General features: G+C 60.3%; 55 protein-coding genes and 1 tRNA gene (1 of these 56 running past the window's edge). 22 read left to right on the top strand and 34 right to left on the bottom strand.

Translation table 11 applies throughout. The features are described 5' to 3' along the window. Positions 1-539: the 5' portion of a carbohydrate ABC transporter permease gene (locus IEX57_RS20815; RefSeq protein WP_188707194.1), read on the bottom strand. 358 nt of this gene lie to the left of the window's left edge; 539 of the gene's 897 nt are visible here — the first part of the coding sequence; it begins with the start codon at positions 537-539; its stop codon lies off the left edge, out of view. A 368-nt stretch (positions 540-907) separates the two neighbouring features. Between IEX57_RS20815 and IEX57_RS20810 the strand changes: the two genes are divergently transcribed. Beyond that, positions 908-1759: a polysaccharide deacetylase family protein gene (locus IEX57_RS20810; RefSeq protein ID WP_188707192.1), complete on the top strand. Its 852-nt coding sequence runs from the start codon at positions 908-910 to the stop codon at positions 1757-1759. A gap of 33 nt (positions 1760-1792) precedes the next feature. Next, the gene (locus IEX57_RS20805) at positions 1793-2134 is read left to right on the top strand and encodes an antibiotic biosynthesis monooxygenase family protein (RefSeq protein WP_229709169.1); all 342 of its coding nucleotides are present in this window, start codon (positions 1793-1795) and stop codon (positions 2132-2134) included. Positions 2135-2137: 3 nt separating this feature from the next. Here the strand turns inward: IEX57_RS20805 and IEX57_RS20800 are convergent, their stop codons facing one another. Then, positions 2138-2782: a TetR family transcriptional regulator gene (locus IEX57_RS20800; RefSeq protein WP_188707190.1), complete on the bottom strand. Its 645-nt coding sequence runs from the start codon at positions 2780-2782 to the stop codon at positions 2138-2140. A 451-nt stretch (positions 2783-3233) separates the two neighbouring features. Between IEX57_RS20800 and IEX57_RS20795 the strand changes: the two genes are divergently transcribed. The 3 genes from IEX57_RS20795 to IEX57_RS20785 are packed head-to-tail and all read left to right on the top strand — an operon-like array spanning position 3234 to position 9075. Then, on the top strand, positions 3234-4409 hold the full coding sequence (locus tag IEX57_RS20795) for an efflux RND transporter periplasmic adaptor subunit (protein ID WP_188707187.1): 1176 nt from the start codon (positions 3234-3236) through the stop codon (positions 4407-4409). 15 nt (positions 4410-4424) lie between these two features. Then, on the top strand, positions 4425-7601 hold the full coding sequence (locus IEX57_RS20790; protein ID WP_188707185.1) for an efflux RND transporter permease subunit: 3177 nt from the start codon (positions 4425-4427) through the stop codon (positions 7599-7601). Continuing rightward, positions 7594-9075: an efflux transporter outer membrane subunit gene (locus IEX57_RS20785; protein WP_229709167.1), complete on the top strand. Its 1482-nt coding sequence runs from the start codon at positions 7594-7596 to the stop codon at positions 9073-9075. The genes IEX57_RS20790 and IEX57_RS20785 overlap by 8 nt, the downstream gene beginning before the upstream one ends. Before the next feature lie 75 nt (positions 9076-9150). Here IEX57_RS20785 and IEX57_RS20780 read toward each other — a convergent pair whose 3' ends face one another. Then, entirely contained in the window at positions 9151-9711 is a 561-nt protein-coding gene (locus IEX57_RS20780; RefSeq protein WP_188707183.1) for a peroxiredoxin, read from the bottom strand. Between the two features lie 149 nt (positions 9712-9860). On the opposite strand from IEX57_RS20780, the gene IEX57_RS20775 reads away from it, so the two are divergent. After that, on the top strand, positions 9861-10880 hold the full coding sequence (locus IEX57_RS20775; RefSeq protein WP_188707181.1) for an AI-2E family transporter: 1020 nt from the start codon (positions 9861-9863) through the stop codon (positions 10878-10880). A gap of 47 nt (positions 10881-10927) precedes the next feature. Here IEX57_RS20775 and IEX57_RS20770 read toward each other — a convergent pair whose 3' ends face one another. The 3 genes from IEX57_RS20770 to IEX57_RS20760 form a co-directional block, all read right to left on the bottom strand. Then, the gene (locus IEX57_RS20770) at positions 10928-12130 is read right to left on the bottom strand and encodes an acetylornithine transaminase (RefSeq protein WP_188707179.1); all 1203 of its coding nucleotides are present in this window, start codon (positions 12128-12130) and stop codon (positions 10928-10930) included. Between the two features lie 329 nt (positions 12131-12459). Then, a complete protein-coding gene (locus IEX57_RS20765; protein WP_188707177.1) occupies positions 12460-13161 on the bottom strand; it encodes a glutathione S-transferase in 702 nt (233 codons plus the stop codon). A 21-nt stretch (positions 13162-13182) separates the two neighbouring features. Continuing rightward, positions 13183-13506, bottom strand: a complete 324-nt coding sequence (locus IEX57_RS20760) for a DUF2917 domain-containing protein (RefSeq protein WP_188707175.1) — start codon at positions 13504-13506, stop codon at positions 13183-13185. A gap of 118 nt (positions 13507-13624) precedes the next feature. Between IEX57_RS20760 and IEX57_RS20755 the strand changes: the two genes are divergently transcribed. Together IEX57_RS20755 and IEX57_RS20750 are read left to right on the top strand one after the other, a co-directional pair. Further along, positions 13625-14581, top strand: coding sequence for a LysR substrate-binding domain-containing protein (locus IEX57_RS20755; protein WP_188707173.1), 957 nt, complete (start codon positions 13625-13627; stop codon positions 14579-14581). A gap of 380 nt (positions 14582-14961) precedes the next feature. Then, positions 14962-15906 (top strand): LysR family transcriptional regulator, encoded by a 945-nt coding sequence (locus IEX57_RS20750; RefSeq protein WP_188707171.1) that lies wholly within the window; start codon positions 14962-14964, stop codon positions 15904-15906. Here the strand turns inward: IEX57_RS20750 and IEX57_RS20745 are convergent. Then, positions 15887-16810 (bottom strand): LysR substrate-binding domain-containing protein, encoded by a 924-nt coding sequence (locus tag IEX57_RS20745; RefSeq protein WP_188707169.1) that lies wholly within the window; start codon positions 16808-16810, stop codon positions 15887-15889. The genes IEX57_RS20750 and IEX57_RS20745 overlap by 20 nt on opposite strands. A 105-nt stretch (positions 16811-16915) precedes the next feature. On the opposite strand from IEX57_RS20745, the gene IEX57_RS20740 reads away from it, so the two are divergent. Then, positions 16916-18139, top strand: coding sequence for an MFS transporter (locus tag IEX57_RS20740; RefSeq protein WP_188707167.1), 1224 nt, complete (start codon positions 16916-16918; stop codon positions 18137-18139). A 45-nt stretch (positions 18140-18184) separates the two neighbouring features. Here IEX57_RS20740 and IEX57_RS20735 read toward each other — a convergent pair whose 3' ends face one another. Both IEX57_RS20735 and IEX57_RS20730 read right to left on the bottom strand, forming a co-directional pair. After that, positions 18185-18634 (bottom strand): MarR family winged helix-turn-helix transcriptional regulator, encoded by a 450-nt coding sequence (locus IEX57_RS20735; protein ID WP_188707165.1) that lies wholly within the window; start codon positions 18632-18634, stop codon positions 18185-18187. A 77-nt stretch (positions 18635-18711) separates the two neighbouring features. Further along, the gene (locus tag IEX57_RS20730; protein WP_188707164.1) at positions 18712-19134 is read right to left on the bottom strand and encodes an organic hydroperoxide resistance protein; all 423 of its coding nucleotides are present in this window, start codon (positions 19132-19134) and stop codon (positions 18712-18714) included. A 286-nt stretch (positions 19135-19420) separates the two neighbouring features. Here IEX57_RS20730 and IEX57_RS20725 point away from each other — a divergent pair, with 286 nt between their 5' ends. The 4 genes from IEX57_RS20725 to IEX57_RS20710 all read left to right on the top strand — a co-directional run bounded on the left by IEX57_RS20725 (position 19421) and on the right by IEX57_RS20710 (position 22815). Next, entirely contained in the window at positions 19421-20728 is a 1308-nt protein-coding gene (locus IEX57_RS20725) for an MFS transporter (RefSeq protein ID WP_188707162.1), read from the top strand. Between the two features lie 339 nt (positions 20729-21067). Then, positions 21068-21739 (top strand): CsgG/HfaB family protein, encoded by a 672-nt coding sequence (locus IEX57_RS20720; protein WP_188707160.1) that lies wholly within the window; start codon positions 21068-21070, stop codon positions 21737-21739. 21 nt (positions 21740-21760) lie between these two features. Next, a complete protein-coding gene (locus tag IEX57_RS20715; RefSeq protein WP_188707158.1) occupies positions 21761-22144 on the top strand; it encodes a DUF4810 domain-containing protein in 384 nt (127 codons plus the stop codon). Continuing rightward, positions 22144-22815, top strand: a complete 672-nt coding sequence (locus IEX57_RS20710; protein ID WP_188707248.1) for a DUF799 domain-containing protein — start codon at positions 22144-22146, stop codon at positions 22813-22815. Before IEX57_RS20715 ends, IEX57_RS20710 begins: the two co-directional genes overlap by 1 nt. 96 nt (positions 22816-22911) lie before the next feature. Here the strand turns inward: IEX57_RS20710 and IEX57_RS20705 are convergent, their stop codons facing one another. The 5 genes from IEX57_RS20705 to IEX57_RS20685 form a co-directional block, all read right to left on the bottom strand. Continuing rightward, positions 22912-23595: a polysaccharide deacetylase family protein gene (locus IEX57_RS20705; RefSeq protein WP_188707156.1), complete on the bottom strand. Its 684-nt coding sequence runs from the start codon at positions 23593-23595 to the stop codon at positions 22912-22914. Positions 23596-23728: 133 nt separating this feature from the next. Further along, positions 23729-25156, bottom strand: coding sequence for a sensor histidine kinase (locus IEX57_RS20700; protein ID WP_188707154.1), 1428 nt, complete (start codon positions 25154-25156; stop codon positions 23729-23731). A gap of 5 nt (positions 25157-25161) precedes the next feature. Beyond that, positions 25162-25890: a response regulator gene (locus IEX57_RS20695; RefSeq protein WP_188707152.1), complete on the bottom strand. Its 729-nt coding sequence runs from the start codon at positions 25888-25890 to the stop codon at positions 25162-25164. Between the two features lie 133 nt (positions 25891-26023). Beyond that, on the bottom strand, positions 26024-27103 hold the full coding sequence (locus IEX57_RS20690) for an MBL fold metallo-hydrolase (protein ID WP_188707150.1): 1080 nt from the start codon (positions 27101-27103) through the stop codon (positions 26024-26026). A gap of 139 nt (positions 27104-27242) precedes the next feature. Further along, a complete protein-coding gene (locus tag IEX57_RS20685; protein ID WP_188707148.1) occupies positions 27243-27980 on the bottom strand; it encodes a TIGR02117 family protein in 738 nt (245 codons plus the stop codon). 107 nt (positions 27981-28087) lie between these two features. On the opposite strand from IEX57_RS20685, the gene IEX57_RS20680 reads away from it, so the two are divergent. Beyond that, positions 28088-28699, top strand: coding sequence for an acyl carrier protein phosphodiesterase (locus tag IEX57_RS20680; protein ID WP_188707146.1), 612 nt, complete (start codon positions 28088-28090; stop codon positions 28697-28699). A 30-nt stretch (positions 28700-28729) separates the two neighbouring features. Here the strand turns inward: IEX57_RS20680 and IEX57_RS20675 are convergent, their stop codons facing one another. From IEX57_RS20675 to cysG, 7 genes are all read right to left on the bottom strand, one after another. Continuing rightward, on the bottom strand, positions 28730-29644 hold the full coding sequence (locus IEX57_RS20675; RefSeq protein ID WP_188707144.1) for a uracil-DNA glycosylase: 915 nt from the start codon (positions 29642-29644) through the stop codon (positions 28730-28732). Continuing rightward, positions 29644-30093 (bottom strand): ribosomal protein S18-alanine N-acetyltransferase, encoded by a 450-nt coding sequence (gene rimI, locus IEX57_RS20670; protein WP_188707142.1) that lies wholly within the window; start codon positions 30091-30093, stop codon positions 29644-29646. Before rimI ends, IEX57_RS20675 begins: the two co-directional genes overlap by 1 nt. Beyond that, the gene (gene tsaB, locus IEX57_RS20665; protein ID WP_188707140.1) at positions 30090-30782 is read right to left on the bottom strand and encodes a tRNA (adenosine(37)-N6)-threonylcarbamoyltransferase complex dimerization subunit type 1 TsaB; all 693 of its coding nucleotides are present in this window, start codon (positions 30780-30782) and stop codon (positions 30090-30092) included. Before tsaB ends, rimI begins: the two co-directional genes overlap by 4 nt. An 80-nt stretch (positions 30783-30862) precedes the next feature. Next, positions 30863-31267 (bottom strand): GFA family protein, encoded by a 405-nt coding sequence (locus IEX57_RS20660; RefSeq protein WP_188707138.1) that lies wholly within the window; start codon positions 31265-31267, stop codon positions 30863-30865. Between the two features lie 13 nt (positions 31268-31280). Further along, positions 31281-31724 (bottom strand): GNAT family N-acetyltransferase, encoded by a 444-nt coding sequence (locus IEX57_RS20655; RefSeq protein ID WP_188707136.1) that lies wholly within the window; start codon positions 31722-31724, stop codon positions 31281-31283. Positions 31725-31841: 117 nt separating this feature from the next. Next, entirely contained in the window at positions 31842-34421 is a 2580-nt protein-coding gene (gene clpB, locus IEX57_RS20650; protein ID WP_188707134.1) for an ATP-dependent chaperone ClpB, read from the bottom strand. 569 nt (positions 34422-34990) lie between these two features. Further along, on the bottom strand, positions 34991-36379 hold the full coding sequence (cysG, locus tag IEX57_RS20645; protein WP_188707132.1) for a siroheme synthase CysG: 1389 nt from the start codon (positions 36377-36379) through the stop codon (positions 34991-34993). A gap of 157 nt (positions 36380-36536) precedes the next feature. Here cysG and IEX57_RS20640 point away from each other — a divergent pair, with 157 nt between their 5' ends. Beyond that, positions 36537-36842 carry a c-type cytochrome gene (locus IEX57_RS20640; RefSeq protein ID WP_188707129.1) on the top strand — a complete coding sequence of 102 codons (306 nt, stop codon included), beginning with the start codon at positions 36537-36539 and terminating at the stop codon, positions 36840-36842. A gap of 63 nt (positions 36843-36905) precedes the next feature. Here IEX57_RS20640 and IEX57_RS20635 read toward each other — a convergent pair whose 3' ends face one another. After that, on the bottom strand, positions 36906-37586 hold the full coding sequence (locus IEX57_RS20635) for an SDR family oxidoreductase (RefSeq protein WP_188707127.1): 681 nt from the start codon (positions 37584-37586) through the stop codon (positions 36906-36908). A 92-nt stretch (positions 37587-37678) separates the two neighbouring features. Between IEX57_RS20635 and IEX57_RS20630 the strand changes: the two genes are divergently transcribed. From IEX57_RS20630 to IEX57_RS20620, 3 genes are all read left to right on the top strand, one after another. Further along, complete coding sequence (locus IEX57_RS20630; protein ID WP_188707125.1) at positions 37679-38116, top strand: DUF4124 domain-containing protein; 438 nt, start codon at positions 37679-37681, stop codon at positions 38114-38116. A 106-nt stretch (positions 38117-38222) separates the two neighbouring features. Next, positions 38223-39674: an aminoacyl-histidine dipeptidase gene (locus tag IEX57_RS20625; RefSeq protein WP_229709163.1), complete on the top strand. Its 1452-nt coding sequence runs from the start codon at positions 38223-38225 to the stop codon at positions 39672-39674. 72 nt (positions 39675-39746) lie between these two features. Continuing rightward, positions 39747-40610 carry a dienelactone hydrolase family protein gene (locus tag IEX57_RS20620; RefSeq protein ID WP_188707123.1) on the top strand — a complete coding sequence of 288 codons (864 nt, stop codon included), beginning with the start codon at positions 39747-39749 and terminating at the stop codon, positions 40608-40610. A 76-nt stretch (positions 40611-40686) separates the two neighbouring features. On the opposite strand, the gene IEX57_RS20615 is transcribed toward IEX57_RS20620, so the two are convergent. Both IEX57_RS20615 and IEX57_RS20610 read right to left on the bottom strand, forming a co-directional pair. Next, complete coding sequence (locus tag IEX57_RS20615) at positions 40687-41178, bottom strand: GNAT family N-acetyltransferase (protein ID WP_188707121.1); 492 nt, start codon at positions 41176-41178, stop codon at positions 40687-40689. A gap of 134 nt (positions 41179-41312) precedes the next feature. Further along, complete coding sequence (locus tag IEX57_RS20610) at positions 41313-41990, bottom strand: c-type cytochrome (RefSeq protein WP_229709162.1); 678 nt, start codon at positions 41988-41990, stop codon at positions 41313-41315. 224 nt (positions 41991-42214) lie between these two features. Here IEX57_RS20610 and IEX57_RS20605 point away from each other — a divergent pair. Beyond that, positions 42215-42291, top strand: a tRNA-Arg gene (locus tag IEX57_RS20605). Positions 42292-42547: 256 nt separating this feature from the next. On the opposite strand, the gene IEX57_RS20600 is transcribed toward IEX57_RS20605, so the two are convergent. The 10 genes from IEX57_RS20600 to IEX57_RS20555 all read right to left on the bottom strand — a co-directional run bounded on the left by IEX57_RS20600 (position 42548) and on the right by IEX57_RS20555 (position 51129). Next, positions 42548-43996: an efflux transporter outer membrane subunit gene (locus tag IEX57_RS20600; protein WP_188707118.1), complete on the bottom strand. Its 1449-nt coding sequence runs from the start codon at positions 43994-43996 to the stop codon at positions 42548-42550. Beyond that, a complete protein-coding gene (locus tag IEX57_RS20595) occupies positions 43993-44895 on the bottom strand; it encodes an efflux RND transporter periplasmic adaptor subunit (protein ID WP_188707115.1) in 903 nt (300 codons plus the stop codon). Before IEX57_RS20595 ends, IEX57_RS20600 begins: the two co-directional genes overlap by 4 nt. Beyond that, on the bottom strand, positions 44892-45101 hold the full coding sequence (locus tag IEX57_RS20590; protein ID WP_188707113.1) for a DUF1656 domain-containing protein: 210 nt from the start codon (positions 45099-45101) through the stop codon (positions 44892-44894). Before IEX57_RS20590 ends, IEX57_RS20595 begins: the two co-directional genes overlap by 4 nt. Before the next feature lie 50 nt (positions 45102-45151). After that, positions 45152-47176, bottom strand: a complete 2025-nt coding sequence (locus IEX57_RS20585) for an FUSC family protein (protein WP_268238367.1) — start codon at positions 47174-47176, stop codon at positions 45152-45154. Positions 47177-47186: 10 nt separating this feature from the next. Beyond that, a complete protein-coding gene (locus IEX57_RS20580; RefSeq protein ID WP_229709159.1) occupies positions 47187-47681 on the bottom strand; it encodes a MarR family winged helix-turn-helix transcriptional regulator in 495 nt (164 codons plus the stop codon). Between the two features lie 65 nt (positions 47682-47746). Then, complete coding sequence (locus IEX57_RS20575) at positions 47747-48340, bottom strand: gamma carbonic anhydrase family protein (RefSeq protein WP_188707109.1); 594 nt, start codon at positions 48338-48340, stop codon at positions 47747-47749. 139 nt (positions 48341-48479) lie between these two features. After that, positions 48480-48683, bottom strand: coding sequence for a cold-shock protein (locus IEX57_RS20570; protein ID WP_188707107.1), 204 nt, complete (start codon positions 48681-48683; stop codon positions 48480-48482). 240 nt (positions 48684-48923) lie between these two features. Continuing rightward, positions 48924-49346, bottom strand: coding sequence for a ProQ/FINO family protein (locus tag IEX57_RS20565; RefSeq protein ID WP_188707105.1), 423 nt, complete (start codon positions 49344-49346; stop codon positions 48924-48926). A gap of 168 nt (positions 49347-49514) precedes the next feature. After that, positions 49515-50087 (bottom strand): biliverdin-producing heme oxygenase, encoded by a 573-nt coding sequence (locus IEX57_RS20560; RefSeq protein WP_188707103.1) that lies wholly within the window; start codon positions 50085-50087, stop codon positions 49515-49517. A gap of 148 nt (positions 50088-50235) precedes the next feature. Next, on the bottom strand, positions 50236-51129 hold the full coding sequence (locus tag IEX57_RS20555; RefSeq protein WP_188707100.1) for a DMT family transporter: 894 nt from the start codon (positions 51127-51129) through the stop codon (positions 50236-50238). A 133-nt stretch (positions 51130-51262) separates the two neighbouring features. On the opposite strand from IEX57_RS20555, the gene IEX57_RS20550 reads away from it, so the two are divergent. From IEX57_RS20550 to IEX57_RS20540, 3 genes are all read left to right on the top strand, one after another. Continuing rightward, positions 51263-52135 carry an AraC family transcriptional regulator gene (locus IEX57_RS20550; RefSeq protein WP_229709157.1) on the top strand — a complete coding sequence of 291 codons (873 nt, stop codon included), beginning with the start codon at positions 51263-51265 and terminating at the stop codon, positions 52133-52135. Positions 52136-52428: 293 nt separating this feature from the next. Next, a complete protein-coding gene (locus IEX57_RS20545; RefSeq protein ID WP_188707096.1) occupies positions 52429-53448 on the top strand; it encodes a DUF1700 domain-containing protein in 1020 nt (339 codons plus the stop codon). Positions 53449-53879: 431 nt separating this feature from the next. Next, entirely contained in the window at positions 53880-55178 is a 1299-nt protein-coding gene (locus IEX57_RS20540; RefSeq protein WP_188707094.1) for a sugar MFS transporter, read from the top strand. Positions 55179-55511: the final 333 nt, after the last annotated feature.

Below are 55511 nucleotides of genomic sequence, written 5' to 3'. Positions count from 1 at the left end.
GCCAGATACAGCACCATGTAAAACCCCAGATTTTTCCAGAAGGCAAACAGGATCACCGGGTACAGCGCCAGGTTCTCCCGGCTGAACCACAGCGGCGGGTCCTGCGGCGAAACAAGGCCAAGGGTGGCCAGGAAACTGTTGACAAGGCCATCTGCTGCAAACGCCTGCCGCCACACCACGGCGGCAATCGACATGGCAATGATCACCGGCACATAGCACAACGCCCGGATCAGCCCCACCGCCGGAAACGGCCGATGCAGCAACAAGGCCAGTCCCAGCCCGGCGATCTGCAGCATGGGCACCAGCACCAGGAAGATCAGCGAGTTTTTCAGCGCCGGGCCGAACTCACGCTCCGGCCAGGTCAGCATGACGAAATTGGCAAAGCCGTTCCACTGGGTGTGGCCGGTCTGCAGAAAATAATCGTGCAAGGCCAGCCAGGCGTTGTAGCCCAGTGGCCAGAGCGTGAACACCGCAAACACCGCGCAGAACGGTGCGACAAACAGCCAGCCCGTTGCGGGCCGAACGCCGGGTAGTGCCATACCGCCATCCTCAGTGTGCTGCGGCCAGTCTGATGCTGGCGCGTCGATGAGGCATCTTATGTGATTTGGCGTGCGGGGCTGTTTGCCGGGCTTGCCGTGTTGCCAGGAGCGTGGAGGCAGGGGTGGGGGTGTTGGGGCATGCTGTACAGATGGTGTGGTGGCCTGACCCGCACTTTTGGCATTGCCGTGATGGCGGCAATGCGGCGGGCAGGGCGGCCGGAACGTGCCGACTTCAACCCGCAAATGCCCGTGAAATGGTGGGACACCCACCACAGCAACAGCTTCAACCACAGTGTAAAAGGCGCCACAGACGCCATTCACAAACAAAATGAGACCCCGCCACGGGTCCTGGTATCCGGAAACGAAACATGCGCCCCAAGGCCAGATCGATCGCCGTTTTTGCTGTCTGCTTGTGCTTGCTGGGCGTTGTGGCCTGGCAGGTATGGGACTGGCTGCCGCCCCCGCTACCGGCGGCAAGTACCGTCGCGGCCAGTACGCCCAAGGCCCACCAGTACGTCCGCACGCCGTTTATTGACGATTGGGATCAAGCCCCGCTGACCGACATGAACGCGCATGCCGCGTTGAACCCCGGCGTGGCGTTTCTGGAAGGGCCGACGCACCGGCGCCTGGTGGCGCTGACGTTTGACGATGGCCCCAGCCCGTATACCCCGGCCTTGCTGGATGTCCTCAAGAAGTATCACGTTCATGCGACGTTTTTCTGGATTGGCAAACACGTGCAGGAATACGACACGGTTGCCCGCCGGGCGTTGGCTGAAGGGCATACGCTGGGCAATCACACCTTTACTCATCCGGATATGTCCGGCACCTCAAGTGATTTCTGGTGGGATGAGCAGATTGGCCTGACCCAGGATATTTTCCAGCGGGTGATCGGCAAGCGCCCCGTGCTGTTCCGTCCGCCCTACGGCAAGATTGATGATGCCCAGATCAAGGAGCTGAACCAGCATGGCCTCAAGACCATTCTGTGGTCGATTGACACCCAGGACTGGAACAAGAACCGCTGGTTGTTTGGCAGCCACCACATCGAACGGTGGATTCAGCAATATATTCATGAGGAAGCCATCATATTGATGCATGATGGCGGTGGTCACCGTGATCAGACGGTGGCTGCAGTGGATGCCGTGATTCCCTGGTTGCAAAAGGCGGGTTATCAGTTTGTGACGGTGGATCAGTTGCTGGGCATCAAAGAGGTGTATCAGTAAGCGCTCTTTTACAAAACAGGGTTGGAGAACACTGTGTCTGAATCAGGTTTTGCCCGTACGCCATTGCCACCGTATTACGCGGTGATGTTTACCTCGCAGCGTAACGACCAGGACCCGCAAGGGTATGCCGCCACCGCCGATCGCATGCTGGAACTGGCGCAGCAACAACCCGGCTATCTGGGGGTGGAAAGCGTGCGTGATGCCAGCGGGTTCGGGATCACCATCTCTTACTGGGAAAGCCAGGAAGCCATTGCCCGCTGGCGCGCGCATGGTGAGCACCGCGTGGCGCAAGAACACGGCAAGCGTGACTGGTACGAGCACTTTGAGGCGCGCGTTGCGGTGGTAGAGCGCGCCTGGGGCAAACGCCAGGGCTAACCCTCAGGCGGCGGGGTGTTGCCGCAGGGCGCGGCCCAGTTGCAGGGTTTCCAGAAGCGCGTCGATCAGCGGGGCGGCTTCGTCTTTCAGGCTGAAGCTGTCCGGCATGAACAGCCAGTTGTTCAAAAGGCCGCACAATGCCCCGATCAGCAAGCGGTCGGCGCGGCCGACATCCAGATCCGGCGGCAACTGACCGCGCTCGATGGCCTGGCGCAGCAGCGTACAGCGACGTTGCGTGCCGTTAAGCATGGCTTCGCGCCGGCGTTCCAGCACGGCTTGCAGGTCTTCGGTGTACTCGCACTTGTTCATGAGTACATCAAGGCCGCGCCGCTGGCGCTCGTCCGTGTCGGTATCGGCCAGGGTTTTGATCAATGCCTCGCGCAACTGGGCCAGCGGCTCGCTGAAATGACCGGTTTCGTCCGGTTCCAGCGCTTGTTCCAGCGGCAGGCAGATGCGGTCTGCCATGGCATTGAACAGATCGGCCTTGTTCTCGAAATGCCAGTAAATGGCACCACGGGTCAAGCCGGCAGCGTCCGCGATATCCGCCAGCGAGGTGCGCGAGACCCCCTTGGCGCTGAATACGCGTTCGGCGGTATCGAGTAAATGTTCGCGGGTTTCTGCCGCTTCTTCTTTGGTTTTGCGCGCCATGCTGAACCTTGTGCAAAAGTGGTGGTCAGTGGTCTTTTTCGGGATCGGATGCGAATGAAATGATTCGCATTGAAATTATCAAGTGTTGTACACTTTACCGGACAATTAATTTGCGCTTTATACATACATTCGCGAATGTATGTATGTTACGATTTACTCAAGATTTCAGCAAACCGTCCTGCCTGGGCGGTTTCAGGACCCCCTGAGAATGTCTTGCCGGGGTCGGGCATATTGTATTCAGGATGAGCTGCAAGGACTGAACCGCAGCCGTAGCAAAGACTACGACGCGGATTGACCACGCTGCAGAGCACCTCTGAATCAGTTTTGCCCGGGCCGGTAAAGCCGTGCTCAGGGGGACAAGTGCATGGCAGCTTGATTGTTACTGACTGCCGGCGCCTGGTCCGTCTTCTGTCTTTTCTTCAAAACACTATTCCATGTTGCGGGGGCACTCATGCGTGCAAACACGAACCGGTTTCCTTTACGTCTAACGACTCTGGCCGCGCTGGCGGCCATGTCGGTCCTTACTGCATGCGGCGACAAGCCCGCAGCCGGCGCCGGTGGCGCAGGTCAAGCGCCAGAAGTCGGCGTGGTGACCATCGCCGCCCAGAACCTGCCGCTGTCGGTTGAGCTGCCGGGCCGCGTCAATCCGGTCCGCGTGGCCGAAGTGCGCGCCCGTGCCGCCGGCATCGTACTCAAGCAAACCTTTGTTGAAGGCAGCGATGTCAAGGCCGGCCAGGTGCTGTTCCGCATTGATCCGGCCCCGCTGCAAGCCACCTACGACAGCGCCACTGCTGCCGTGGCCAAGGCCGATGCCACGCTGGCACAAAACAAGCTGCAAGAGTCGCGCTACCGTGAACTGGCGCCGGTTCAGGCCGTCAGCAAGCAAGATTACGACAACGCCCAGATCGCCGTGAAACAGGCCGAAGCCGATCTGGCTTCTGCCAAGGCCGCGCAGCAAACTGCCCGCCTGAATCTGGGTTACACCACTGTCACCTCCCCGATCTCCGGCCGCGTGGGCAAGGCGCAAGTGACTGAAGGCGCGCTGGTGGGGCAGGGTGATGCCACCTTGATGGCCACCGTGACGCAGACTGATCCGATCTACGTCGACGTGACGCAGTCCAGCACTGAAGTCTTGCGCCTGCGCCGTTCGCTGCAAGCAGGCAAGGTCAAGGGCGTCGATGGCGCCGTGCCGGTCAAGCTGACGCTGGAAGATGGTTCTTCGTATCCGCAAACCGGCAAGCTGCTGTTCTCTGATATCACCGTTGACCAGACCACCGGCATGGTGACGCTGCGCGCCGAGTTCCCCAACCCGAACCACGATCTGCTGCCCGGCATGTATGTGCGTGCGCATCTGTCGCAAGCCGTGCAGGACAACGCGCTGACCGTGCCGCAAATGGGCGTGCAGCGTACTTCCAGTGGTGATGCAACCGTCATGGTTGTGAACCAGGAAGGCAAGGTCGAAGTACGTCCGGTGGTGGCAGATACCGCCATTGGCAATGTCTGGGTGGTGACCAAGGGTCTGGCCGCCGGCGACAAGGTGATCGTCTCCGGCCTGCAAAAGATCAAGCCCGGTGTGGCAGTCAAGACCGTCGACGCGAACGCTTCTGCGCCCGCTGCTGCCAAGTAACGGGGGAGATACCTCATGGCTCGTTTTTTTATTGATCGCCCGATTTTTGCCTGGGTGATTGCCATTGTCATCATGCTGGCCGGCTTGTTGTCGATCCGCACGCTGGCCGTGTCGCAATATCCGCCGATTGCCCCGCCTTCGGTGGCCATTACCGCAACCTACCCGGGTGCGTCGGCCAAGACCGTGGAAGACACGGTAACCCAGGTCATCGAACAACAGATGAACGGGATCGACAACCTGGAATACATGGCGTCCACCAGTGATTCCTCGGGTGCGGTATCCATCACGCTGACCTTCAAGAACGGTACCAACCCGGACATCGCCCAGGTGCAGGTACAGAACAAGCTGCAACTGGCCACCCCGCTGTTGCCGCAAGAAGTGCAGCAGCAGGGTATTCGCGTTGCCAAGGCCACCAAGAACTTCATGATGGTGCTGGGCTTTGTGTCTACCGACGGTAGCATGACGCGTAATGACCTTGGCGATTACCTCAACGCCAACGTCAAAGACCCGATCAGCCGTGTGGAAGGTGTGGGTGATGTGACCGTGTTCGGTTCGCAATACGCCATGCGCATTTGGCTGAATCCGGACAAGCTCGCCAGCTTCCAGCTGACGGTGCTGGATGTCTCCAACGCCATCTCTGCCCAGAACGTGCAGGTGTCGGCTGGTCAATTGGGCGGCGCTCCGTCCGTGCCGGGGCAGCAGCTGAACGCCACCATCACTGCGCAGACCCGTCTGCAGACCGCAGATGAGTTCGGCAACATTTTGCTGAAGGTAAACACCGATGGTTCGCAAGTGCGCCTGCGTGACGTGGCCCGCATGGAACTGGGTGGTGAAGACTATTCCATCCTGACCCGTTACAACGGCAAGCCGGCTTCTGGCCTGGCGATCAAGCTGGCGACCGGTGCCAACGCGCTGCAAACCGCCGATGCCGTGCGCGCCAAAGTGGATGACCTGCAAAAGTATTTCCCGCAGTCGCTCAAGGTGGTTTACCCGTACGACACCACACCGTTCGTGAAGATCTCGATCGAAGAAGTGGTGAAGACGCTGGTTGAAGCCATCGTGCTGGTGTTCCTGGTGATGTACCTGTTCCTGCAGAACTTCCGCGCCACGCTGATCCCGACGATCGCCGTGCCGGTGGTGCTGCTGGGTACGTTTGGGGTGCTGGCTGCCGCCGGGTTCTCTATCAACACGCTGACCATGTTCGGTATGGTGCTGGCCATCGGCTTGCTGGTGGACGATGCGATCGTGGTGGTGGAAAACGTTGAGCGGGTGATGAGCGAGGAAGGTCTCTCGCCCAAGGAAGCCACGCGTAAATCCATGGGCCAGATCACCGGCGCGCTGGTGGGTATTGCCCTGGTGCTGTCCGCGGTGTTCGTGCCGATGGCGTTCTTTGGTGGTTCTACCGGTGCGATTTATCGCCAGTTCTCCATCACCATTGTGTCGTCCATGGTGTTGTCGGTACTGGTGGCGTTGATTCTGACGCCGGCGCTGTGCGCGACCATTCTCAAGCCCATCGAAAAAGGCCATCACGCGGTCGATACCGGTTTCTTTGGCTGGTTCAACCGCAAGTTTGACGCGGGCAACCTCAAGTACCAGTCTACCGTGCGCCGCATTCTGGGCCGCTCGGGCCGCTTCCTGGCGATCTATCTCGTCATCATCGGCGTGATGGTGTTCCTGATGATGCGTCTGCCGACCTCGTTCTTGCCGGATGAAGACCAGGGCATTCTGTTCACGCAAGTGCAGTTGCCGGTGGGCGCCACGCAAGAACAAGCGCTCAAGACGATCGAGAAAATGGAGCACCATTTCCTCGTCGACGAAAAAGACAATGTCGAGTCGGTGTTCTCGGTGGCGGGCTTCAGTTTTGCCGGGCGCGGTCAGAACATGGGTCTTGCCTTTGTCCGCCTGAAAGACTGGAAAGAACGCACTACGGCGCAGCAAAAAGTCGGGGCCATTGCTGGTCGGGCCATGGGTGCATTTGCGCAGTTCAAGGAAGCCGTGGCGTTTGCTTTTGCGCCGCCGGCGGTGCTGGAACTGGGTAACGCCACCGGTTTTGACTTGCAATTGCAAGATCGCGGCAACGTGGGCCACGCCAAGCTGATGGAAGCGCGCAACATGCTGTTGGGCATGGCGGCCAAGAGCACGGATGTGGTGGCAGTCCGCCCGAACGGTATGGATGACACGCCGCAGTACAAGGTGGAAGTGGACAAGGAAAAAGCGTCCGCGCTGGGCTTGTCGCTGTCGGACATCAACAAGACGCTGTCGACCGCTTGGGGTTCGAGCTATGTGAACGACTTTATCGACAAGGGCCGGGTGAAGAAGGTGTACGTGCAGGCTGACGCACCGTATCGCATGCTGCCGTCCGATATCGATAACTGGTACGTCCGCAACGCCAAGGGTCAGATGGTGCCGTTCTCTGCCTTTGCCTCTGCGCACTGGGAATACGGTTCGCCCAAGCTGGAACGCTACAACGGTGTGTCGTCTGTAGAACTGCTGGGTTCGCCGGCACCGGGCAAGTCGACGGGTCAGGCCATGAAGGCCATGGAAGACATGATCGCCAAGCTGCCTCCGGGCATTGGTTACGAGTGGACTGGTTTGTCGTACGAAGAAAAACGTTCCGGTTCGCAAGCGCCGGCGCTGTACGCGATCTCTATCCTGGTGGTGTTCCTGTGTCTGGCCGCGCTGTATGAAAGCTGGTCGATCCCGTTCTCGGTCATGCTGGTGGTGCCGCTGGGTGTGGTGGGTGCGCTGCTGGCTGCAACCGGGCGTGGTCTCTCCAACGACGTGTATTTCCAGGTGGGCCTGTTGACTACCATCGGTCTGTCGGCCAAGAACGCGATTCTGATCGTGGAATTTGCCAAGGAACTGCATGAGAACGGCATGAGCCTCGTGGATGCCACGCTGGAAGCCATCCGCATGCGCTTGCGCCCGATCCTGATGACGTCGATTGCGTTCATTCTGGGCGTGCTGCCGCTGGTGATCGCCAACGGTGCGGGTTCCGGCAGCCAGAACGCCATCGGTACCGGCGTGGCTGGCGGTATGGTTACCGCGACCGTCCTGGCCATCTTCTTCGTGCCGATCTTCTTTGTGGTGGTGCACAAGGTGTTCAAGGTCAAGGACCGCGCACCGTTGCACCCCAACAGCAGCCTGCATGGCCCGAGCCACGCGCCTGCCGAGGAAAACAACAATGGTTAAGCAATCCAAGAACCTGATGCTGGCAACGGCGGTGGCCGTTGCCCTCTCGGCGTGCTCTCTGGCGCCGACTTATCAGCGCCCGGCCGCGCCGGTTGGCGGCGCGTTCCCCAGCGGTGGCGACTACGGCACCGCCAGTGCCCCGGCCGCCGCCGGCGACAAGCAAACCCTGGCGGCCGACATTGGCTGGCGCAATTTCTTTGCCGATGCCCGCCTGCAAAAGCTGATTGAACTGGCGCTGAAGAACAACCGCGATTACCGCGTGGCCGCGCTGCAGGTAGAAAAAGCCCGCGCCCAGTACCAGATCGCCCGTGCTGATCTGTTCCCGAGCGTCAACGCCGCAGCCAGCGGCAACCGTGCGCACACGCCGGCTGATCTTTCCAGCACCGGCACGCAAGTGACCGGTGGCTCGTACTCGGCCAATCTGGGCTTCACGTCTTATGAGCTTGATCTGTTTGGTCGCGTGCAAAGCCTGAAGAACGAAGCGCTGGAAACCTACTTTGCGACGGCAGAAGCGCAACGGGCATCGCAGATCTCGCTGGTCGCGGAAGTGGCCAGCCAGTATCTGACGTTCCAGGCCGCTGACGAGCAGTTCAAGCTCTCGCAAGACACGCTGTCGTCTTACCAGCACACGCTGGACCTGACGCAAAAGCGCTTTGATGTCGGCGCATCGTCGGCCATTGAACTGGCTGCTGCACGCACCCAGGTGAACACCGCGCAGGCCTCGGCCGCCGCCGCAGCCCTGCAACGGGCGCAGGCAGAAAACGCGCTGGTGTTGCTGGTAGGCGAGCCGCTGCCGGCTGATCTGCCTGCCGCGCAGGAACTGGGCGCTGCAAACCTGCTGACCGATATGCCGGCCGGCGTGCCCAGCGACTTGCTGGAACGTCGCCCGGATATCTTGCAGGCCGAGCACACGCTCAAGGCAGCCAACGCTGATATCGGCGCGGCCCGCGCGAACTTCTTCCCGCGGATCACGCTGACCGGCAGCTATGGCACCTCCAGCGCGGAATTGTCCAACCTGTTCAAGTCAGGCCAGACCGCATGGAGCTTTGCGCCGTCGATCACGCTGCCGATCTTTGATGCCGGCCGCAATATCGCCAATCTGGATGTCAGCAAGACCAGCGAGAAAATCGCCGTCGCGCAGTATGAGAAATCCATCCAGTCCGCCTTCCGCGAAGTCTCGGACGCGCTGGCCGCACGTAACTTGCTGGATCAGCAGATCACCGCCCAGCAAGCCCTGGTGCAATCGGAAAGCGACCGGTACGAACTCTCGCGCCTGCGCTTTTTGAAAGGCGTGGATAGCTACCTGGCTGCCCTGGACGCCCAGCGTTCGCTGTTCACCGCTGAGCAAAACCTGATCACGCTGCGCCTGTCGCGCCTCAATAACCTCGTGACCCTGTACAAGGTACTGGGTGGCGGCTGGGTTGAGTCGACCGGCACGGCCCCGGCACAACCGGGCGAGAGTGCAAAGGGTTAAGTGCCCACGGTATCAAGTCAGTAAAAAAGCCCCGCCAGAATCTGGCGGGGCTTTTGTTTTGGCGGGCGTTCCGGCTCAGTTTGTTACGCTGACGGGCTTGCCGGCCTTCCAGTCCTGCAGTGCCTTGATGGTGTTGGCAACGTGCTTGTCCGGGTTCATGGCCTGGTAGGAGTAAATGATCTTGCCATCCGGAGTGATCACGTAAGAGATCCGGTCGGCGTAGCTGGTTTTGAAGGCCAGCACGGCGTCGTAGGACTTCATGATTTTCTGGTCAGCGTCGCTGGCCACCGGAAACTTGCTGCGGCATTCAGAGACAGAGAACTTGTTCAGCGTGTCGATCTTGTCTGCCGATACGCCAATCACCGTGGCGCCCAGCGATTTGTACTGGTCGACCGCGTCGGCAAAGTCGTGCGCTTCGATCGTGCAACCTGTGGTGAAGGCGGCAGGGTAGAAGTACAGCACCACGGGGCCTTTCTTGAGGGCGTCCGCCAGGCTGTAGCTGTAAACCTTGCCGCCCAGCGAGGCCTGCGTGGTAAAGTCCGGCGCGTTGGCGCCATTGGGCAGGGCGGCAAACGCCGCTGCGGGCAGTAGTGCGGTTGCACAAAGAAGGGCCAGGCGTTGTTCAAGTTGTTTCATGCATGCTCCTGTGTTGCACAATGCGGTGTTGAGGGCTATTGATCCGGGCACCGTTTGCTCCATATTAAAGCTACATCAGGTTACAGTGATGAACCCGCGGCACGCCGCGTATTTTGCTGCTTCGACCACAGAACAGAGTCAACGCACCCATGTCCGAGATCGCCAAGCCGCTGTATGGCAGCAAGATTGATATTGCTTCCTTGCTGATCACCGCCGCGTTCATTTTCGCCTCACTGGCGCTCAATCTCATTCCGGCCCTGTTTGCCGGCATGATCACGTTCATCCTGATCCACGCCTTTGCGCCCGTGGTCTCGCGCCTTGCCAAGGGATCACGCGGGCGTTTGCTGGCGGCCCTGTTGCTGGCGGCCATCATTGTCGCGGCCATGGTGGGCTTGTCGCTGGCGGCTTCGGCTTTTGTGCGCAGCGAAACCGGGTTGTCGGCGCTGTTCCAGAAAATGGCACAGATTCTGGATGATGCCTCGGACACCTTGCCCGACAGTCTGGCCTCTTACTTACCCAATAACGCGGAAGAAGCGCGGCAGATGACAGTGGAATGGCTGCGTACCCATTCGACCGAAATGCGGTTGTTTGGTGCGCAGGCCGGCAAGGTTTTTGTCCACGCACTGATTGGCCTGGTGATTGGCGCGCTGGTGGCCATTCACGACATCATGCCGGAAGAAAACAGCAAACCGCTGGCGGCCGCGCTGCGCTGCCGTACCCGCATGTTCACGCGCTCGTTCCGGCAGGTGGTGGTGGCGCAAATCCGCATTTCCGCGCTTAACACGTTTTTTACCGCGCTGTATCTGATGGTGGTGTTACCGCTGTGCGGCGTGCATTTGCCGCTGACCAAGACCATGGTCCTGGTGGCGTTTATTGTCGGGCTGTTGCCGGTGATTGGTAATCTCATCTCCAACACAGTGATCTTTGTGGTCAGCCTTTCGCACTCGCTGCCCATTGCCGTGGGCTCGCTGGTGTTCCTGATCGTCATCCACAAACTGGAATACTTCCTGAATGCCCGCATCGTCGGCAGCCGCATTCACGCCAGCGCGTGGGAGCTGCTGCTGGCCATGCTGCTGCTGGAAACCATGTTCGGTATTGCCGGGCTGGCGGCAGCGCCAGTGTTCTACGCTTACCTGAAAAGTGAACTGGCGCTGCGCAACCTGGTGTGAATGGGTAGACGGGGCATGCATCGCCCCGTCGGTCGTGGTCGTGTCGCTCAGACCTGTGCGGTTTGCTGACCGCACAGCACATGTTCCAGCGTCTGCCGCAGCAAGCGCAGACCGTCACGGATTTCCCGTTCCGTGCTGTTGAGCGCCGGCATGAAGCGCAGGCTGAGCGGGCGCGGCGAGTTCAGCAACAAGCCGTTGCGGCGGGCGGCATCCACCACCTGCGGCCCGATCGACGCCCCCAGTTCCAGTGCCAGCAGCAAGCCGGCCCCGCGTACTTCGCCCAGTGACAGATCGTGGCTGATCTGGCTCAGGCCATCATGCAATTGCTGGCCGCGCAGTTCAACGTTTTCCAGGAAGCCTGGCGCCAGCAGCGCGTTCAGCACGGCGGTGCCGACTGCGGCGGTCAGCGGGTTGCCGGCAAACGTGCCGCCCTGATCGCCCGGCTGGAACACACTGCAATGCTGTTTTGCCAGCAAGGCCGCGATCGGCACGCCGCCGCCCAGACCCTTGCCCAGCGTCATGACGTCGGGTTCGATGCCGTATTGTTCGTAGGCAAACAGCGTGCCGGTGCGGCCGCAGCCAGTCTGGATTTCATCCAGGATCAGCAACAGTTTGTGTTCGTCGCACAGCGCACGCAGGCCGCGCATGAACGCCAGGGATGCCGGATTGACGCCGCCTTCGCCCTGGATGGGTTCGAGCATGATGGCGACAGTCTGCGGGCCGATCAGCGCCTTGACGCTGTCCAGATCATTGAGCACGGCTTTGGGGAAGCCTGGCACCTGCGGCGGAAAATACGTATCCCAGCCCGGTTTGCCAGAGGCCGACATCATGGCGATGGTGCGGCCATGGAATGCCTTGTCAAAACTGATGACCTCGAACGCGCCGTTTTTGTGTAGTTGGCCCCATTTGCGCGCCAGCTTGATCGCGCCTTCGTTGGCTTCGGCCCCGGTGTTGCACAGAAAAACCTGGTCGAGCACGCTGTGGCGGGTCAGCAATGTGGCCAGTTCAATGGCCGGCAGGTTGTGAAAAGCCGGGCTGGCGGTGATCAGCGTGCTGGCTTGCCGGGCCAGCGCCGCGACGACAATGTCCGGCGCGTGCCCCAGACAATTGACCGCCCAGCCTTGCATCCAGTCCAGATAGGCCAGACCCGCTTCGTCGTACAGGTATGCGCCGGCGCCGCGCACAAACATGACGGGCGGGCGTTCGGTAATCGACATCAGGTGCGACGTGTTGCGGTACAGGCTGGTCATTGTCTTCTCCGGGGGCAAAGTGCAAAAAAAAACGGGCCGCGAGTTGTTTGCTCGCGGCCCGTTGATCTGGTCTTGTCGGTGATGGCGCTGGCGGTGCTAACCCGCTCTGGCTATCCGACTCGCCCATGGCAACGCGCCACGGCCGGCCGAGGAGGCTCGGGCGGCCGCGTTGTTGCGTCGATTCAGGGCGATGAATGTAGTCATGTTTTTTATCGTGCCGGGCAACGGCGGTACATGTCAACGGGGTAACTTAAAAAAATGCTGCAATCCTTTTGCACGGGTCAATGTGCTGTGGTTGCCGGCAGTTGGCCGTGGTTCGCAGAGGATGCCTACAGCGCATCCACCGCCAGATAATTGCCCTCACGCGGGCCACCCCATTGGGCAAGGCTGGCATCGCTGGACGCCACATGGATGGTTTCTGCCAGCGCAGCGCGCTCCCATGCCTGCATGCCAGGGTGATCGAGCATCAGATCGCGGTAGGCCGCCGCCGCTTCCGGCAGGGCCACGTTGTAGCAAAAGAAGCGCCAGACCACCGGGGCGAACATGGCATCCGCGATACTGAAGTCGCCAAACAGGTATGGGCCTTTGTTGCCAGAAAAATGCGCCTGACAGTCTTGCCAGAGCTGGCAGATGCGCTCTACATCTGCGGCGACCGCAGCCGGCAGCGGGCCACCTTTGGCGCGGGCTTTGACGTTCATGGGCATGGCATTGCGCAGTGCGCCAAAGCCGGCGTGCATTTCGCTGGCGACACTGCGCGCCACCGCCCGTGCGTGTCTGTCGGCGGGCCAGGCTTGCGGATAAAGCTCGGCTACGTATTCGCAGATGGCCAGGCTTTCGCAGATATGAATGGCGTCATCGTGCAGCGCGGGAACCAGGCCGTTGTCGGCATAGGGCCGATGCGTGTCGTTGGGGCCCAGGCCGCGTACCTGCACCGGGACCTCCAGAAAGTCGGCCCCCAGATGGGTCAGCAAAAGCCAGGGGCGTAGCGACCACGACGAATAGTTTTTGTTGCCGATGTAAAGCGTGAGCATCCGGTAAGCGTCCTTGACGGGTTAATGCAGGGTAGCAGGGGCAGCCACATTCACCGCGCGGCGCCGCAAGTGCCGGGCCAGGCGTGACAGCTGCATGATGCCCCACAGCGTCATTTGCAGCGGCAGGGCCCGGGTGCGGATGACCCGCAGCGTGCCATGACCTTCAATCAGCGCGCGGCCCGGCGGCAGTTCCAGCGTTTCGTGGCCGGCCAGCACAAAATCGCGCGAGATACCGGTCACGGTAATCCAGGCTTCACCCTCATCACAGGTAATGCGGTAGCCCTTGCGCAGGGTGAGTTGCATCAAGGCGCCGTTTTGCAGGATCAGTCTGGTATCGCTGTACATGGTCGTCTGGCCTTCGGGGTGGCAGTGGTTTGCGTGGTTTCACTATATCTGCAGCACGTCGGCATAAAAATCGATATATTTTCGATGTTTATGTGAACAAAACTAACATAGAAAAACCATGCCCCAATTGCCGCCATTGCCCGCCCTGCGGGCGTTTGAAGCCGTATCCCGCCTGGGTTCTGTCGTGCAGGCGGCCGGAGAATTGTGTGTAACGCACGGCGCGGTCAGCCATCAGTTGCGCGCGCTGGAAGAATTCCTGGGCGTGCCCTTGTTTCAGCGCCAGGGCAAGCGGCTGATCCTGAGTGATGAAGGCCGCGTTTATGCCATGCAGATCAGAACCTCACTGGCAGAAATCGAGGAAGCGACCCAATGGGTACTGGCCGGGCCCCGGCCCAATGAACTGGTGATTGCGGTCATCCCGTCATTTGCATCGCACTGGTTGTTGCCCCGCCTTGCCCGTTTTCAGGCGCAGTTTCCGGAATACCGCATTCGCTTGCGCGCCAGCCTGGCGTTTGATGACCTGCGCGGCGGGGTGGTCGATATGGCCATCCGCATGGGCAACGGGCAGTGGCCTGACGTCAAGCAGAGCTTTTTGTTTGAGGACCATCTGGTGGCGGTTGCCGCACCGCACTTCAACGGCGGTGATCTGCCGCAAACGCCGCGCGCCATGCTCAAGAGCACCATTTTGCGCTCAGTCGAAAACTGGCGGCCGTGGTTTCAGGCTGCCGGCATCAGCGCGGCCGAGCCCGATGGCCTGCATTGCAATGACTCCAACTTGCTGATCGAAGCGCTCAAGCTGGGGCTGGGGATCGCACTGACGCGTTTTTCGCTGGTGGCCGGTTTGCTGGCGCGCGGTGAACTGGTGCAACTGGGCCCGATCAGCGTGCCGTACCCCAACCGCGGTTACTGGCTGGTCTGGCCGGGGCGGACCGACGGCACGCGCAAACTCAAGGATTTTTCGGCCTGGTTGATTGATGAGGTCAAACAGTTTGAGGACGCGCGTCCGCAGGTGCTGCGCAGCGTGCAGGCAGGCAAAAAAAGTCCCGCAACACCGGGGGAAGACGCGCAGGTCTGACGGTATTGCGGGCGCTGGAAACGCAGGGTACTTCTGTTTGTTCAGGCGCTTGCTGTTCTGAAAATCGGCCTTGCTTGCTGCAGCTTCGTGTATCCCCTTGCATGGCGGGTGCGATCCGTCGTGATCTTGATTTGCAATGTTTTCACGCCGGTCTGTTTGTTTGGGCGGGGCCTTGATATGCCAGTGTGTTGTCCCGATGATTGAACAGTTAAACAAATGGCCGCCGGTGCCGCGCTGCACGGTAGCTGGATATCCCCTGGTGCTACAGGGTTATTGTTCGCCGCACGCATGTTTGCGGGGTTTGATTGTTTGTTCTGGCAAATAATAGGCCAAATCCTACCCCTGGATAAACCACCCAATAATGGATATATTGTCCAACCATGAGAACAAATGACTGGAACGACTGGCACTGCTTTGTGAGCGTTGCCAGACTGGGCGGGTTTACCCGTGCGGCAGAACGCATGGATGTACCCAAGTCAACGGTCAGCATGGCGGTGGCCAGACTGGAACAGCGCCTGGGTGTGCGCTTGCTGGAACGCAGTACGCGGCGCATGCGGCTGACCGAAGACGGCGAGCGGCTGATGCAAGAGATCGGCCCGTTGTTCGAGCGGCTGGAAGATATTGCCGATCACGTGGATGCCGGTGATGCCTCGCTGGGCGGCGTCTTGCGCATCGCCGCGACGTACGAGTTCGGCAGCATGCAGCTGGGGGATGTCATCACCGAAATGATGCTGCGCCACCCCAAATTGTCGATTGAAGTCGATGTTGTCTCCGGTATTGTTGATCCGCTGGCCGATGGCTATGACATCGCCTTTGTGGTGACGGCCTTGCCCTTGCCGGATTCGCGCCAGGTGGCGCGGCGCGTGTTTGATACCTCGCGCAGCCTGTTTGCCTCGCCGGAACTGGTGGCCCGTTATGGCCTGCCGCGTACTCCGGCCGATCTGGCCCACTGGCCGCTGATTGCCGCGCCTTATGAAAGCGAGTGGACTTTCTCCAGCCCGGATGAGCGCGAATCCATGGTCGTGCCGCTGCACCCGCGTTTGCGTACCGCCAATGCCTGGCTGCGGGTGCGGGCTGCGGTCTCCGGCCTTGGTGCTACCGTGCTGGCGCGCAGTTTTTGCGAAGATGAGTGCGATGCGGGCCGCCTGGTGCCGCTGTTGCCAGGGTACGAGCCCAATCCGCTGCGCATTTACGCCTTGCTGCCGGCACGCAGCCTGATGCCCGCCAAGAGCCGGCATTTTCTGGATGCGGTAGAGGCCTTGCTCACCGATACGCCGTTCTCCAAACCGGCGCCGTGGGTCACCATCAATTCCCTGCCGGGCTGAGCGGGCCGCCCGGCGCGGGCGCGTCGTTTTCCAGCTGGGTGTTGAGCCACTGATAAAAGCGCGTGATGGCTGCCTCGCGCACGTGGTTTTCCCGCCAGGCTACAAAGTACTCCATGCTGGCAGGGATAGAGATATCCCCGATCTGCACCAGATTGCCGTTCTCGATATCGTGCCGCGCCATGCGCCAGCGGGCGGTGGCCAGGCCCTGACCGGCCACGGCGGCTTGCAGCATGATGCCCGGATCATCAAACACCGGCCCGCGCTCGGGTTCATCCGGCGGCAAACCTGCGGCGGTCAGCCAGTCACGCCATGAACGCATGGTCCAGCGCAGCATGGGCATGCGCGGAACGTCGGCCAGCGTATAGCCCGGGTAGCGCGCCAGCAGGGTGGGGCTGGCCACGGCAATGACCCGGTCATCCAGCAATTTGCGGCACAGATAACCCTTGCGGTTGATGCGCCGGTGCCAGATGCCGATATCCACGCTGTCCGGGTCCGGCGGTTCCAGCTGGTAGTGAATGCGCAACATCAATTCGATATCCGGATGTTGCTCAGCAAATGCCGCTAACCGGCGTATCAGCCAGGCACTGGCAAAGTCAGCCATCACGCTGACTTGCAGATTGGTCACGCCAGCCCCCTGGGCTCGGGCCTGGTCCAGCGCGTCGGCCAGGTCTTCCAGCGACTTGCGCACGGCCGCGGCCAGCCGCTCGCAAGCCGGCGTCGGGATCATGCGCGGGCCCGAGCGGTTGAAGAGGACTGTTCCCAACTCGTCTTCCAGCGCCCGCAGGTGGTGGCTGATCGCGCTGTGCGTCACGTTCAGTTCTTGTGCCGCACGGGTGAAACTGTGCAGGCGGGCGGCGGTTTCCAGCGCCCGCAGGGCGGGCAGGGGCGGGATACGGGGCTTCATGCCAGCAAATTTTACTCACAATGCCCGTTGAAAGCTTTCGTTCGCGTTGCGGGCAGATAAACGGGACAATACAAGCCATTGTTGAATGTTTGCCGGATCTGTTTCATGCCTGCCGCCCTGCGCGTTTTTGTGTTGTTTGCCCTCGGGTATTTTGTCTCTTACGTCTATCGCGGCGTAAACCTTGGTTTTGCGCCGTATCTGACGCATGAAATGGGTTTGTCCGGTGCAGACCTGGGTTTGCTGACCAGCCTGTATTTCCTGGGGTTTGCCAGCGCGCAATTGCCGGTGGGCATTTTGCTGGATCGCTTTGGCTCGCGCCGGGTCACCGCCATCCTGATCCTGATTGCCGCCGCGGGTTCTGCCATTTTCGGCATGGCCCATGGCAAGACCGGTTTGATGATCGGGCGCTTGCTGATCGGCGTGGGTTTGTCGGCGTGCCTTGGGGCGGCCTTCAAGGCGCTGGCCCAGTGGTATGAGGTCAAGCGCTTGCCGCTGGTCAATGGGCTGACCATGGCGGTGGGCGGGCTGGGTGGCGTGGCCATGGGCTCGCCGTTGCTGTGGCTGTTGAGCAAGACCGACTGGCGCAGCGTGTGCCTGGGGTTGTCGGTGTTTTCGGTCGCGGTGGCGCTGGCGATCTGGTTTGCCGTGCCATCCAGCAAGGAAGTCTCAACCCGTACTGAGTTCCGCACGCAACTGGCGGGCACCTGGCAGGTTTTGCGCAGTGGCGTGTTCTGGCGGATTGCCGCGTTCTCCTCGCTCACCCAGGCCGTGTTCTACACCATGCAATCGTTGTGGGTGGCGCCGTGGCTGCGCGATGTAAATGGCTTGTCGGCACAGGATGCAGGCCGGGTGATCTCGATACTCGGGGTGGCCATGGTCGTGGGGAGCGTGGGTTTTGGTTTTCTGGCGCGCTCGCTGGAGCACCGCGGCGTGAGCGTGCGTACCTTCAGTGGCCTTGGCATGCTGGTGTTCGTGTTGATCCAGGCGTTGATCATGCTGCAAATCCCGGTGCCGGCATGGGTGCTGTGGACGGGCTACGGCCTGTTTGGCGGTTGCGGCATCCTGAGCTACGCCGTGCTGGTCGAGCATTTCCCGCTCAATCTGATCGGCCGGGTGAACACCAGCCTGACGCTCGTGATCTTTGTGCTGATTTTCTTTGGCCAGGTGGCAGTGGGTGCGGTGCTGGATTTCTGGCCGGTCGTGAACGGGCATTACCCGCCCGTGGCGCATCTGACCGCTTGGGGTATTTTGCTGGCGCTGCAGCTGCTGGCGGCGATCTGGTACTTTGCGCCCAAGCCCAAAGTCATCTCGCTGCATATCTACGGCTAGGCTGCTGATCGCTCTGCGCAGCGCCTGCGGGAAGGTTGAATGACCTTAACCCTGGCTGCGCGGGTCGGCACTGGCCAGCAAATGCAGAAATTGCTGCAGCCGGTCGCGGATGTCGACAACGTCTTCCAGCGGCAGGGGCAGGGCGCAGATCAGGCCACGCGGTACGTCCTCGGCCTTTGCCTTGAGCGAGCGGCCTTCTTCCGTCAGGTCAACCACCACCCGGCGTTCATCGCCCGGATCACGCTGACGGCTGATCAGCCCGCGCGCTTGCAGACGCTTGAGTAGCGGCGTGAGCGTGCCGGTATCCAGAAACAGCTGCTTGCCCAGATCACCCACGCTGCGCGGCGCGGTTTCCCATAACGCCAGCATCACCAGATATTGCGGGTAGGTCAGGTCGATGTCTTCCAGTAGCGGGCGATACAACCGGGTCATCAGGTTGCTGGCCGCATATAGCGGAAAACACAATTGCTGATCAAGTTTAAGCAGGTCTGACATGGTAATCCGTGAGAGTGCAGGCGCCGTAACGATAGCATGAGCCGCAGCCCATGCCATCGTCAGGCCGTGCCGGGTACTCAGGCGGCGACAGCAGTGACATCCACCTGGATATTGCCGCGCGTGGCGTGAGAGTACGGGCAGACCTGGTGCGCCTTGGCGACGATGTCTTCTGCCGTGGCCTGATCCACGCCCTTGATGGTGGCCGTCAGTGCCACTTGCAGCTTGAAGCCGCCATCTTCACGCGGGCCGATGCCCACTTCGGCTTCTACCTGCGTCTCACCCAGTTTGATTTTGGCCTGGCCGGCCACGTACAGCATGGCGCTTTCAAAACATGCGGCATAACCCGATGCAAACAGTTGTTCCGGGTTGGTGCCGGTCTTGCCGCTGCCGCCCAGTTCACGCGGCAGGGCCAGATCTGCAGAAAAGCTGCCGTCAGCGGTGGCAACCTGGCCGTTACGGCCGCCGTGGGTGGTTGCTTTGGTGCGATACAGAATAGTCATGATGATGCTCCTTGGTTGTGTTTGAGGTGTTGTTGCAGTGTTCTTGCTAAAAATAATATTGTGCACAATATAAATGTGCAACGCATAAATAAAAAAGATGGACAAACGGTCAGAATGTCATTCGGGTAAGGCGCGGGTGATCCGGATAGAAGTACGAATAAACAATGACTTGCAATCTGGTTGGCCGGGATGGATCAAATCCGGATTGGAGAAAGTAGTTACGGCGCGCCGACTACAAGCGCCGGATAATCGATCAGACCATCCATGTAAAAAAAGGTCAGTCACAATGACTTCTGCAACCCGCCCGGCACAATCGCCGGCCAGTGCCGTGTTTCGTGTGGTCAGCGGCAACTTCCTGGAAATGTACGACTTCATGGTGTACGGCTATTACGCCAGCGCCATCGCCAAAACGTTTTTCCCCAGCGGTAGCGAATTTCTTTCCTTGATGCTGGCGCTGGTCACGTTCGGGGCCGGTTTCCTGATGCGCCCGCTGGGTGCCATCGTGCTGGGTTCATATATTGACCGCCATGGTCGCCGCGCCGGCCTGATTGTCACGCTGGCACTGATGGCCTGTGGCACCTTGCTGATTGCCTGTGTGCCGGGCTACAGCACCATCGGCCTGGCCGCGCCGTTGCTGGTGGTGGCGGGGCGTCTGCTGCAAGGGTTCTCGGCCGGGGTGGAACTCGGCGGGGTCTCGGTCTATCTGGCGGAAATCGCCAGCCCGGGCAACAAGGGGTTTTATGTGAGCTGGCAATCGGCCAGCCAGCAGGTGGCCGTGGTGTTTGCGGCGGTGCTGGGGGTATTGCTGGCATCCAATCTGTCGCATGGGCAGATGGATGAATGGGGCTGGCGCGTGCCGTTTGTTGTCGGCTGTCTGATCGTGCCATTCCTGTTCATCATCCGTCGCTCTTTACAGGAAACGGAAGAATTCCAGAAGCGCAAACATCGTCCGTCGCCCAAAGAGATTCTGGATTCCATCCTCAAGAACTGGGGCATTGTCATTCTGGGCACGCTGCTGGTGGTGATGACCACGGTGTCGTTCTACATGATCACCGCGTATACCCCGACCTTTGGCAAACACGAACTGCATCTTTCGGATACTGATGCGCTGATCGTTACCGTCTGCGTGGGGATTTCCAACCTGTTCTGGCTGCCAGTCATGGGGGCGCTGTCTGACCGCATTGGTCGCCGGCCGCTGTTGCTGACGTTCACCACGCTCAGCCTGTTGACGGCCTACCCGGCGCTGGCCTGGCTGGTGACGGCGCCGTCGTTCGGGCATTTGTTGCTGGTGGAGTTGTGGCTGTCCTTTATCTACGCCAGCTACAACGGCGCCATGGTGGTGTCGCTGATTGAAATCATGCCGGTTCACGTGCGCACGACCGGGTTCTCTATGGCCTACAGTCTGGCAACCGCCATTTTCGGTGGCTTTACGCCCGCGGTTTCCACCTGGCTGATCCAGGTGACCGGCAACAAAGCCATGCCCGGGGTGTGGCTGACTTTTGCTGCAGCCAGCGGCCTGATCGCCACGCTGATCCTGAACCGGATGGGTTTGTTTGAAAAAGTGGAGCGTGCGGTGCATCTGGCCCGCGCCTGATCGCCGCTGGCCAGGCAACAAGGCCCGCACCACAGCCCGCGCTGGATCGTCAGCGCGGGTTTTTATTTGGTGGTTACCCGGTGAGACTGGCCGTTGCTTACGACACATTCTTACATTCAAGGCGTGGGTGAGTGGCATGCCCTGCGCAGCGAAATACAAATTTTCTGACCAAAAACAGCATTTTCTGATGTATGCGACTTGATACATTAGTAAATGCTGTCATACTCCCGTTCCACACATGCTTACCTGATTTTTCAGGCTGCGCGCATTTTGAGCCGATCCTTCGGCCCGTGCGCAGGCGGGCTTATCTGTTTCAGTTTCTGTTTTGGGTCTTGCAACATGAACAACAAGATTGTGATCTCCACCGTGATTGCCACCGCCTTGCTGGCGGGTTGCGCAACCGAATCCTCCCGCAGCATTGCCGTACCGCAAACGGCGGCGGCCAGCGTGGCCTGGCATGGCGCGCGCTCGCCCATTGCCGTGGGCAAGTTTGATAACCGCTCCAGCTATATGCGCGGCATTTTCTCTGACAACGTCGACCGTCTGGGCAGCCAGGCCAAGACCATCCTGATCACCCATCTGCAGCAGACCGGCCGCTTCAATGTGCTTGATCGCGACAACATGGCCGAGATCAAGCAAGAAGCCAGCATCCAGGGCAAGGCGCAGGATCTGAAGGGCGCCGACTACGTGGTGACCGGCGATGTGACCGAATTTGGTCGCAAGGAAACCGGCGACACCCAACTGTTTGGCCTGCTGGGTCGTGGCAAGTCGCAAGTGGCGTACGCCAAGGTCGCGCTCAATATCGTGAATACGCGCACGTCTGAAGTGGTGTATTCCGCGCAAGGCGCCGGCGAGTACGCGCTGGATAACCGTGAAGTGCTGGGCTTTGGCGGCACGGCCAGTTATGACTCCACCCTGAACGGCAAGGTGCTTGATCTGGCCATTCGCCAGGCCGTCGATAACCTCGTCAGCGGCATCAACAGCGGCGCCTGGCAACCGGCCGCCCACTAACCGTCCTTTATAGAGATCATCATGAATTTTGTTTCCCGTACCCGCATGGGTTGGGTTGGGCTTGTGCTTGCCGCCGCATTGAGCGGTTGCGCCCAGCAGCCACAGCAAATCTATGGCTGGGGCCATTATCAGGACTCGCTCTACACGTATTTCAAGGGCGAAGATCTGGACGAACAAAAGCAGATTGATCTGCTGCAGGCTGACCTGCAACAGATGCAAGGCAAGGGCAAGGCCTGCCCGCCGGGCCTGCATGCGCAACTGGGTTTGCTGTATGCGCGCCAAGGCAAGGCTGATGAAGTCGCCCGTGAATTCGCGACTGAAAAACAGCTTTATCCGGAATCTGCGGCGTACATGGATTTCTTGCTGCGCAACTTCAAACAACAGCAACAGGTAGCCAAAAAATGATGTTCAAACAATTGCGCCTGATTCTGGCTGTGGCTGTCCTGGCCGTCCTGGCAACCGGTTGTGCCAACCGTGGTCCGGCCATGGATTACACGGCGTATCGCGAAAGCCATCCGGCGTCGATCCTGGTGCTGCCACCGGTCAACAAGTCGCCGGACATCACTGCGTCCTACAGTTTGTTGTCGCTGGTGACCATGCCGCTGGCCGAGTCCGGTTACTACGTGGTGCCGGTTGCTGTGGCCGACGAAACCTTCAAGCAGAACGGCCTGACGACTGCGGATGAAATCCAGGCCGTGCCTGTCGACAAATTGCACAGCATCTTCGGTGCAGATGCCGGCCTGTACATTACGGTGTCGCAATACGGCGCCAGCTATCGCGTGGTTGATAGTGTGGTGAACGTAGAAGCGACGGCCCGCCTGGTTGACCTGCGGACCGGCAAAGAGTTGTGGACCGGCCACGCCTTTGCCTCCAGCGCCGAGAACCAGAACAGTTCTGGCGGCGGTTTGATCGGCATGCTGGTCACCGCGGTGGTGAACCAGCTGATCAACAACCTGAGCGACAAGAGCCACGCCATTGCCGGCATTACCAGCTGGCGCCTGTTGTCGGCGGGTCAACCCAATGGCCTGCTGTACGGCCCGCGCTCGCCCAAGTACGGCAAGACGGCGACCAACTAAGCGCGCCTGCCGGTCAGCAGACCGGATCGATGCAAACGGCCGTTCCGCCCGGGACGGCCGTTTTTTTTTATTGCCGCAATGGAATGACGCCGTGGCTCAGGCGTAGGCGCGCACGCCGGTCAGGCGATCGGCATTCACAAAGCGGTAGCCGCGTGATTTGAGCGCCGGGATCAGTTGCTCCACGATCTCGACCACGTTGTGCATGTTGGTCGGGCCTTCATGCAGCATGATGATGGCTTGCGGGTGAATCTGGCGCAGCACGGTTTCGATGACCCGTTCCACATGGCCCGGCGTGTCCGGGTTTTCCCAGTTCCGCGGGTCGATAGACCAGCCCATGATCCGGAAATCATGTCGCACCAGCATGCGCAATTGTTCGGTGGTCAACTCGGCGTAGGGAGGGCGGAACAGGCGCGGGCGCAAGTGTGCCAGCCGCTGGAATTCCTGATCGGTGCGCTGGATCTGTTCTTGCCAGAAATCGGTGACAGACAAACTGCTGGCACGGACATGATCCCAGGTATGGCTGCCCACGGTGTGGCCGTCGGCCAGGATCTGCCGCAGCAATTGCTGGTTGCCGGCCAGCAGATTACCCTGCCAGAAAAACGTGGCCGGGGTCTGGTGCAGACGCAGCAAATCCAGCAGCGGTGCTGTGGTTGAAGCCGGGCCGTCACTGAAGGTCAGGGCGATTTCCAGGCGGCTGCCGTTTCCCTGATAGAAACAGTGATCCGGGTATTGCGCAGCAAGCCGCCGGGCATGGGCAAGATCAAGTTCCTGCTGATACATCGCTGTGAAGCCCTGAAAAAAAGTCAGACGGAAATTGCAAACGAGCGTGTCCGTACACGGCAGGGGTCCACCTTGTGTCCTGCGGTTTCGTCAGCGGCGCCGTCATGGGGCGCCACTTGTTTGTGTGTGAGACTTACTGGGTATGGCCCGACCGGATGGGGCCTTTTTCCACGGGCAAGGTCAGAATGGCGACCGCGCCTGTGGCCCCGTTCTCCAATCGTAACTGACCGCCGTGCTTCTGTGCGATATTGCGCGCAATCGCCAACCCCAAACCAACGCCACCGGTATCGCGCGAGCGTGAGTTTTCAACCCGGAAAAACGGGTCAAACACGCTTTCCAGATACTGCGCCGGAATGCCCGGCCCGTTATCGGCAACCCGGATTTCCAGCTCCCGGCCGGTGACACTGGCGTGCACCCGGGCCGACTCGCCGTATTTGACAGCGTTCTCGATCAGATTGCCAATGCAACGGCGGATAGAGCTGACACTGGCGCGTACCGTCACGCCGGTCTGGCCGTCGTAACTGACATCCTGGCCGGTGTCGGTGGCATCAACGCAGACGGTTTCCAGCAATGAATCAATATCCACGCTCTGGAAATGCTCCACCGAGTTCATGCTGCGCGCAAATTCCAGGCCTTCCCGCACCATTTGCTGCATGGCCGCCAGATCGCCCAGCAATTGCCGGCGCAGGATATCGTCAGAGACTTTTTCCAGGCGCAGCCGCATGCGGGTCAGCGGGGTTTGCAGGTCATGGGCAATGGCCGAGAGCATGAACATGCGCTGCTCGATGTGCTTGCGGATCTGCGCCTGCAAACCATTGACCGCGGCGATGGCGTCGCGGATTTCGCCTGGACCTTTTTCCGGCAGGGGCGGGCGATCAATATTGCGGCCCAGTTCCTGTGTCAGATTGGTCAGGCGACGCAAGGGTTTGACCGCCATGCGCGCACCGGCGTAGGCCAGAATGGCAATCAGCCCGAAAAAGACCAGCCAGTGCCACGGAAAATTGAAATGACCCGGCTGGCCAGCGGGTGGCGGCGGTGGCGGGCCAAACGACCAGCCAAGCGACAAATGCAGCGGCGTACCGTCGCTTAGCGTCAGGTCCAGCAGATGACAACCGCCCCGATCCGGCGACATGCCCGGGCCAGGCGCGCGCGGGAACAAGCCGCCAGTTGCCGGCATGCCATCGTTATGGTGGACGCAATCTGCGCCAGCGCCGGCCTGGCGGACAGACACCCCTTTGGGCAGGCGCGCGCGCAACAGCGTGATCAGGTCACTGTCTTCATGGCTGACAAGGGGTTGTGGCGAGGTCAGCGAGGCACGCAAGCCGACTTGCGGGCCGGACTGGGCAATTTGCGGGCGGACCGAATCGGGCACGGATTCCATCAGCCGCACAAACTGCGCCACGCGCTCGGCTTCGTGCTCGTTGCGCATGGATTGCATGGTCTGGCGGTCTTCGCGGATAGCCAGCGCAGCCGTGACAAAGATGGCCACCAGAATGCCGGTGGCCAGCAACATGAAAACGCGGTTGGTGATCGAGCCAAAGATGGCTTGCAGCAGTTTCATTCTGATCAGTGTTCTACGGCCACGCTGGTCGAGAGCACGTAGCCTTCGTTGCGTACGGTCTTGATCAGTTGCGGCGCGCGGGCATCGTCACCCAGTTTCTGGCGCAAGCGGCTGATTTGCAGATCGATCGAACGCTCGAACGGGTCCGCGTCGCGGCCTTGCGTCATGTTCAGGATCTGGTCGCGATTGAGTACGCGCTGCGGGTGTTCCAGCAAAATCTTCAGCAAGCGGAACTCGCCGCCAGACAGCATGACCAGCACGCCGTCGGTACGCACCAGGTGGCGCGCGCGCAGATCAAGCGTCCAGCCGGCAAATTTCATGGATGTCGCGTCCGGCGCATCCAGGTTGGGCGGCAGCGCCCAGGTACGGCGCAGTACCGTGCGGACACGGGCAACCAGTTCACGCGGTTCAAACGGCTTGGTCAGGTAATCGTCTGCGCCCATTTCAAGGCCCAGGATGCGATCAACCGGATCACCACGCGCGGTCAGGATGATGACCGGCACCCCCGAGTTGGCCCGCAGGTTGCGGCACAGTGTCAGGCCGTCTTCGCCAGGCAAGGTCAGATCAAGGACAACCAGATCCACCTTGCTGGTTTCCATGACCTTTTGCATGGAGGTGCCGTCGGCAGCCATGATGGTTTTGAAACCGTGCGAGTCCAGATAATCGGCCAGCAAGGTGCGGATTTCCTGATCGTCATCGACAACCAGAATGCGGGAAGGGGTTTGAGTGTCCATGGCGACCGATTATGTCAAAGCTGCAAATGCGCACACGCCAGGTTTGTATCTGCAAGTATCAAACCAGACAAAAAGGACGCGCTGATACAAACTTTATGGCCGATTGCAAGGACTGATACAAAATACTCATTTGTCATATTGATTGGGAGTGACTGGCAGCGCTGGCAGGGGCCAGAACGCGGGTTTGGCCATGACGCAGCACAAAAAATTCGCCCGCAGCCAGGCCCTGGTCGGCACAGGCCTGCGCCAGATCCTGCGGCGGCTGGTCCAGTGCTTCATCGGTAAGTTCAAAGGTGCCCCAATGTATGCCCATGGACTGGCGCGAGCGTAATTCGCGGTGTATCTGCACGGATTCGGCCGGATTCACGTGCTGGTTCTGCATGAACCAGCGCGGTTCATAGGCGCCGATACCAATGGCGGCAAAGTCAAAACCATCAAACCGTTCAGCAATATCGGTGACGTCTTTTGAATAACCCAGATCGCCAGAGAAGAAAAAGCGGAAGCCCTTGACCTCCAGCACCCAGCCGCCCCACAGCGTGGCGTTGCGGTCCAGCGGGGTGCGGGCGCTCCAGTGTTGTACCGGCACAAAGGTGAGTGTGGCATCGCCGCTTTGCGCGCTTTCCCACCAGTCCAGCGTGATCAGTTTGTCGGCAGGCAGTTGCCCGAATTTGCGCTTCATCCACACATCCATACCCAGAGCGACGGCAAACACGGGTGGGCCACCGGCCTGACGGTACAGGCGGCTCACGCTGGCGTAATCCAGATGGTCGTAGTGATTGTGCGAGATCAGCACCAGATCAATGTGCGGCAAGTCCGCCAGCGCCACACCGGGCGGCTGGTGCCGTTTGGGCCCGGCAAACTGCACGGGTGAACAGCGCTCGCTAAAGACCGGATCAGTCAGGATATTGAGCCCGGCCACCTGCAACAACAGGGTGTTGTGGCCAATCCAGGTCACCGCCGGGTCGGTCTGGCGCTGGCGGATAAAGTCCAGATCCGGTGCGACGGCAGATAAATCCTGGGTGGGCGGTGGCGGCAGGTGATTGGCTTTGCGCTCGGCACGCCAGCGGCGCAGATCGTCGGCAGAAGGGCGGCCATGCGGATAACGGTTACGAAAACCGCTGGGTGTGTGGTGCGCTTTGCCCGCGTCGTAATGCACGTTGCGGTGCGGGTTACCGGTCAGCGCGGTCAGCGCCAGCGCCAGGGTGCGTCTCATCCATGTCATCGGTGCGGCCTTGAGGTGTCATTGTTCTGGCAAATCAGCAAACCTGCAAACCAGCGGCTGATTTGATGATATCTGGTTGCGATCCGGCCAAAAAGTTCGCGCGCGCTGCGCTGCGGGTGGGCCTGGTCACTCAGCGTTGCAGTTGCCAGAACAGCGCTTTGTCAAAAGGCGACCACCACGGCACCCGGACACCCGCCGCATCCAGCGCTTTGCGTACCCACTCGTTACAGGTCACGATGACCGAATAATGCCCTGTGGCTTCATAAAATGAATCGGTATCGCCATAACTCTGGCCGGATAACCAGATGGCCTGGCCTTGGGCATCACGCCGGATGCTTTGCGTGATAAACGCCGCAAGGCGCTGATAGTTTTGCGGGCTCAGGCGCAGGGCAACGCGTTGCGGGCTGGCGTGGGCGGGCATGGCGCCCCACGACACATGCAGCAGTGTGCTATCCAGCCCGCTGAGCGCATATAACGCGGTTGTGGCGGTCAGGTCAGACCAGTTCGGGGTACCCAGATAAAACTGGCGATCGCCCCAGCCAATGCTGATGGCGCTGCTTGCGACCGGGGGTCGCCCGCTGCGGGTATGTGTGGGCGCGAACCAGCGGGTCCAGTCGATCTGGTGAGAACGCGCCGGCAGTACCAGATCAGTGTGTACGCCGTTGGTTTCCAGGTAGATCAAGATATCGCCTTCCTGGCGCTGATAAGCGCGGTGCGACGACAGCATACCCAGCACCAGTGCCAGCAACAGATAGAGCACAATAGGGCCGATCAAGAGCAAACCGGCCAGCATCACGCCGCGCAACAAACGGTGCAGCAGCCAGTTGGTGGCGGGTATTTCATGAGTGGGAGCGGTATGCTGCTTCATGGTCGGTTTCGCTACCGGCAGGGTGGACGAGGGCCGCGCGGGTCCAGCGGCTTGATATGCCTGAGGTCAGGCCTGATCTGGCAGTTGTAGATGAAAAGTGCGACTTTATGAACTATCTAGCCCATGTTTTGCTGGCAGGCCCCAATCCGGCTTACCGCCTTGGCGCGCTGCTGGGGGATTTTGTCAAAGGCCCCATGCCTGGCGTGTTGCCGCCGGCAGTGGCCGACGGTGTCATGCTGCACCGGAGTATCGACGTCTTTACCGATGCCCACCCGGCTTTTCTGGCCAGCCGGGCCAGAGTGAGCCAAGCGCGGCGACGCTATTCCGGCATCATGATCGACATGTTCTACGATCACTTTCTGGCAACGCACTGGGCGCAGTTTGGTCAGGATGCGCTTCCGGATTTTGCCCGGGATACCTACACGCTGTTTGCACAAAACGGTGAACTCTTGCCGGCGCGGCTGGCGCAGATCCTGCCCAATATGACGCGCAACGACTGGCTGACTTCATACCGCCGGCCCGAAGCCATTGCCGGTGCCATCAACGGCATGGCGACACATCGCCTCAGCCAGCCCAATGCCCTGGGCGGCGGCGGTGATGAACTGCTGGATAAATACACCGAGTTTGAAGCAGATTTCCTGGCGTTCTGGCCAGAAGTCCGCGCGCATGCACAGGCATTCCGGCAAGCGCACGGCATGAATGGGGACGACCGGGAATAGCCGGCAGGGCGCGGGTTCGTCGCCCTGCGCTTAGTCCTGGCTGGCGCCGGCGTCGCTTTCCACGCTCTTGAGCAGCAGCAGATCGCGCCAGGCTTTGGCTTTGTCGGGCAGGTTGCGCAATAGATAAGCCGGGTGATAACCGACCACCACCGGCACGCCCTGATAGTGATGTACCTTGCCGCGCAGCGCGCTGACCGGTGCATCGGTCTGCAACAGCGTCTGGATGGCAAAGCGGCCCACCGCAAAGATCACCCTGGGTTTGACCAGTGCCACCTGGCGGCGCAGATAAGGCGAGCATTGCGCCACTTCATCCGGCTGCGGATTGCGGTTATTGGGCGGGCGGCATTTGAGCACATTGGCAATGTAGACGCGCTCGCCGCGCTTCTCGCCAATGGCTTTGAGCATGTTGTCCAGCAACTGCCCGGCAGCGCCCACAAACGGTTCGCCTTGCAGGTCTTCTTGCTGGCCTGGCGCTTCGCCAATCACCATGATGTCGGCATCCGGATTGCCGACGCCGTACACCGTGTTGGTGCGGCCCTGGCACAACCCGCAGGCGGTACAGCCGGCGACGGATTGTTGCAGCGCCGCCCAGTCCATCTGGCTGATCTCCAGGCTGCGGGCGTCTTCTGCCGGCGCTTCAACCGGGGCTGGCGTGCGTTCACGGCCGGCCGGGGCGGTGCCTGGAATGGCAATCGGAATGGATGGCGCAGGACGTGCGGCAGGCGCTTCTGCGCTGGCCGGTGCGTGTTCTGCCACTGCTGCTGCCAGCGGTGCAATGTGCTCGCGGACCTGGGCAATCTGTTGCGGCTGGGCGCCTGGCGCGGGTTGCTCCGCCTGGGCCTGAGCGTCCAGCGCGGCCTGTTCCTGCAAGGCAGCCAGCCGCGTGCGCTCCACCCACAGCGGGGTGAAGCCCATTTCATGCAGCAGGTTTTCGCGACGGCCCATCAGGCGGCCTCATTCAGGGCAAAGGCGTAGAGTACCGCATCCTCGCGCGCGCCGCCCGGCAGCGGGTAATAACCCTTGCGCCGGCCCGACACTTTGCCGCCCAGTTTTTCATACAGCGCGCGGGCAGCGGTGTTGCCCTCGCGCACTTCCAGAAACAGCTGCGCAGCATTGCGCTGACACAGGTTGTCGATCAGTGCCTGCAGCATCTGGCGCCCCAGACCTTGCCCTTGCAGCCATGGCGCAACGGCAATCAGCAACAACTCGGCCTCATCAATCACCAGGCTGGATATGGCAAAGGCGATGACTTCACCGCCGTCTTCCATGACCAGACAGGTGTGGTTGTCCAGCGAATCATGCCAGTGCCCCAGCGCCCACGGGTGCGGGTTGGTCTGGCTATCAAGCGCCAGTACGGCGTCCAGATCGCTGTGATGCAGCTTGCGGATTTTCAAGGTTTCGGTGCCCGCTCGTGCGTCTTGAGGGCCACTTTGTCGCGCAAATACAAGAGTTCAGCCTGATCGGCCGGCATACCCTTGCCGGCATCGAACTGCGGTGCAGCCAGCTTGAGGATTTCCCGCGCGTGCGGAAAACGCTCGGCAATGGTGCGGTTGATCTTGCCGGCAAGGCGCGCGTTCAGCGCATCGACATAGGCAGCAAAGCCGCTACCCAGTGCTGTCCAGCCGGCTTGCTCCGGAATCGGCACCGCGTCCGGATCGCACACCACGGCGGCGATGATTTCTTGCCACTGGCCGTCGGTGCCGCGCTGGTAAGCGGCGCAATACACCTGGTTCATACGGGCATCCAGGCAGACATACGCCAGATCGTCCGGGCATTGTCCGGCCAGTGCCAGCAGGGTAGAGACGCCCAGAATCGGTACGCCCAGACCAAACGCCAGGCCTTGCGCAATACCGCAGCCGATACGCAGGCCGGTGAATGATCCCGGCCCCATGCCAAAGGCGATGCCGGCAATGTCCTTGCGCGCCACGCCGGTTTCGGCCAGCAGCGTTTCAATGGCCGGCAGCGTCAGTTCGGCATGGCGCTGGCCGACGTGCCAGTCGCGCACGGTGACACCTTCCGCGGTGCCGGAAAGCGCCAGCGAGAGGTGTTCGGTCGAGGTATCAAGCGCAAGGTAATGGGGCATGAATCTGGCCACGGGCCGTCAGGCAAAGGGGCGATTTTACCACGGGCGCTGCCCGCCTCGCAGCGCGTTTCTGGCCTGGCTCAGTCATGCGGCGGCAGTTCGGCAAACTGGGGCAGGTCATCGGTGATCTCATGCCACGGTGCCTTGAAGGCCACGTAGATATGGTGATCGGGCTTGCGGCTGGGGCTGGCATCGAGCGTACCCAGCCGCACGTGGATGTACTCCCGGTCACGCACCATGGAATACAGCGGCGACAGGCAACTGCGGCAATAGGCGTCAAAGCCCTGCGGGCCTTCTGCCAGATGCGTGACGTGTTCGGCGCCTTGCGTTACCCGGATCTTGTCTGGCGTGATACCGGCGTAGGTATTGAAGGCCGAGCCGGTACGGCGCTGACAGCCCTGGCAATGGCAATAGCCCGCGTATTCAAACGCGTCTTCCACCTCAAAATGCACAGCACCACAGTAACAGCGTCCTTGCAGTGGCATGGGGTTCTCCTGCTCAGTCCAGCGCGATCTCGTAACGCACGTGGTCAGAGCGCCTGGCGACTCTGTCGTATACCGCACGCGCGGCGGTGTTGTCGGTATGGGTGATCCAGTAAATGCGGTTCCAGTTTTCACGCTTGCCCTGCGCCTGCAGCGCCGCGATCAATTGCGAGGCAATGCCCATGCGGCGGGCATCGGGGCTGACGAACAAGTCTTCCAGATAGCACACATTGCGTGCGCTCCAGGTGTGCGGGTGACAAACGTAGTGGCAAATTCCCAGCGCCTGGCCGGCGTCATCCAGCGCAATCAGGCCGTTCACGGGCGATTGCGGATCAAGCAGGCGCTGCCACAAGGTAGCGTTGACGTCCTGGGGCAGGGCGGAGTGGTAAAACGCGCAGTAGTTTTGCCAGAGGGCAAGCCAGGTGTCGTGGTCAGCGGGGCAGAGCGGGCGGATGTGCATATTGGTTTGGGGTCTGGATCGGAACGGGTAAAGGCAAGCTGCCTACGCTAACCAGTTCCCGGCCAAAAGCCAATAAAAAAGCCCGCACGGAGCGGGCTTTTTTTGTTGCGGATAGCGTTACTGTTTGCCGAACTTCACGATGCCGTTGATGGCATCGACCGTGACGACGTCCTTGGCCGCAAATTCGCCGGACAACAGCTTTTTGGCCAGCGGGTTTTCGATCTCGGTCTGGATCGCACGCTTGAGTGGCCGCGCGCCATACACGGGGTCGAACCCGGCATCGGCAATCAGGTCGATGGCCGAATCGCTGACTGTGAGGCCGATTTCCATCTGTGCCAGCCGCTTTTCCAGCCGCGCCAGTTGCACGCGGGCAATGTTGCGGATCTGCAGTTGATCCAGCGCGTGGAACACCACTACCTCATCAATCCGGTTTACAAACTCTGGCCGGAAATGGGTTTTCACTTCTGCCATCACCGCCAGTTTGACCACCTGGTATTCCTGTTCTGCCATGGCCTGGATTTGCTGCGAGCCCAGGTTGGAGGTCATTACCACCACCGTGTTCTTGAAGTCCACCGTGCGGCCCTGGCCATCGGTCAGGCGGCCATCGTCCAGCACTTGCAGCAGCACGTTGAAGACATCCGGGTGCGCTTTCTCCACCTCATCAAGCAAGATCACGCTGTACGGTTTGCGGCGTACGGCTTCGGTCAGATAACCGCCTTCTTCGTAGCCGACATAGCCGGGCGGCGCGCCGATCAGACGGGCCACGGAGTGTTTCTCCATGAACTCGCTCATGTCGATGCGGATCAGGTGCTCTTCCGAGTCAAACAAAAACTCGGCCAGCGCCTTGGTCAGCTCGGTCTTGCCGACCCCCGTGGGGCCCAGGAACAGGAACGAACCATACGGCCGGTTCGGGTCTGCCAGACCGGAACGCGAACGGCGGATGGCGTCCGACACCAGGCGCACCGCCTCGTTCTGGCCGATCACGCGCTTGTGCAGGACGTCTTCCATACCCAGCAGCTTGTCGCGCTCGCCCTGCATCATTTTGGCAACCGGGATGCCGGTAGCGCGGCTGACGACTTCGGCAATTTCCTCAGCACCCACTTGCGTGCGCAAGAGCCTGTTGGGCGTGTCCTGGCCTTCGGCGGCTTCCGCCACTTTCAGCTTGTCTTCCAGTTCCGGCAGCTTGCCGTATTGCAGCTCGGACGCCTTGTCCCACTCGCCACGGCGGCGGGCGGCATCCATGGCCAGCTTCACCTGCTCAATTTCTTCACGGATCGACTGGCTACCCAGCACGGCAGCTTTCTCGGCTTTCCAGATTTCTTCCAGATCGGAATACTCTTTGGAGAGCGTTTCGATCTCGGTTTCAATCAGCGCCAGCCGCCGTTGCGAGGCCTCGTCTTTCTCTTTTTTCACCGCTTCGCGTTCGATCTTGAGCTGGATGATGCGGCGGTCCAGCTTGTCCATCGATTCCGGCTTGGAGTCGATTTCCATCTTGATCTTGGCGGCGGCTTCATCGATCAAGTCGATGGCTTTGTCCGGCAAGAAACGGTCGGTGATATAGCGGTGGCTTAGCTCAGCCGCCGCCACAATCGCCGGGTCGGTGATCTCGACGCCGTGGTGAATCTCGTACTTCTCTTGCAGACCGCGCAGGATGGCGATGGTGTCTTCCACGCTTGGCTCATCAACCAGCACCTTCTGGAAACGGCGTTCCAGCGCGGCATCTTTCTCGATGTACTTGCGGTACTCGTCCAGCGTGGTCGCGCCAATGCAATGCAACTCGCCGCGCGCCAGCGCCGGCTTGAGCATATTGCCCGCATCCATGGCGCCTTCGGCCTTGCCCGCGCCGACCAGCGTATGCAACTCATCAATAAAGATGATGGTGCTGCCTTCGTCCTTGGCCAACTCGTTCAGCACGGCTTTCAGGCGTTCTTCAAACTCGCCACGATACTTGGCGCCGGCCAGCAAAGAGGCCAGATCAAGCACCAGCAAGCGCTTGTGCTTGAGCGAATCCGGCACTTCGCCTTCAATGATCCGCTGCGCCAGGCCTTCCACAATGGCGGTCTTGCCCACGCCGGGCTCACCGATCAGCACCGGGTTGTTCTTGGTGCGGCGTTGCAAAACCTGGATGGCACGGCGGATTTCGTCATCGCGGCCAATCACCGGGTCCAGCTTGCCCTGGCGGGCCCGCTCGGTCAGATCCAGCGTGTATTTGTTGAGCGCTTCCCGGTTCTGCTCGGCATCGGCGTTATCCACAGCAGCACCGCCGCGCACGGCATCAATGGCCGCTTCAATCGCTTTCTTGTTGCCACCGTGCTGCTTCAACAGCTGGGCTGCATCGCTCTTGTCGTCGGTCAGCGCCAGGATCAGCGAATCACTGCTGATGAACTGATCACCGCGCTTGCTGGCGGTCTTGTCGGTCAGGTTCAACAGGTTGGCCAGATCCCGCGACACGGTGATCTCGCCGCCGTTGCCTTCCACCTTGGGCAGGCGATCAATACTGTCTTGCAACGCGCCTTTCAGCGGCTGCACATTCACCCCCGCGCGGGCCAGCAAAGCGCCGGTGCCCGACTCCGGGTCATTCAACAAAGCCAGCAGCAAATGCTGTGGCTCGATATAGCTGTTGTCATTGGCTAGCGCCATGCTCTGGGCATCGGCAAAGGCTTGCTGGAACTTGGTTGTGAGTTTGTCGAACCGCATAGTGGCCCTCTTTCAAAGTGCGTTATTGCACAAAAGATGGGCACCAATATGACCATTTCAAGCATGGGGAAATGGGGAAAATTTTTGCTGCGGAAAGTGGCGGATGGCTTGAAAACGGCTGGGGTGGAAAGGGGGCCGGGGAGTGAGGAGTGAGGAGTGAGGAGTGAGGAGGGGGAGGCGTGCATACCCCCGGCTCGTCATTCCTGCGCAGGCAGGAATCCAGCACGCCCACCGCAGGTGGGCTTTACCAGGCAAACCAGTATCCGTGCCTTCGGCACAACTGTTTACACCTGGATTCCGGCCAAGGGGGCCGCCGAGATCAGGAATGACGAAGTTGTGGTGTGGGTGAAAGAGTAGTTGCACCTGGCAGACCGGCATTTACACTCTGCACACCGCACACCGCACACCGCACACCGCACNCCGCACACCGCACACCGCACACCGCACACCGCACACCGCACACCGCACACCGCACACCGCACACCGCACACCGCACACCGCACACCGCACACCGCACACCGCACACCGCACACCGCACACCGCACACCTCACACCTCACACCTCACACCTCACACCTTCCGCCAGGCCAGCTTGTCGGCCAGTGTTACCACGCCGCCCACAATAATCAGCGCTGGCGGCTTCACGCCGTGTTGTTCGATCAACCCGGGGAGCGTCGCCAGCGTGCCAATCAGCGTTTTCTGCTGCGGGGTGGTGGCTTGTTGCACGATGGCGGCGGGGGTGTCTGGTGCGCGGCCGTGGGCGATCAGTTGTTCGCAGATGCGCGGGGCCTGTTTCACGCCCATGTAGATCACGACTGTTTCAGTCGGATTGGTCAGACGCGGCCAGTCCAGTTCGATCTCGCCGGCGCGGCGGTGGCCGGTCACAAAAGTGACCGACTGCGCGTAATCGCGATGCGTCAGCGGAATGCCTGCATAGCTGGACGCGCCAGAGGCGGAGGTAATCCCCGGCACCACTTCAAACGCAATCTGGCTGGCGGCCAGTTCTTCAATTTCTTCGCCGCCGCGGCCAAAGATGAACGGGTCGCCGCCTTTCAGGCGCACCACGGTTTTGCCTTCTTGCGCCAGGCGCACCAGCAAGCGGTTGATTTCTTCTTGTGGCAAGGCGTGGTTATCGGCTTTCTTGCCCACATAAATGCGTTCGGCGTCGCGCCGTACCATTTCCACAATGGCGGGGGAGACAAGGTTGTCGTACAGCACCACGTCGGCTTTTTGCATCAGCCGCAGCGCGCGGAAGGTCAGCAGGTCCGGGTTGCCCGGGCCGGCACCCACAAGGTAAACCGCGCCCTGGCTCAGCTCTGTTTCGCTGGCGTTGTCCAGCGCGTGGGTCAGGCTGGCGAGTGCGCCGGCTTCGTCGCCGGCCAGGGCTTGTTCTGCGGCAACGCCGTCCAGCGCTTGTTCCCAGAAACGGCGGCGGGCGCGTTCATCGTGACCAAAGCGTTTTTTCACGCCGTCACGCAGCTGGCCGGCCAGCCTGGCCAGCACGCCATAACCATGTGGCAGGGTGGCTTCCAGCCGTGCCCGCAACAAACGCGCCAGTACGGGCGCCTGACCTCCGGTGGAGAGCGCAATCTGCAAGGGCGAGCGGTCGATGATGGCGGGAACGATAAAGCGGCAACGCGCCGGGTCATCCACCACGTTGACCAGGACGCCCTGCGCTTCACAGGTCGCAAACACCTGGCGGTTGACCGCTTCGTCATCGGTGGCGGCAATAACCACGCGCTGCCGCGCGATGTCGGTCTGCGCAAATTCGCGCGCCATGTGCGTGATCTTGCCCGCTGCAGCAAACTGCGCCAGTTCTGCAACCAGCGCCGGCGCAACGACGGTCACACTGGCACCTGCAGACAGCAGCAGGCGGGCTTTACGCAGCGCCACTTCGCCGCCGCCGACGATCAGTGCTTCTTGCTGGTTAAGGTCAAGGAACAGCGGGAAATAATCCATGGTTGGTCCGGAAAAAGCGCGGTTTGATCTGATGCTGGTCAAGATGCTGACCATGCCATTGTTCTAGTCTGCCCGGTCTGGCGCAATGGCTGCGTCGTATGGTTGCTGTCATTTTACCGTGAACCGTCCGCCCCATGCCGGGCAAAGGGGAATCCCGATGTTGTTGCGATGTGTGCTGTTGTCCTCATTGCTGGCCATGCCGGTGCTGGCGGCTGAGCCGCAAGACCTGGCCAAAAACAAGAACTGCTTCGCCTGTCATGGGGTGGACAACAAGATTGTGGGCCCGGCCTGGAAAGATGTGGCGGCGCGGTTCAAAGGTCAAAAAGGCGCAGAAAAATTGCTGGCCGACAAGATCAAGAATGGCAGTAGCGGTACCTGGGGGCCGATCGCCATGCCTCCCAATCCGGTCACGGATGCCGAAGCCAGCCAGCTGGCCAAATGGATTCTTACCCGCAAATATTGATGCGTTACCCCCCAACAAAAAAGCCGGAATCCAGTCCGGCTTTTTTGATTTGTAGCCACCGGTTTACCAGGGAAGCGGGCTGCCGTCGTAATTGTAAAAGCGGCCAGAGTCGCCCGGGGTGGCCTGATGGATCACCCGACGGATGCCGGCGACGGATTCTTCCGGCGACACCAGCGCGCCTGGCCCGCCCATGTCGGTCTGCACCCAGCCCGGGTGAAACACCAGCACCGTGTGGCGTTTGCCCAGATCCAGTGCCAGGCTTTTCATGGCGGCATTCAGGCCGGCCTTGGCGCTGCGGTAGTGATACGCCGCGCCGGAATGATTATCGGCAATGCTGCCCATCTTGCTGCTCAGACTGGCGATTTTGGCGTCCGCACTGAGCCGTGGCAGCAGCGCCTCCACCACCTTGACCGGGGCGATGGTGTCGATGGCCAGCGTATTGAGCCAGGTCTCGACATCGGTATGTCCCAGCTCCTGACGGTTGCCACCGTAATAGCCGGCGTTGTTGATCACCAGATCAATCCGCTCGGCGCTCAACGTCTGGCCCAGCGCGGCAACCGCGGGCCAGTCCGTCACATCAAGTAACACCACCCGCAGTTGATCTGGCCATGCTGCTTGCAGGGTTTTCAGTGCCAGGCTGGCGTCCCGTGCAGTGGCAATCACGCGCCAGTTGTCTTGCAGATACTGGGTAGCCAGTTCCAGGCCGATACCCCGACCAGCACCCGTGATGAAAACAGTACGCATGTATCCTCCTGTCGCTTATATATAAAAGTATATAAAAAGAATCTGGCCAACAACGCACTGATCCATATCCCGGGCCGATTCAGGAGGATGCCATGCGCCAACTGGCAGGTTGTCTGTTCGCTGCAGGTCTTGCCCTCAACCAGCTGGCTGAGGCGGCGGACGTGTACAAGTGTCAGGACGACCAGGGCAAGATCACCTATGGCCAGACGCCTTGTCATGGCCAGAAACGGCTGCCTTATGAGGCCGGGTCAGTCACGACCATTGAGGCCCCGCCGCGCCGGGTTACGCCGGCCCCGACGCCTGAACCCGCACCGGCACCGGTCAGCCCGGCTGCCGCATCAGCGCAACCCACCCCCAATCCGCAATTGCCGGCCGGGGACAACTGCAATATGGATAACCCCGCCTACGATCCCGTTTTCTGCCAGCCCAACAATCTGCGCTCGGTCTACGGCAACCCCACCGACGACAACGGGCGCGGCCAGCGCCTGCCCAATCTTCCCCGGGTCAACCCGCTGCCTGGCGGCCGCTGAACACCGCAAACTGTGCGGATATTTACTGCCAGCGTCGCCGGCCAGGGGTAACATCCCGGTTTTCTGCTTGTCTGCTTTTGATTTTCAGTTTTAGGGAATAGTGAAGATGCCGTTGTCGCAATTGCAGCCGGCGCTGTTGTGGCGCCATTTCCAGACGCTGTGCAGTTTTCCCCGTCCATCCAAACATGAAGCCGCCTTGCGGGCACATCTGCAAGACTGGGCCCGGGCCCAGGGCCTGGCGTACGAGGTGGACGCCACCGGCAATCTCTTGATCAAAAAACCGGCTACACCCGGTTTTGAAGAGCGCCAGACCGTTGTGCTGCAAGGTCACCTGGATATGGTGACGCAGAAGAACGCCGATACCGCCCACGATTTTTATACCGACCCGATTCGTCCGCGCGTGCAGGACGGCTGGGTGCGCGCCCAGGGCACCACGCTGGGTGCCGATAACGGCATTGGCGTGGCCGCCGCGCTGGCCGTGCTGGAAAGCAAGGATATTGAGCACGGCCCGATTGAAGTGCTGCTGACCGTTGACGAAGAAGCCGGCATGAGCGGCGTACACGGTCTGCAGGCCGGCTGGCTGAATGGCCAGATCCTGCTCAACCTGGATACGGAAGACTGGGGCGAGCTCTATGTGGGTTGTGCCGGCGGCGTCGATGTCGCCGTCAGCCGTCCGCTGGCGCAGGAGCCGATTGCGCCTGACATGCAAGTATTGCGCGTGGCGGTAAAGGGCCTGCGCGGTGGCCATTCGGGTGTGGATATCCATCTGGAGCGCGGTAACGCCAACCGTTTGCTGGCACGTGTGGTCGATGACCTGCTGGCGCTGCCGCATGCGCGGCTGGTGTCGTTTGAAGGGGGCACGCTGCGCAATGCACTGCCGCGCGAGGCCTTTGCCGTGATCGCCGTGGCCGAAGAGGGCAGTGATCGCGTGCAGGGCGTGGTCCGCCGCTGGCAACAAAGATTGAGCCGTGAACTGGCGCGTGTCGACGAAGGCGTGAAGTTGAGCGTTGAACCTGCACTGGCCACGCAAGGCCTGTCGGCCCATACCAGCCGCCAGGTGATTGACCTGTTGCTGACGCTGCCGCTGGGCGTGGCACGCTGGAGCCAGTCGGTGCCAGGCGTGGTGGAGTCATCCAGCAACCTGGGCGTGGTGCGCGTGGGCGAGGCCGGCTTCAGTGCCTTGCTGCTGGTGCGTTCGCTCACCGATGAAGGCCAGGATGAAGTGGCCCGGCGGATCGAGGCGATTGCCCGCATGGCTGGCGCACAATCGGAACGCTCTGGCGCTTATCCAGGCTGGACGCCGGATCTGTCGTCATCTGCCCTCAAGCTGGTGCAGGACGCGTACCGGGCGCGCTATGGCAAAGAGGCCGAGATCAAAGTGATCCATGCCGGCCTGGAATGTGGCCTGATCGCCGGTAAATATCCGGCCATGCAGATGGTGTCGTTCGGCCCGACCGTGCGCGGCGCGCACTCGCCGGATGAGCGCGTGGAAATTGAAAGTGTGGCGTATTTCTGGGACTTGCTGGTCGACGCGCTCAAAGCTGTGCCTGCGCGTTGATCCGGCCGGCGGGTCGCAACCTGGTTTATTCACGGTTTTTCACTGTTTTGATAGCGCTGGAGGGCAATATCCATGTCAGTTGAAGACGATCAATCCGGGGCTGCACCCGCCAATGCGCCACGCCGGGCATTCCTGGGGGCCACGCTGGCGACCGGGTTTGCGCTGGCGGTGCGCCCGGTGGCCGCATCGACCATCACCACCGATACCGAGGGCCTGACGGCTGGCGCCATCACCATTGCTGTAGATGGCGGCGACATGCCGGCCTACCGCGCGCGCCCGGCTACCGGCAAAGGACCGCTGCCGGTGGTGATCGTGGTGCAGGAAGTCTTTGGCGTGCACGAGCACATTCAGGATGTGTGCCGGCGGTTGGCCAAACTGGGCTATCTGGCCATCGCCCCGGAGCTGTATTTCCGCCAGGGCGATCCGCGCAAGTACCCGGAAGTGGCTGACTTGCTCAAGAACATTGTGAGCCAGGTGCCGGACGAACAAGTCATGTCTGATCTGGACATCACCGTGAACTACGCCGTCGCCAACGGCGGTGATCCATCCCGGCTGGCGCTGACTGGCTTTTGCTGGGGCGGCCGCATTGCCTGGCTGTATGCCGCGCATAATCCGCGCATGAAGGCCATTGCAGTCTGGTACGGGCAGGTGTTGCAGCCGTCCACCGCCAACGCGCCCAAATCGCCGCTGGATCTGGTGGCGCAGATGAAGGTGCCGGTGATTGCGTTCTATGGCGGCAAGGATCAGGGCATCACGCAGGAGAATGTCGGCAAGATGCGCGCTGCCATGGATGCCGCCGGCAAACCGTTTGAACTGCATGTCTACCCGGAAGCCGGGCACGGGTTCAACGCGGATTACCGCCCCAGTTACAACCCGCAAGCCGCAACCGATGCCTGGCAGCGCATGCTGGGCTGGTTCCACAAGTACGGCGTGTGAGCGGGCAGGGTCCCAACAAAAAGCCGGCAGGAATGCCGGCTTTTTCATGGTTGCTACCCGGGGTGGCGTGTGATCTTCAGTCTTCGCGCTCGGCCATGCGGGTCAGGGCATCGCCCGTGACGCGGCAGATACGCCAGTCCGGCATTACCGTGGCGCCCAGCCCTTCATAAAAACCGATAGCGTTGCTGTTCCAGTCCAGCACGCTCCACTCGAAACGGCCAAAACCACGCTCTTTGGCAATGCGTGCCAGTTGCAACAGCATGCGTTTGCCCAGCCCCAGACCCCGGGCGTGCGGACGGACATACAGGTCTTCCAGATACAGGCTGCGGCGGGTGAGGAATGTGGAATAGCTCTGGAAATACAGCGCAAAGGCGAGCACATTGTCGCCGTCCTGAGCGATCAGGCATTCAATCAGCGGCTTGTCGCCAAACAGGTCGGCGGTCATGCGCTCAGCGCTCATATCGAGCAAATGGGTGAGTTTTTCGAATTCGGCCAGTTCAGTCACCATGGCCAGAATTTCTTTCACGTCGGCCGGGGTGGCAGGGCGAATCTGTACGTGAGCGGACATCCGCATACTCCTTGTGTGTTTTGCCAATTCAATCTGCCCGCAATGATTCGCGTGCAGCAAAAACAAAACGGGCAGCGCTGGCTGCCCGTTTGATATACCGATAAGAAATCAATGCAAGCTGCGAATACGAATACTTATTTGGCGTGATTGATCATATAGTGCGCGGCGGCACGGAATTCATCATCACTGCCACTATAACCACCCTTGGGTGGCATGGCGCCGTTGCCATTCTTGAGCACATTCTCAATCACGTCTTCCGGCTTTTTGCCTTGCAACTTGGCAGACCAGTCTGCCTTGTTGCCAAACTTGGGTGCACCTGCGGCGCCTGTACCGTGGCAAGCCTGGCAAGTGCTTTCATAGACTTCCTTGCCCTTGGTTTCCGGATCAAGCGCAGCGCCCGCTGCACCGCTGGCTGTGGCCACCGCCGGGGCTTCGAACTTGGCGCCAGCCTGGTCGGCCATATAAGCCACCGCGCGTTTGACTTCGTCGTCGGTCAGGTCGGTCGAACCGCCCCGCGCCGGCATGGCGTTAAAGCCCTTGATGGCATGGGTCCAGAGTGTTTCATAGCCCTTGGCAATGCGCGGGCCCCATGCGCCGGCATCACCAAACTTGGGCGATCCCATCAGGCCTGCGCCGTGACAGGAAATACAGACATTCTCATAAACGATCTTGCCCGAGCGCTGGCCGATGGGGGCACTATCAACCACTTTGCTGACGCCCACGGGCTGCAGGCGCGCCTCTATGGCTTCGTTGGTCATGGTCATCAGACCCAGATTCACCCCGCTGCCGGCGGTGAACAGTTTGACCACCATAAAGACAAATAGCGGGACGCCAACTAGCCCCAGAACAATGTACGTAACAAAACTTTGAACTCCTGATGTGTTTGAACCACTCATGCTGCCATCCCTTTTTATCGTGAAGTCAGGTGAATCAAATCAAGAATTTGCGCCGGATTATACCGGCCTCATCGTGCCAGCGATAGCCGCGTAGACGGTGTGCGTCAAACACGGTATTATCCAATCCCTCGCAAAGACATGCGCCCGTAGCTCAGTTGGATAGAGTATTGGTTTCCGAAACCAAGGGTCACAGGTTCGATTCCTGTCGGGCGCACCAGTTTCCTCTTCTTCTACCGCTCCCAGTTAAGCCAGATCAACAAGCCACGCCTGATTGCCGGGTGTTTTACTGCGTCTTGTGCTGTCTTTTGCAATCCCGACCGTTTTTCATCTGAATCCTATTATTTGCCATGTTTGGCGAAATTGCGCGCATTGTTGCATTTGCAGTGCGGCAATGTTGTGCGCCCCGCAGTATGACACCGGAAAACAAAAAGCCCGGCTATGCCTGCCGGGCTTTTGCGTTAATTTGATCCAGATCACTTTTCAGCTGTGTTTTCCACTTTGGCGGCAGATTGCCAGCCACCACCCAGCGACAGGAACAGGTTGATCTGATCCTGTGCCAGCTGGCTATCGGAGGCCGCCAGCGCGGCATCGGCACTGGCCAGCGTGCGATCAGAATCCAGACTGGTCAAAAATGGCGCCCGGCCGGCTTTGTACATGGTGCGGTTTTCTGCCGCCACCTGACGGGCCTTGTCTCGCGCGGCGCGCAGATCAGCGTTGCGCTGCAGATCATGCGTGTAGCGGGTGAGGGCGGTTTCGGTTTCCTTGAGCGCAGAGAGCACCACACCATCAAAGTGGGCCAGTGCCGCATCGGCGCCTGCCTCGGCCGCGTGAATACGGGCGTGAGAGCCGCTGTCCGGAATGGTCCAGGTAATCAGCGGACCAATGCCCCAGCGATTGGCGGCGGGCGTACCCAAGTCTTCCAGAATACCGGTTGAGCCAATCGAGGCGCCGATCTTGATATCCGGATACAGGTCAGCCGTGGCGACGCCGATTTTTGCCGTGGCGGCGGCCAGTTGCCGTTCTGCTTCGCGGATATCCGGCCGGCGCTTGAGCAGGGCGGCGCCATCGCCCACGGGGATCGCCTGGGCCAGTTTAGGTTCTTCGTTGCACTGGATGGCCATCTGGTTCATTTCGGCCGGAGTTTTGCCAACCATCACGGCAAGCTGGAACATGGCCGCATCATGGTCTGACTGGAAGCGGGGCAGATTGGCGCGCAACAGATCGGCCTGGGCTTCGGCCCGCAGCACGTCGGTGCTGCGTCCGCGGCCGGCGCTGGCCATGCGGCGGGTCACGTCGACACTGTGGTTTTGCAAATCCAGTTCATGCTGGGCGACCGACAACTCCCGGTTGGCCGAACACGCCATGACGTAGGCCCGCACGGTTTGCGCCACGACATTGACGCGGGCCAGGTCCAGCGCGGCCTGGGCGGCTTCAGCGTTGGCGTGGGCTGCTTCTTCACCGCGTTTGAGTTTGCCGAACAAATCCAGGTCATAAGAGACGGACAGGCCGACATCGCCTTCATTCAGTACCGGCAGTTTTTCAGTCAGCAAGAACGACTCGCCCGATTCCTGGGCGCGTTTGGCGGCGAAGTCGACACCGCCATGCAGCCCGCTTTCCGCATCTACTTCACCCATGATGTAGACCGCGCGGCGCAGGTTGGCAGAGGCCACGCGCAGATCGGTATTGGCGCTCATGGCTTGCTGCACCAGGCCGTTCAGCTGCGCGTCGTCATAGAGTTTCCACCAGTCATCCGGCACCGGGGCAATGGCCACGGCCGGATCATGCGCGCCAATAAACTGGCCGGCGGCGGTGGGGTTCTTGATGGCGGACTGGTCTGGCACGCGGTAATCCGGGCCGACCGTGGTACACGCCAGCAGCGACTGCAACAAAGCCAGTGCCAGCGCGGTTTTTACAAGTTTCACGATTTTGCTCCTGCCTGGGCTTTGGCGGGCGCTGCATCTTGCAGCACCGACACCGTGGCCGTGCGGCCGGCAACCAGCCGCAGATCTTCCGGAACTTCATCCAGCGCAATGCGCACCGGCACGCGCTGGGCAAGGCGCACCCAGTTGAATGTCGGGTTCACGTTGGGCAGGCCAGTGGCGCCTGCCGTGCGGTCGCGGTCTTCAATACCGGCGGCAATGCTCTCTACGTGGCCGTGCAGACGGCGCGATTCGCCCATGATGATGATTTCGACCGGCTGGTTGATGTGTACGCCAGCCAGTTTGGTTTCTTCAAAGTACCCGTCGACATGGAACGAATGGCTATCGACCACTGACAGCACCGGGCGCCCGGTGGTCACGTAGTCGCCCACGCGGGGCACGCGATCATTCAGATAACCGTCAACCGGGCTGATGACCGTGGCGCGCTGCAGATTCAGTCTGGCCACGTCCACCGCGGCCTGGGCCTGGGTGATGGTGGCCTCGATCTGTTCCACTTTGGCGATGCTTTCTTCGGTGGTTTCGGTCGCCACCAGATCGGCCAGTTTGCGGTTACGGGCCGCTTCACGTCTGGCCTGGGCCAGCAGCGGCTTTTGCAGCGCAACGGTGGCCTCGGCCTGGCGCAGTGCCAGTTCAAAGCGGGCCCGGTCGATCACAAACAGCACCTGGCCGCGTTTGACCATCTGGTTGTCGGCAATGCTGACGTCGGTAATCTGGCCAGAGACATCCGGCGCCACTTGCACCACGTCAGCGCGGATGTGCCCGTCACGGGTCCACGGCGCGGTGGTGTAGTAGTCCCACAGATGGCGGCCGACGATGAACGCGGCGATAACAACGATCAGGGTCAGGACAATGGTCCCTGTTTTGCGGATGATTTTATTCATGGTTTTAACCAGTGGATCAGGGATACGGTTGCGCCAAGCACGAGTACATACAGCGCAAGGTTAAACAGCGAGCGGTGCCAGACCAGCTTGTAAAAGCCGATACGGGCCAGCACAAATCGCAGGCCCCCGGTCACGAAAAAGGCAATCACCATCCAGGCCAGCAAGCTGGGAATGTAGACGCCGTAAATATCAATTTCACCGCTCATTGGGTGCTTCTCTTTTCATATGTGTTTGTGTCTGGCTGCATGGTGGTGGCTCAGAACGCAGGTACTTGCTGGTAACCAGGTGCGCCCGGGAACAGGCTGACCCGCAATTCCACCAGCGCGTGCAGTGCCTCGCGGGAGGCATGATCCGCCCGGCCAATCACCAGGCTCATGGCATCATCAATCCGAGCGCGCAACGTTTCAGGGGCGTGGCGGTGCCGGCTGTTTTCAATACGGGCCTGATAATGGCCGGCGACGCCACCCAGCACCGCGTCGATGGAGTGGCGATCCAGATCGGACAACCCCAGCTCGTCACGCTGCAGTTCCAGGGCGCTGTAACCCACACGCAATTCGGTAAAACCATCGCTGTAACTATCGTCACCGCTGGCAGCCAGACGCGGCACCAGTTGGCCCAGACGGTCCAGCATGCGTGAACTCAGGCGGGCGTAATCGCGGGCGTCTTCGCCCCCTGCGGTGTTGGCCAGATCGCGCCAGCTGGCGTGGACCAGACGGTGCGTTGCAAGCTGTACGCCAAACGGGCGCGTCACCAGTGTCCAGATCAGCGCGAACAAGGCACCGGCGGCACCGGCCAGGTTGCCGTTGAAGAACGCTGTGAAGTTAGCGTCGTACGCGCCTTGCAGGCCGAGGAATGTCGCGGTGTTTACCGACAGCAGCATGGCAATCATGTTGAAGCGGGGCAGCGGAATCAGCGTTCCGATAATCAGGAACGGCACCGCCAGCAGCGCCACCAGCATGACAAAGTCGTGCGAGGCCGGAATGATGGCAAACAGCATCACCGCCGACAGCGCGATACTCACAATGGTCCAGACAAAAAACAGCCGGATAAAGGGCGCCGGTTCATCCATTGCCGCAAAGAAACACGACGCCACTGCGCCCAGCGTGACCGCGCCGGCACCATCTTCCCAGCCCATGCCGATCCAGATCATGCAACCGGCAAAAATAGAGACTGAGGCGTTCACCGCGGAAAACAGCATGATGCCGTGGTCATAGTGGCGCGCGCCGCCCATGACGTCCCGGCGGGTATATACCGGAACCCAAGGCTGAACGTTAGCCTGGCCGGATAACAACTGTTGCAGGTGCAGACAGTCTTGCCACAGTTCGATCAGCGTGCCCACGCGTGAACGCATGGTCCGGCCCAGCGCGCTGCGCCACTCGCTACTGTGCACAATGGTCTGGCCCAGACGTTCGACTTCTTCTTTCAGGCGTTCGCCATCTTCCGGCCGCGAAGCGGGGGAGAGAATCCACTGCGTGACATCGTGCATCAGCGTATCAATGCCCTGCGGCAGCGCCTGATTGTTGGCGCGCAGTTCCTGCATCATGCCGCTCATGGACGACAACACCGGCAGCAACATGCTCATGCGGCCACGCAGGGCGCGGGCATAGTTCACGGTGTCGGCGGTATCCGGGTCGTAAGCCAGCTGGCTGATCAATTGATCCAGCGCCAGGATATCTGCAGCCAGGCGATGGCGGCTGACCGGATGCACGCGCTGATCTGCCGCCGGGGTCAGCGTATCGGCCGCCCAGGACGCCGCATCACGCAACCACGCTGCGGTACGGGCGCTGATCACCGGCGCCACCTTGCCCGGAAAGATCAACCCGGCAACGACGCTGGCGCTCAGAATCCCTACAAGGATTTCCTGCGTCCGTGCGCTGGCAATATCAAACACATTCTGCGGCGCGTTGACCGCGGGCAGGGCGATCATGGGCAGCGTATAGGCGGCCAGCATGAAGACATAAGCGCGCGGGGTGCGATCCAGCAAAGAGATATACAGTAGCGTGCCGGTCCAGGCCCCGATGGCCGCGGCCAGCAGTACCGGCGCATTGACCAGCAATGGCACCAGTACCACGGCGGCACTGGCGCCCAGCATGGTGCCCAGTACCCGGTAGAGTGCTTTGGAGCGGGTAGCGCCGGTCAGCGGATGCGACACCACGTAGACCGCCGCCATCGCCCAGTACGGACGTGGCAAACCCAATGCCAGCGCAATATACAGGGCCAGCATCGAGGCAAAAAAAGCTTTGAAAGAGAATAACCAGTCTCTTGCGGTGGGCCAGTGCATCATGATGGCCTCACGCTTTGTCTGACTGGGTGTTGCTGGCTGCGGCGGCTTCAATCGCGCCAAAGACCCGCAATGTCGCCTGGAGATCTTCCTGGCTGATGTTCTTGAGTACCTCAGCCCGCAGGCTGATCAGATCCCTTTCGATATTTTCGCTCATGGCCCGCCCCGCCTCAGTCAGCCACAACGTATTGGCGCGCCGGTCTGCCGGATCTACCTCGCGCCTTATCAGGCCCGCTTTGGCCAGCTGGTCCAGCAGACGCACCAGCGACGGGCTCTCTATTCCAACATAGTCAGCTAATGCAACCTGGCGTACCCCTTCGCCCAGGCGGCCGATGAACAGCAGCGGGGTGGCACATGCGGCGGAAACGCCATAGACCGTGACAGCATCCTGTGAAACCTGGCGCCAGTGGCGGCCTACTTGCAACAGGGAGCTGGTCAGGGCGAGGCGAAGTGTATCGAGATCATCCATGGCGTAAAAGTTACCATGGGGAATATTCGTTAGCAAGCTAATAATTGGCCGGTAAGGCGTGATGATTGTCCGCTAAATTGAACAATGATGACCATGGCTGGTTAGATTAGCTTGTCATCACTATGGCTGTTCAGCATATCAGCCATCCGGGCAGTGATCTTGACCATATCCGCTTCGCTGCGGTCGATACCGTAAACCGAGAGGGGAAAGTTGAGCGGTTGCTGGTGCTGCCAGATTTGCTCGTGCGCCGAAGCGGGCAGAATATGCGCCGGATCACCGACAGCGACCCAGCCGATCGGCACGTGTTCTCCGGCCAGTACGCGCGTCTTGATATGCACTACGCCGTGAATGCGGATTTCACAGCCTTGTTCCAGCTGCGCACCATGAAATACAGCGGCACCGGTGGCGATGAATACCTGATCTGCCACCGTGCAGCCCACCACATGCGCGCCCGGCCCGACGAGGCAAAAGTTGCCCATGCTCAGCGAATGCGCTGTTGTACTGCGCAGTACCGCGTTCTCCAGCACGATGCATTGTTCCCCGATGCTGATCTGTCCGCCTTCTGCAATGATCTGCGCGCCGTACATGATGCGGCAGTTGGGGCCGATGCTGACATCGCCACAGATCACGGCGTTGGGGGCAATCCAGGCCGTTGGATGAATGCGGGGAGAGCGGCCAGCGTGCGCGATCAGCATAAAGGTTCCGTATCAGGTGGGCGGGAAGGGTGCCTTGATTACTGTAGCTGATGTACTGCCGTTTGATGCGGGATCGTGACGGGAATGACGGGCAACAAAAAACCCGGCACAAGGCCGGGTTTTGTACGCCTCTGTAAAATTACACAGGCGTGATGTTCGAAGCTTGCTTGCCTTTCTGGCCGGTCACTACATCGAAGCTGACCTTTTGACCTTCTTGCAGCGACTTGAAGCCGTTGGAGTTGATCGCCGAGAAGTGAGCGAACAGATCTTCGCCACCATCGTCAGGAGAAATAAAGCCAAAGCCCTTGGCGTCGTTAAACCACTTAACCGTACCGGTTGCCATTACCTAAGATTCCTATGTCTTGAATTGAGCATGCGCTCAAGAGCTATATCATACGCAACGTGTATGCCTTGTACAAACGTCTGGACACGTAACTGCGTCATAACTGCGTCATTTAAGGCGAATCTATGACAGGCGGAAGGTATTTTGACCGTCAGAGAGGGCATTTGGCGCCCGAAGGTGCACGCATGACAATAAAAAAGCCTGCAAGGTGCAGGCTTTTTTATTGTCGCAGCCGCGTGATCAGGCTTGTTCAGCGTCACCTTGAACGGCTGGCGTGGCCTCTGCAGCGGGTGCAGCAGCGGCGGCCTTGACTTTGGCTTGCGGTTTGGCGGCCTGGATAATGCTGGCGGCGTTCTGTTTTTCAGACTCGGTGATCTCGCCGTCGGGCTTGCCCTTCAGGTTGAACCGCTTGCCACCGCGGGCCAGTTGTTTCTGATAGGTCAGGCGGGCGCAGTGCTGGCTGAGCGCGCGTTTGACAACAACGGCATCAAAGTGCGGCAGGGCAGCGACCAGCGTATCCAGCGTGCCAATGGCCAGTGGGCGGTTTTCGCGCAGTACCGAAAAACGGCGGTACATTTCCTCGTTGATCATTTCGAGTTGTTTGCGCTTGCTTTGCGTGCCAATGGCTTTTTGCAGGGCATCGCCAAGGGAAGAAGAAGACATGTTCGGTACTATCGGGTTCCTGATTGGCGGCAGCATACCGCGCCCGCCGTGCGGACTCAATGCCGAGTGCGCTGGCAATGCTGCTTTGTGGCCAATTTTGATGATTTTTTGATAAAAGGAGCGCTTTGCCCGACCACAAGGCGGGCTGTCGCTCCTTGCTTGCACACTTCAGGCTGCTTGCATGGTGGCCAGCAAACGCTCCGGATGATGGCGTTGTGCCGCCAGCAAAAACACATCGGTAACCTGACGTGCTGCCGTCAACAGCGCCGGAAAACGCGCCGCATCCTGTTCATCCAGCCAGGCGCTATAGCTGTTCCACAGCGGCAAGTCCTGGTGCTCGGCCAGATACCGCGTGGCCGCGTGCAAGCGCTCATCGGCAGAGGTTGCCACCTGGCGCAACTGGCCACGGGCGCTCTGACGCAGGATTTCCAGTATATAAACCGCGCCGCCGAGCCCTTCCGGGTCGATGGCAGGGATTTCTACCGCCGCCGGCACGGGCAAGCCCAGTTGCGCCAGGTCATGCAAAAGCGCCGCTTTGCGTGTTCGTACGGCCCAGTCAGGCACTTTGCGCTGGACATCCGCCGCCGCCAGGTGGGCTTCCAGGGGCAGCAATGCCGCAGCGTGCGCCGTCAGGAACGCGCTGTAGCCAGACAAAGTGGTCAGGGCAAAGCCGGAGAAAGCCTGATCCAGTGCTTCGTGACGGTCGGCCGTAGCCAATTTCAGATCGATTCTGGTCGTCATGTCGTCCTCTTGCCGCATCCAGTTGATTGCACAGCACAATTGCTGCAATGCAACGTCGTGACGGGGACTAACACTATAGTCCAGTTTCTGACCATCGATCACTTTCACGTATATATTTGTGTACAACACGCCCGGATTGTGGTTGCGATCATGTTGTTGCCAACTGGCGTGAGGCACGCGGTTTACGAAATACCAGCCAGTTGCCGGCCATGACCAGCATCACGCCGGCCAGCGCGACCGGCGTCCAGTGGTAGCCCTCCATCCACGCTGAAATATTCAGCGCCACCAGCGGAAACAACACCGTGCAGTACGCCGCTTTTTCCGCGCCCAGCCGGCCCACCAGCATCAAATACGCTGTAAAGCCGATGACTGAGCCCGGGATGGCCAGCCAGAGCAGGGCGCCCAGATAAACCGGGCGCGTATCCAGCACAAACGGCACGCCAGCCGCCACACCGCCCAGCAGCAGGACCAGCGCCCCGAACAGCATTGCCCACGCGTTGGTCTGCGCGGGTTTCAGTCCTTGCGCCTGCAAGCGCGCAGACAACAGGTTGCCCGCAGAAAAACACAGCGTGCCGGCCAGCGACAGCATCAGGCCCAGTACCGTTGCGCCGTGATCATGGGCGCTGGCGAACTCGGGCGAGAACAAGGCGACAAGGCCCATCAAACCGACAACCGAGCCGGCGATCACATTTGCCGCAATGGCGCGGCCCATGAAAATGCGCGCATTGATGGCATTCCAGAGGGTAGACGTGGAAAACACCACGGCTTCCAGACCGGTCGGGATATAGCGGCTGGCGTTGTAAAAACACAAGAAGTTGACGCAGAACAGGCACAAACCCTGAATCGCCACGGTACTGATGGCGCTGCGCGGCGGCACTTTGAGTTGACGGCGCCAGGCCAGCAGGCCAAACAACACAATCGCCGCCAGCCCGAAACGCCACGCAATCGACAGCGCAACCGGAGACGGGCCCAGTTGAAGCTTGATCGCAAACCAGGTTGTTCCCCAGACGAAAACGACCACTAAATATAACAATGCATTCATGATCCGCATTTCAAGGTGTTGAACTGCGCTTTATTCAACCAGCCTGGCCCGTCCGGCACTTGCAGAATCTTGCGCTTTTGTCGCGCCGAGATGCGCGCCCGGACCGGAGCCGCGTAATATTCGCAGCATGATCATGGATACCGCATCGCTCAAGCAGAATGTCTTTACCACGCTGTCGCACTCACGCGCGGCGCTGGAACAGGCGGGGGATCTGGGCGACGGTATGGCGGTGGCTCGCTGGCACAACCAGAACGATGCCACCCGCTATCGTGGCCCCGGGCATCACACTGTCTCGCTGTATCTGGCGGGCGGTTATCAGACCTGGCGGCGCGACAAACCTGGCGTGTACGGCGCGCCGGGCCGGCTGTGTGTGTTGCCGGATGAGCATGAGTCGGAATGGGTCATACAGGGCGATCTGCAATTCATGCATCTGTATTTCTCACCCGCCCAGTTCGCCCACGCGATCATTACCTTGCTTGATCGCGAACCCCGCAGTGTGCAACTGCATGATCTGACTTACGCAGAAGACCCGGTGCTGGCGGCACTGTGCGGACAGATCTCGCAGCAGAACTGGCAAGATGCCAACGCGCGGCTGGCGGCCAATGAACTGGCCCATACCGTTCTGGCGCACCTTGTCCAGGTACATAGCGGACGCCGTATTCACCTGGCCAAAGGCGGGCTGGCACCGCATATGCGACGCCGTTTGCTGGAATATATAGATAGTCATCTGGACGCCACGCTGACCCTGGGCGAACTGGCTTCACAGGTGGCGCTATCAGAGTTTCATTTCGCCCGGGCTTTCCGGGACAGTTTTGGCATGCCACCTCATGCCTGGCTGACCATGCGCAGACTGGATCGCGCACGGCAGCTCTTGCGACACAACGATCTGCCATTGGTCGATGTTGCTGCCGCTTGCGGTTTTGCTGATGCCAGCCATTTCAGCAACCGCTTTCGCGCCGTTCTGGGCGCAAGCCCGTCGCAGTATCGCGCGGTACTAAGCAAGTAAAAAACGGCTTTACACCACACAACCTCCCGCAGACACACCGTCATGGTGAACGGCTGATTTATTGCGCCCGTAATCACTATTGCCGTTTGTCATATTTAGCATGCGTGCTTAGACATGTACCTTGCAAAGAAAGGTACATCGCTATACGATGCACTCATCGTATCGTGTATTGCACGGTAGGCTGGCATACAAGGTAGTGCCAGCAAGAGGAGTGGCGCATCGGCGGGCACTGTGGCCGGTCAGATGCAACCGATCAAAAGCCGCAGTAACCGTCGTGAACTGGAGCAATCAAAATGAAACAACAAGCATTCATGTCGCAACTGGAATCAAGCCTGGCTGGCCTTGCTCAAGCGGATGTCGAGCAAATCCTGGCGGACTACGCCGAATATTTCCGCGCTGCCGCCCAACTGGGCCACAGCGAAGATGACACCGCCGCAGGCCTGGGCGACCCCAAGCGCATCGGTCGCGACCTGCGCGTGCAAAAGCTGTATGGCCAATGGCAACAGAAACACACCATCGGCGGCCTTGTACGTACGGTTGTCGCCATCGCCCGGCTTGGCGCGCTGAACTTCCTGCTGGCGATCCCGTTCATGATTTATCTGACCGTGCTGACCGCAGGCATCTTTATCAGCAGTGCGGTGGTGGCGGGGGCGTTGGTCGCGCTGATTGCCGTGGGCGCGCATGCGCTGTTTGGTGCGCCGACGGTCAAATTGACGGATGCAACCGGTGGCACCGGTGATCTGAAGGTGGTCGCTCTGCAGCAAGGTGCGCCCAGAAAGGATCTGTACCGCTTCCGTAATGACGATGTCGAAGTCCAGTTGCAAAGCGGCGACCAGGTCGAGTTGACCGAACGCAGCGGCAAGGTCACCCATTTGCTGGCGCGTGATGGCGAACTGGTGACGGCAGATACCCCGCCGGCCAGCCTGGACCATGGCTATCGTATTGCCCAAGGCAATCTGCAATCGGTGAGCGTCAAGTCAACCGACGGTGAAAACGTGGTCTGGAGCCAGGACAGCAAGCTGGGCCGGATCGACTGGTACGCCCTGAACCACAACGGTATTGATGCCACGATCGTGACCCCGCGTACCGGTGCCGACCACGTTGCCATCACCATCAACGACGGCCAGATCCAGGTGCGTGTCCCGGCCGGTCACCATCAGACTGCCCACGTACTGCGCGCTTCGGTGGGTGTCTTGTTGATCGCCGCACTGGTGCTGTTTGTCCTGATCAAGCTGGCCGTCATGACCTGGCGTGGCGTGGTGCGCTACGGTCGTGACCAGATTGCCCAGATCCCGTTGCATCTGGTGTTCTGATCGCTCGCCAGTCAGCTCCCCGTGTTGGTAAGTCCTGGGCCGGTTTTGCACCGGCCCTTTTTTATTGTGTTGGCTCAGCCGGCTGCCGGTGGGGTGGGGGGGCTGCCTGGCGCGTGCCCCAAAACGGGTCAGGTTTGGCTGAATATTCACCAGAATGTGAATCTTCACTTGCCTGAGTGGTCGTTTCTGCCGGTTTCCATGTATTCCGAACCGGTTGCAGCGCTCCTAAAATTGCGTTAGCGCGATGGGGCAATGCCTTTGACATAAATGCCCCACGATGCACTGAAAAGTCCAGCACCGGAGTTGTGCTCCCGCCATCAAGGACAGGTGGTGGCTGATCTTTATCAGAACCAGAAAGTAACAAGGCAATCCCGTGCCGGGTGCGCAGCCTGCCTGCGGCCCGTTTTACCCGTAGTACTGAGGAGTTCGAAATGCATACAACCGCCAAGAGCCATCAATATGGCAAGGCGCTGACGGTATTGACGTCGCTGTTTTTCATGTGGGGCCTGATCACGTCGCTGAACGATATTCTGATCCCCCACCTGAAAGCCATCTTCTCGCTCACTTACCTGCAAGCTGCGCTGATCCAGTTCTGTTTCTTCACTGCGTACTTCGTGGTGTCTTTCCCCGCCGGCTTCATCATCCGCAAGATCGGCTACAAGCGCGGTATCGTGCTGGGCCTTGTTACGGCCGGCCTGGGCTGTCTGTTGTTCTATCCGGCTGCAGGTGCACAGTCGTACCCGTTCTTCCTGTCGGCACTGTTCATTCTGGCTGGTGGCATCACCATCCTGCAGGTGGCTGCCAACCCGTACGTCACCGTACTGGGCCGTCCGGAAACTGCATCCAGCCGTCTTAACCTGACCCAGGCGTTTAACTCGCTGGGCGCAACGCTCGGTCCTTTGCTTGGCGCCGTAACCATTCTGGCTGTCGCAGCACCGGCCGCAGGCGCGCAAGGTTCCGCCGCTGCCCAGGCCGCCGCAGTGCAAACCCCGTATCTGGTACTGGCTGGTCTGTTGTTCTTGCTGGCGCTGATTATTGGTCTGGTTCGTCTGCCGGTGATCAAGGAAGTCGAAGGGGCGGATGAAGCCACCCGCGCCAAAGAAGAACGCGTTCACGGCAAGAAGAGTGTCTGGGAATTCCGTCACCTGGTGCTGGGCGCGGTGGGTATCTTTGCTTATGTCGGCGCAGAAGTCGGTATTGGCAGCTTCCTCGTCAGCCTGATGGGTCAGCCGCAAATCGCCGGCCTCTCGCCGGAGTCGGCCGGTAAATATCTGTCTATTTACTGGGGCGCCGCCATGGTCGGCCGTTTTATCGGCTCCGCGCTGATGACCAAAATCAACCCGGCCCGCATCCTGACCGTCAATGCACTGATCAATGCAGTATTGATTGGCGCCGCCATCGTGGCGGGTGGCAAAACCGCCATGTGGTCGCTGATTGCAGTAGGCCTGTTCAACTCCATCATGTTCCCGACCATCTTCTCGCTGTCGCTCAAGGGTCTGGGCAGCTACACCAGCGAAGGCTCCGGCATTCTGTGCATGGCCATCGTGGGTGGCGCCATCGTGCCGGTACTGCAAGCTGCGCTGGCCGACCACATGGGCATCCTAGTCTCGTTTGCCGTACCGCTGGTTTGCTATCTCTATATTGTGCACTTCGGCGCACGTGGCCATCGCGAGATGGTCGGCAAATCCAGCCCGGCTGAACGTCGTGCTCCGGTGGCGCAAGGCGCCTGATCTATCAGTAATTGATAGAGGCCTTTCTGAAAAAGGAGGGCCAACAAACAAAAAACCGCTCGAGAGAGCGGTTTTTTGTTTGTTACGCCTGTATTTCGTCGGCCGTTTTTGCGCTGGATAACTGATAAGCGCATGCTCGAACCCTTCGCCCCAAAATTCCGGATTTACCTATTTCCTTTTTCATCAACGACTTGAGTGATCAGGTCAGGAAATATTGCAGGAGGGTGTTGACGGGTGTCGGGGAGGTCCGTATAGTTCGGTTTCTCCGCTGCAGACACAACAGCGAAACAGCGAAAACGAAGAGTCTAGCAGGTTTCGTAGTGGATGTGGCAA

Origin of the sequence: Silvimonas iriomotensis (genome assembly GCF_014645535.1) — a bacterium.
Lineage (GTDB): Bacteria > Pseudomonadota > Gammaproteobacteria > Burkholderiales > Chitinibacteraceae > Silvimonas > Silvimonas iriomotensis.
Note: the sequence above shows the minus strand (reverse complement) of the source record. Positions and strands in the feature narration are given on the sequence as shown.

Excerpts from the sequence above, each read along its gene's own strand:
- IEX57_RS20810 (WP_188707192.1), top strand. The coding sequence starts at position 908 with ATGCGCCCCAAGGCCAGATCGATCGCCGTTTTTGCTGTCTGCTTGTGC.
- IEX57_RS20800 (WP_188707190.1), bottom strand. The coding sequence starts at position 2,782 with ATGGCGCGCAAAACCAAAGAAGAAGCGGCAGAAACCCGCGAACATTTA.
- IEX57_RS20795 (WP_188707187.1), top strand. The coding sequence starts at position 3,234 with ATGCGTGCAAACACGAACCGGTTTCCTTTACGTCTAACGACTCTGGCC.
- IEX57_RS20790 (WP_188707185.1), top strand. The coding sequence starts at position 4,425 with ATGGCTCGTTTTTTTATTGATCGCCCGATTTTTGCCTGGGTGATTGCC.
- IEX57_RS20785 (WP_229709167.1), top strand. The coding sequence starts at position 7,594 with ATGGTTAAGCAATCCAAGAACCTGATGCTGGCAACGGCGGTGGCCGTT.
- IEX57_RS20780 (WP_188707183.1), bottom strand. The coding sequence starts at position 9,711 with ATGAAACAACTTGAACAACGCCTGGCCCTTCTTTGTGCAACCGCACTA.
- IEX57_RS20775 (WP_188707181.1), top strand. The coding sequence starts at position 9,861 with ATGTCCGAGATCGCCAAGCCGCTGTATGGCAGCAAGATTGATATTGCT.
- IEX57_RS20770 (WP_188707179.1), bottom strand. The coding sequence starts at position 12,130 with ATGACCAGCCTGTACCGCAACACGTCGCACCTGATGTCGATTACCGAA.
- IEX57_RS20765 (WP_188707177.1), bottom strand. The coding sequence starts at position 13,161 with ATGCTCACGCTTTACATCGGCAACAAAAACTATTCGTCGTGGTCGCTA.
- IEX57_RS20760 (WP_188707175.1), bottom strand. The coding sequence starts at position 13,506 with ATGTACAGCGATACCAGACTGATCCTGCAAAACGGCGCCTTGATGCAA.
- IEX57_RS20755 (WP_188707173.1), top strand. The coding sequence starts at position 13,625 with ATGCCCCAATTGCCGCCATTGCCCGCCCTGCGGGCGTTTGAAGCCGTA.
- IEX57_RS20750 (WP_188707171.1), top strand. The coding sequence starts at position 14,962 with ATGAGAACAAATGACTGGAACGACTGGCACTGCTTTGTGAGCGTTGCC.
- IEX57_RS20745 (WP_188707169.1), bottom strand. The coding sequence starts at position 16,810 with ATGAAGCCCCGTATCCCGCCCCTGCCCGCCCTGCGGGCGCTGGAAACC.
- IEX57_RS20740 (WP_188707167.1), top strand. The coding sequence starts at position 16,916 with ATGCCTGCCGCCCTGCGCGTTTTTGTGTTGTTTGCCCTCGGGTATTTT.
- IEX57_RS20735 (WP_188707165.1), bottom strand. The coding sequence starts at position 18,634 with ATGTCAGACCTGCTTAAACTTGATCAGCAATTGTGTTTTCCGCTATAT.
- IEX57_RS20730 (WP_188707164.1), bottom strand. The coding sequence starts at position 19,134 with ATGACTATTCTGTATCGCACCAAAGCAACCACCCACGGCGGCCGTAAC.
- IEX57_RS20725 (WP_188707162.1), top strand. The coding sequence starts at position 19,421 with ATGACTTCTGCAACCCGCCCGGCACAATCGCCGGCCAGTGCCGTGTTT.
- IEX57_RS20720 (WP_188707160.1), top strand. The coding sequence starts at position 21,068 with ATGAACAACAAGATTGTGATCTCCACCGTGATTGCCACCGCCTTGCTG.
- IEX57_RS20715 (WP_188707158.1), top strand. The coding sequence starts at position 21,761 with ATGAATTTTGTTTCCCGTACCCGCATGGGTTGGGTTGGGCTTGTGCTT.
- IEX57_RS20710 (WP_188707248.1), top strand. The coding sequence starts at position 22,144 with ATGTTCAAACAATTGCGCCTGATTCTGGCTGTGGCTGTCCTGGCCGTC.
- IEX57_RS20705 (WP_188707156.1), bottom strand. The coding sequence starts at position 23,595 with ATGTATCAGCAGGAACTTGATCTTGCCCATGCCCGGCGGCTTGCTGCG.
- IEX57_RS20700 (WP_188707154.1), bottom strand. The coding sequence starts at position 25,156 with ATGAAACTGCTGCAAGCCATCTTTGGCTCGATCACCAACCGCGTTTTC.
- IEX57_RS20695 (WP_188707152.1), bottom strand. The coding sequence starts at position 25,890 with ATGGACACTCAAACCCCTTCCCGCATTCTGGTTGTCGATGACGATCAG.
- IEX57_RS20690 (WP_188707150.1), bottom strand. The coding sequence starts at position 27,103 with ATGAGACGCACCCTGGCGCTGGCGCTGACCGCGCTGACCGGTAACCCG.
- IEX57_RS20685 (WP_188707148.1), bottom strand. The coding sequence starts at position 27,980 with ATGAAGCAGCATACCGCTCCCACTCATGAAATACCCGCCACCAACTGG.
- IEX57_RS20680 (WP_188707146.1), top strand. The coding sequence starts at position 28,088 with ATGAACTATCTAGCCCATGTTTTGCTGGCAGGCCCCAATCCGGCTTAC.
- IEX57_RS20675 (WP_188707144.1), bottom strand. The coding sequence starts at position 29,644 with ATGGGCCGTCGCGAAAACCTGCTGCATGAAATGGGCTTCACCCCGCTG.
- tsaB (WP_188707140.1), bottom strand. The coding sequence starts at position 30,782 with ATGCCCCATTACCTTGCGCTTGATACCTCGACCGAACACCTCTCGCTG.
- IEX57_RS20660 (WP_188707138.1), bottom strand. The coding sequence starts at position 31,267 with ATGCCACTGCAAGGACGCTGTTACTGTGGTGCTGTGCATTTTGAGGTG.
- IEX57_RS20655 (WP_188707136.1), bottom strand. The coding sequence starts at position 31,724 with ATGCACATCCGCCCGCTCTGCCCCGCTGACCACGACACCTGGCTTGCC.
- clpB (WP_188707134.1), bottom strand. The coding sequence starts at position 34,421 with ATGCGGTTCGACAAACTCACAACCAAGTTCCAGCAAGCCTTTGCCGAT.
- cysG (WP_188707132.1), bottom strand. The coding sequence starts at position 36,379 with ATGGATTATTTCCCGCTGTTCCTTGACCTTAACCAGCAAGAAGCACTG.
- IEX57_RS20640 (WP_188707129.1), top strand. The coding sequence starts at position 36,537 with ATGTTGTTGCGATGTGTGCTGTTGTCCTCATTGCTGGCCATGCCGGTG.
- IEX57_RS20635 (WP_188707127.1), bottom strand. The coding sequence starts at position 37,586 with ATGCGTACTGTTTTCATCACGGGTGCTGGTCGGGGTATCGGCCTGGAA.
- IEX57_RS20630 (WP_188707125.1), top strand. The coding sequence starts at position 37,679 with ATGCGCCAACTGGCAGGTTGTCTGTTCGCTGCAGGTCTTGCCCTCAAC.
- IEX57_RS20625 (WP_229709163.1), top strand. The coding sequence starts at position 38,223 with ATGCCGTTGTCGCAATTGCAGCCGGCGCTGTTGTGGCGCCATTTCCAG.
- IEX57_RS20620 (WP_188707123.1), top strand. The coding sequence starts at position 39,747 with ATGTCAGTTGAAGACGATCAATCCGGGGCTGCACCCGCCAATGCGCCA.
- IEX57_RS20615 (WP_188707121.1), bottom strand. The coding sequence starts at position 41,178 with ATGTCCGCTCACGTACAGATTCGCCCTGCCACCCCGGCCGACGTGAAA.
- IEX57_RS20610 (WP_229709162.1), bottom strand. The coding sequence starts at position 41,990 with ATGGTGGTCAAACTGTTCACCGCCGGCAGCGGGGTGAATCTGGGTCTG.
- IEX57_RS20595 (WP_188707115.1), bottom strand. The coding sequence starts at position 44,895 with ATGAATAAAATCATCCGCAAAACAGGGACCATTGTCCTGACCCTGATC.
- IEX57_RS20590 (WP_188707113.1), bottom strand. The coding sequence starts at position 45,101 with ATGAGCGGTGAAATTGATATTTACGGCGTCTACATTCCCAGCTTGCTG.
- IEX57_RS20585 (WP_268238367.1), bottom strand. The coding sequence starts at position 47,176 with ATGCACTGGCCCACCGCAAGAGACTGGTTATTCTCTTTCAAAGCTTTT.
- IEX57_RS20575 (WP_188707109.1), bottom strand. The coding sequence starts at position 48,340 with ATGCTGATCGCGCACGCTGGCCGCTCTCCCCGCATTCATCCAACGGCC.
- IEX57_RS20570 (WP_188707107.1), bottom strand. The coding sequence starts at position 48,683 with ATGGCAACCGGTACGGTTAAGTGGTTTAACGACGCCAAGGGCTTTGGC.
- IEX57_RS20565 (WP_188707105.1), bottom strand. The coding sequence starts at position 49,346 with ATGTCTTCTTCTTCCCTTGGCGATGCCCTGCAAAAAGCCATTGGCACG.
- IEX57_RS20560 (WP_188707103.1), bottom strand. The coding sequence starts at position 50,087 with ATGACGACCAGAATCGATCTGAAATTGGCTACGGCCGACCGTCACGAA.
- IEX57_RS20555 (WP_188707100.1), bottom strand. The coding sequence starts at position 51,129 with ATGAATGCATTGTTATATTTAGTGGTCGTTTTCGTCTGGGGAACAACC.
- IEX57_RS20550 (WP_229709157.1), top strand. The coding sequence starts at position 51,263 with ATGGATACCGCATCGCTCAAGCAGAATGTCTTTACCACGCTGTCGCAC.
- IEX57_RS20545 (WP_188707096.1), top strand. The coding sequence starts at position 52,429 with ATGAAACAACAAGCATTCATGTCGCAACTGGAATCAAGCCTGGCTGGC.
- IEX57_RS20540 (WP_188707094.1), top strand. The coding sequence starts at position 53,880 with ATGCATACAACCGCCAAGAGCCATCAATATGGCAAGGCGCTGACGGTA.